Source organism: Pseudomonas fluorescens, from assembly GCF_041354075.1.
Classification (GTDB): Bacteria; Pseudomonadota; Gammaproteobacteria; order Pseudomonadales; family Pseudomonadaceae; genus Aquipseudomonas; species Aquipseudomonas fluorescens_CE.
Map to the genome: position 1 here is coordinate 113,666 of NZ_JARZGC010000010.1, position 55,363 is coordinate 169,028.

At 62.8% G+C, this 55,363-nt stretch carries 58 protein-coding genes (2 of these 58 cut by a window edge); 29 read left to right on the forward strand and 29 right to left on the reverse strand.

All coding sequences use genetic code 11. The annotated features are described in order from the left end of the window. Positions 1-699 carry the 5' portion of a nicotinate-nucleotide adenylyltransferase gene (gene nadD, locus QIW53_RS15310; protein WP_442439647.1) on the reverse strand. The gene continues 6 nt to the left of window position 1, outside the view, so only the first 699 of its 705 coding nucleotides appear in the window; its start codon is at positions 697-699; the stop codon falls past the left edge of the window. Continuing rightward, positions 668-1,939, reverse strand: a complete 1,272-nt coding sequence (locus QIW53_RS15315) for a glutamate-5-semialdehyde dehydrogenase (RefSeq protein WP_371050462.1) — start codon at positions 1,937-1,939, stop codon at positions 668-670. Before QIW53_RS15315 ends, nadD begins: the two co-directional genes overlap by 32 nt. 187 nt (positions 1,940-2,126) lie before the next feature. On the opposite strand from QIW53_RS15315, the gene QIW53_RS15320 reads away from it, so the two are divergent. Then, positions 2,127-2,825, forward strand: coding sequence for a DNA-3-methyladenine glycosylase (locus tag QIW53_RS15320; protein WP_371050463.1), 699 nt, complete (start codon positions 2,127-2,129; stop codon positions 2,823-2,825). A gap of 169 nt (positions 2,826-2,994) precedes the next feature. Continuing rightward, entirely contained in the window at positions 2,995-4,311 is a 1,317-nt protein-coding gene (locus QIW53_RS15325; protein WP_371050464.1) for a bifunctional DedA family/phosphatase PAP2 family protein, read from the forward strand. Here the strand turns inward: QIW53_RS15325 and QIW53_RS15330 are convergent, their stop codons facing one another. From QIW53_RS15330 to QIW53_RS15340, 3 genes are read right to left on the reverse strand one after another with little or no spacing between them, the layout of a single operon-like run. Then, positions 4,312-4,902 carry an LON peptidase substrate-binding domain-containing protein gene (locus QIW53_RS15330; protein WP_371050465.1) on the reverse strand — a complete coding sequence of 197 codons (591 nt, stop codon included), beginning with the start codon at positions 4,900-4,902 and terminating at the stop codon, positions 4,312-4,314. A 10-nt stretch (positions 4,903-4,912) separates the two neighbouring features. After that, a complete protein-coding gene (locus QIW53_RS15335) occupies positions 4,913-5,629 on the reverse strand; it encodes an LrgB family protein (protein ID WP_371050466.1) in 717 nt (238 codons plus the stop codon). Then, entirely contained in the window at positions 5,626-5,988 is a 363-nt protein-coding gene (locus QIW53_RS15340; RefSeq protein ID WP_371050467.1) for a CidA/LrgA family protein, read from the reverse strand. Before QIW53_RS15340 ends, QIW53_RS15335 begins: the two co-directional genes overlap by 4 nt. 183 nt (positions 5,989-6,171) lie before the next feature. Here QIW53_RS15340 and QIW53_RS15345 point away from each other — a divergent pair, with 183 nt between their 5' ends. The 3 genes from QIW53_RS15345 to QIW53_RS15355 all read left to right on the forward strand — a co-directional run bounded on the left by QIW53_RS15345 (position 6,172) and on the right by QIW53_RS15355 (position 9,118). After that, complete coding sequence (locus QIW53_RS15345; RefSeq protein ID WP_192309221.1) at positions 6,172-6,627, forward strand: MaoC family dehydratase; 456 nt, start codon at positions 6,172-6,174, stop codon at positions 6,625-6,627. Between the two features lie 103 nt (positions 6,628-6,730). Further along, positions 6,731-8,449 carry a C13 family peptidase gene (locus tag QIW53_RS15350; protein WP_371050468.1) on the forward strand — a complete coding sequence of 573 codons (1,719 nt, stop codon included), beginning with the start codon at positions 6,731-6,733 and terminating at the stop codon, positions 8,447-8,449. A 27-nt stretch (positions 8,450-8,476) separates the two neighbouring features. Then, positions 8,477-9,118: an oxidoreductase gene (locus QIW53_RS15355; protein ID WP_371050469.1), complete on the forward strand. Its 642-nt coding sequence runs from the start codon at positions 8,477-8,479 to the stop codon at positions 9,116-9,118. A 22-nt stretch (positions 9,119-9,140) separates the two neighbouring features. Here the strand turns inward: QIW53_RS15355 and QIW53_RS15360 are convergent, their stop codons facing one another. Genes QIW53_RS15360 through mpl form a run of 3 tightly spaced genes read right to left on the reverse strand, consistent with a single transcriptional unit; the run spans position 9,141 to position 11,396 of the window. Then, a complete protein-coding gene (locus tag QIW53_RS15360; RefSeq protein WP_371050470.1) occupies positions 9,141-9,425 on the reverse strand; it encodes a YceK/YidQ family lipoprotein in 285 nt (94 codons plus the stop codon). Then, positions 9,418-10,050: a flavin prenyltransferase UbiX gene (gene ubiX / locus QIW53_RS15365; protein WP_042732905.1), complete on the reverse strand. Its 633-nt coding sequence runs from the start codon at positions 10,048-10,050 to the stop codon at positions 9,418-9,420. Before ubiX ends, QIW53_RS15360 begins: the two co-directional genes overlap by 8 nt. Then, a complete protein-coding gene (gene mpl, locus QIW53_RS15370) occupies positions 10,047-11,396 on the reverse strand; it encodes a UDP-N-acetylmuramate:L-alanyl-gamma-D-glutamyl-meso-diaminopimelate ligase (RefSeq protein ID WP_371050471.1) in 1,350 nt (449 codons plus the stop codon). The genes ubiX and mpl overlap by 4 nt, the downstream gene beginning before the upstream one ends. Positions 11,397-11,626: 230 nt before the next feature. Between mpl and exaC the strand changes: the two genes are divergently transcribed. The 10 genes from exaC (at position 11,627) to QIW53_RS15420 (ending at position 20,426) form a co-directional block, all read left to right on the forward strand. Beyond that, on the forward strand, positions 11,627-13,147 hold the full coding sequence (gene exaC, locus QIW53_RS15375; RefSeq protein ID WP_371050472.1) for an acetaldehyde dehydrogenase ExaC: 1,521 nt from the start codon (positions 11,627-11,629) through the stop codon (positions 13,145-13,147). A 212-nt stretch (positions 13,148-13,359) separates the two neighbouring features. Further along, entirely contained in the window at positions 13,360-14,748 is a 1,389-nt protein-coding gene (locus QIW53_RS15380) for an ethanolamine ammonia-lyase subunit EutB (RefSeq protein WP_371050474.1), read from the forward strand. Next, positions 14,745-15,581, forward strand: a complete 837-nt coding sequence (gene eutC, locus QIW53_RS15385; RefSeq protein ID WP_371050475.1) for an ethanolamine ammonia-lyase subunit EutC — start codon at positions 14,745-14,747, stop codon at positions 15,579-15,581. Before QIW53_RS15380 ends, eutC begins: the two co-directional genes overlap by 4 nt. Before the next feature lie 114 nt (positions 15,582-15,695). Next, positions 15,696-16,151 carry a GNAT family N-acetyltransferase gene (locus tag QIW53_RS15390; protein WP_371050476.1) on the forward strand — a complete coding sequence of 152 codons (456 nt, stop codon included), beginning with the start codon at positions 15,696-15,698 and terminating at the stop codon, positions 16,149-16,151. A 218-nt stretch (positions 16,152-16,369) separates the two neighbouring features. Then, a complete protein-coding gene (locus QIW53_RS15395; protein WP_371050477.1) occupies positions 16,370-17,026 on the forward strand; it encodes a DedA family protein in 657 nt (218 codons plus the stop codon). 3 nt (positions 17,027-17,029) lie between these two features. Next, complete coding sequence (locus QIW53_RS15400) at positions 17,030-17,854, forward strand: zinc-dependent peptidase (RefSeq protein WP_371050478.1); 825 nt, start codon at positions 17,030-17,032, stop codon at positions 17,852-17,854. Positions 17,855-17,944: 90 nt separating this feature from the next. After that, entirely contained in the window at positions 17,945-18,472 is a 528-nt protein-coding gene (gene ppa / locus QIW53_RS15405) for an inorganic diphosphatase (RefSeq protein WP_007990564.1), read from the forward strand. Between the two features lie 225 nt (positions 18,473-18,697). Then, positions 18,698-19,450: a S24 family peptidase gene (locus QIW53_RS15410; RefSeq protein ID WP_371050480.1), complete on the forward strand. Its 753-nt coding sequence runs from the start codon at positions 18,698-18,700 to the stop codon at positions 19,448-19,450. Positions 19,451-19,894: 444 nt separating this feature from the next. Then, complete coding sequence (locus QIW53_RS15415) at positions 19,895-20,134, forward strand: type II toxin-antitoxin system RelB/DinJ family antitoxin (RefSeq protein ID WP_371050481.1); 240 nt, start codon at positions 19,895-19,897, stop codon at positions 20,132-20,134. Then, entirely contained in the window at positions 20,124-20,426 is a 303-nt protein-coding gene (locus QIW53_RS15420; RefSeq protein ID WP_371050482.1) for a type II toxin-antitoxin system RelE family toxin, read from the forward strand. Before QIW53_RS15415 ends, QIW53_RS15420 begins: the two co-directional genes overlap by 11 nt. An 18-nt stretch (positions 20,427-20,444) precedes the next feature. Here QIW53_RS15420 and QIW53_RS15425 read toward each other — a convergent pair whose 3' ends face one another. From QIW53_RS15425 to QIW53_RS15450, 6 genes are read right to left on the reverse strand one after another with little or no spacing between them, the layout of a single operon-like run. Next, positions 20,445-21,251, reverse strand: a complete 807-nt coding sequence (locus QIW53_RS15425; protein ID WP_371050483.1) for a YfaP family protein — start codon at positions 21,249-21,251, stop codon at positions 20,445-20,447. A gap of 3 nt (positions 21,252-21,254) precedes the next feature. Further along, complete coding sequence (locus QIW53_RS15430; protein ID WP_371050484.1) at positions 21,255-22,874, reverse strand: DUF2300 domain-containing protein; 1,620 nt, start codon at positions 22,872-22,874, stop codon at positions 21,255-21,257. Position 22,875: 1 nt separating this feature from the next. After that, positions 22,876-27,441 (reverse strand): alpha-2-macroglobulin family protein, encoded by a 4,566-nt coding sequence (locus tag QIW53_RS15435; protein WP_371050485.1) that lies wholly within the window; start codon positions 27,439-27,441, stop codon positions 22,876-22,878. Continuing rightward, positions 27,438-28,076 (reverse strand): DUF1175 domain-containing protein, encoded by a 639-nt coding sequence (locus QIW53_RS15440; RefSeq protein ID WP_371050486.1) that lies wholly within the window; start codon positions 28,074-28,076, stop codon positions 27,438-27,440. The genes QIW53_RS15435 and QIW53_RS15440 overlap by 4 nt, the downstream gene beginning before the upstream one ends. Beyond that, positions 28,073-29,785 carry a DUF2138 domain-containing protein gene (locus QIW53_RS15445; protein ID WP_371050487.1) on the reverse strand — a complete coding sequence of 571 codons (1,713 nt, stop codon included), beginning with the start codon at positions 29,783-29,785 and terminating at the stop codon, positions 28,073-28,075. The genes QIW53_RS15440 and QIW53_RS15445 overlap by 4 nt, the downstream gene beginning before the upstream one ends. 36 nt (positions 29,786-29,821) lie before the next feature. Next, positions 29,822-30,613: a YfaP family protein gene (locus QIW53_RS15450; RefSeq protein ID WP_371050488.1), complete on the reverse strand. Its 792-nt coding sequence runs from the start codon at positions 30,611-30,613 to the stop codon at positions 29,822-29,824. Between the two features lie 273 nt (positions 30,614-30,886). Here QIW53_RS15450 and QIW53_RS15455 point away from each other — a divergent pair, with 273 nt between their 5' ends. The 5 genes from QIW53_RS15455 to QIW53_RS15475 all read left to right on the forward strand — a co-directional run bounded on the left by QIW53_RS15455 (position 30,887) and on the right by QIW53_RS15475 (position 37,237). Further along, entirely contained in the window at positions 30,887-32,020 is a 1,134-nt protein-coding gene (locus QIW53_RS15455; RefSeq protein ID WP_371050489.1) for a Fic family protein, read from the forward strand. Positions 32,021-32,129: 109 nt separating this feature from the next. Further along, positions 32,130-32,372 carry an exodeoxyribonuclease VII small subunit gene (locus QIW53_RS15460; RefSeq protein WP_007894317.1) on the forward strand — a complete coding sequence of 81 codons (243 nt, stop codon included), beginning with the start codon at positions 32,130-32,132 and terminating at the stop codon, positions 32,370-32,372. Continuing rightward, entirely contained in the window at positions 32,369-33,256 is an 888-nt protein-coding gene (ispA, locus tag QIW53_RS15465) for a (2E,6E)-farnesyl diphosphate synthase (protein ID WP_371050490.1), read from the forward strand. Before QIW53_RS15460 ends, ispA begins: the two co-directional genes overlap by 4 nt. A 91-nt stretch (positions 33,257-33,347) precedes the next feature. Beyond that, positions 33,348-35,246, forward strand: a complete 1,899-nt coding sequence (gene dxs, locus QIW53_RS15470; RefSeq protein ID WP_371050491.1) for a 1-deoxy-D-xylulose-5-phosphate synthase — start codon at positions 33,348-33,350, stop codon at positions 35,244-35,246. Between the two features lie 143 nt (positions 35,247-35,389). Next, positions 35,390-37,237, forward strand: a complete 1,848-nt coding sequence (locus tag QIW53_RS15475; RefSeq protein WP_371050492.1) for a TonB-dependent receptor domain-containing protein — start codon at positions 35,390-35,392, stop codon at positions 37,235-37,237. A gap of 116 nt (positions 37,238-37,353) precedes the next feature. Here the strand turns inward: QIW53_RS15475 and QIW53_RS15480 are convergent, their stop codons facing one another. The 12 genes from QIW53_RS15480 to nrdR all read right to left on the reverse strand — a co-directional run bounded on the left by QIW53_RS15480 (position 37,354) and on the right by nrdR (position 46,100). After that, on the reverse strand, positions 37,354-38,154 hold the full coding sequence (locus QIW53_RS15480; protein WP_371050493.1) for a cobalamin-binding protein: 801 nt from the start codon (positions 38,152-38,154) through the stop codon (positions 37,354-37,356). Further along, complete coding sequence (locus tag QIW53_RS15485; RefSeq protein ID WP_371050494.1) at positions 38,154-38,573, reverse strand: MFS transporter; 420 nt, start codon at positions 38,571-38,573, stop codon at positions 38,154-38,156. Before QIW53_RS15485 ends, QIW53_RS15480 begins: the two co-directional genes overlap by 1 nt. Beyond that, positions 38,570-39,187: a GTP cyclohydrolase II gene (gene ribA / locus QIW53_RS15490; protein WP_371050495.1), complete on the reverse strand. Its 618-nt coding sequence runs from the start codon at positions 39,185-39,187 to the stop codon at positions 38,570-38,572. The genes QIW53_RS15485 and ribA overlap by 4 nt, the downstream gene beginning before the upstream one ends. Positions 39,188-39,361: 174 nt before the next feature. Then, positions 39,362-40,099: a substrate-binding periplasmic protein gene (locus QIW53_RS15495; RefSeq protein ID WP_371050496.1), complete on the reverse strand. Its 738-nt coding sequence runs from the start codon at positions 40,097-40,099 to the stop codon at positions 39,362-39,364. Between the two features lie 21 nt (positions 40,100-40,120). Further along, the gene (locus QIW53_RS15500) at positions 40,121-40,624 is read right to left on the reverse strand and encodes a phosphatidylglycerophosphatase A family protein (protein ID WP_371050497.1); all 504 of its coding nucleotides are present in this window, start codon (positions 40,622-40,624) and stop codon (positions 40,121-40,123) included. Then, positions 40,621-41,586: a thiamine-phosphate kinase gene (thiL, locus tag QIW53_RS15505; RefSeq protein WP_371050498.1), complete on the reverse strand. Its 966-nt coding sequence runs from the start codon at positions 41,584-41,586 to the stop codon at positions 40,621-40,623. Before thiL ends, QIW53_RS15500 begins: the two co-directional genes overlap by 4 nt. Positions 41,587-41,609: 23 nt before the next feature. After that, positions 41,610-42,110, reverse strand: a complete 501-nt coding sequence (nusB, locus tag QIW53_RS15510) for a transcription antitermination factor NusB (RefSeq protein ID WP_371050499.1) — start codon at positions 42,108-42,110, stop codon at positions 41,610-41,612. Next, positions 42,107-42,583, reverse strand: a complete 477-nt coding sequence (gene ribH, locus QIW53_RS15515; protein ID WP_077045597.1) for a 6,7-dimethyl-8-ribityllumazine synthase — start codon at positions 42,581-42,583, stop codon at positions 42,107-42,109. The genes nusB and ribH overlap by 4 nt, the downstream gene beginning before the upstream one ends. A 91-nt stretch (positions 42,584-42,674) precedes the next feature. Continuing rightward, a complete protein-coding gene (gene ribBA, locus QIW53_RS15520; protein ID WP_192309287.1) occupies positions 42,675-43,766 on the reverse strand; it encodes a bifunctional 3,4-dihydroxy-2-butanone-4-phosphate synthase/GTP cyclohydrolase II in 1,092 nt (363 codons plus the stop codon). Between the two features lie 31 nt (positions 43,767-43,797). After that, positions 43,798-44,460, reverse strand: coding sequence for a riboflavin synthase (locus QIW53_RS15525; RefSeq protein WP_371050500.1), 663 nt, complete (start codon positions 44,458-44,460; stop codon positions 43,798-43,800). A 45-nt stretch (positions 44,461-44,505) separates the two neighbouring features. Continuing rightward, positions 44,506-45,639: a bifunctional diaminohydroxyphosphoribosylaminopyrimidine deaminase/5-amino-6-(5-phosphoribosylamino)uracil reductase RibD gene (gene ribD / locus QIW53_RS15530; RefSeq protein ID WP_371050501.1), complete on the reverse strand. Its 1,134-nt coding sequence runs from the start codon at positions 45,637-45,639 to the stop codon at positions 44,506-44,508. Beyond that, positions 45,636-46,100, reverse strand: a complete 465-nt coding sequence (gene nrdR / locus QIW53_RS15535; RefSeq protein WP_192309293.1) for a transcriptional regulator NrdR — start codon at positions 46,098-46,100, stop codon at positions 45,636-45,638. Before nrdR ends, ribD begins: the two co-directional genes overlap by 4 nt. Positions 46,101-46,227: 127 nt before the next feature. Between nrdR and QIW53_RS15540 the strand changes: the two genes are divergently transcribed. The 3 genes from QIW53_RS15540 (at position 46,228) to trxA (ending at position 48,312) form a co-directional block, all read left to right on the forward strand. Beyond that, positions 46,228-46,692 (forward strand): YbaY family lipoprotein, encoded by a 465-nt coding sequence (locus QIW53_RS15540; protein WP_371050503.1) that lies wholly within the window; start codon positions 46,228-46,230, stop codon positions 46,690-46,692. Further along, entirely contained in the window at positions 46,689-47,345 is a 657-nt protein-coding gene (locus QIW53_RS15545; protein WP_371050504.1) for a class I SAM-dependent methyltransferase, read from the forward strand. Before QIW53_RS15540 ends, QIW53_RS15545 begins: the two co-directional genes overlap by 4 nt. A gap of 94 nt (positions 47,346-47,439) precedes the next feature. After that, complete coding sequence (trxA, locus tag QIW53_RS15550; RefSeq protein WP_371050505.1) at positions 47,440-48,312, forward strand: thioredoxin; 873 nt, start codon at positions 47,440-47,442, stop codon at positions 48,310-48,312. Here the strand turns inward: trxA and QIW53_RS15555 are convergent. Next, on the reverse strand, positions 48,309-48,656 hold the full coding sequence (locus QIW53_RS15555; protein ID WP_371050507.1) for a hypothetical protein: 348 nt from the start codon (positions 48,654-48,656) through the stop codon (positions 48,309-48,311). The genes trxA and QIW53_RS15555 overlap by 4 nt on opposite strands. 135 nt (positions 48,657-48,791) lie before the next feature. Between QIW53_RS15555 and QIW53_RS15560 the strand changes: the two genes are divergently transcribed. The 5 genes from QIW53_RS15560 to QIW53_RS15580 all read left to right on the forward strand — a co-directional run bounded on the left by QIW53_RS15560 (position 48,792) and on the right by QIW53_RS15580 (position 52,876). Continuing rightward, positions 48,792-49,394 carry a DUF2796 domain-containing protein gene (locus QIW53_RS15560; protein ID WP_371050508.1) on the forward strand — a complete coding sequence of 201 codons (603 nt, stop codon included), beginning with the start codon at positions 48,792-48,794 and terminating at the stop codon, positions 49,392-49,394. Between the two features lie 154 nt (positions 49,395-49,548). After that, complete coding sequence (locus tag QIW53_RS15565; protein WP_371050509.1) at positions 49,549-50,259, forward strand: ABC transporter ATP-binding protein; 711 nt, start codon at positions 49,549-49,551, stop codon at positions 50,257-50,259. Between the two features lies 1 nt (position 50,260). Continuing rightward, positions 50,261-51,526: an ABC transporter permease gene (locus QIW53_RS15570; protein ID WP_371050510.1), complete on the forward strand. Its 1,266-nt coding sequence runs from the start codon at positions 50,261-50,263 to the stop codon at positions 51,524-51,526. An 11-nt stretch (positions 51,527-51,537) separates the two neighbouring features. After that, complete coding sequence (locus tag QIW53_RS15575) at positions 51,538-52,056, forward strand: DUF3299 domain-containing protein (protein WP_371050512.1); 519 nt, start codon at positions 51,538-51,540, stop codon at positions 52,054-52,056. A 121-nt stretch (positions 52,057-52,177) separates the two neighbouring features. After that, positions 52,178-52,876, forward strand: a complete 699-nt coding sequence (locus QIW53_RS15580) for an OmpW/AlkL family protein (protein ID WP_371050514.1) — start codon at positions 52,178-52,180, stop codon at positions 52,874-52,876. Positions 52,877-53,000: 124 nt separating this feature from the next. On the opposite strand, the gene QIW53_RS15585 is transcribed toward QIW53_RS15580, so the two are convergent. After that, on the reverse strand, positions 53,001-53,930 hold the full coding sequence (locus QIW53_RS15585; protein ID WP_371050515.1) for an NAD-dependent epimerase/dehydratase family protein: 930 nt from the start codon (positions 53,928-53,930) through the stop codon (positions 53,001-53,003). Further along, the gene (locus tag QIW53_RS15590; RefSeq protein WP_371050516.1) at positions 53,923-54,807 is read right to left on the reverse strand and encodes a sugar nucleotide-binding protein; all 885 of its coding nucleotides are present in this window, start codon (positions 54,805-54,807) and stop codon (positions 53,923-53,925) included. The genes QIW53_RS15585 and QIW53_RS15590 overlap by 8 nt, the downstream gene beginning before the upstream one ends. Positions 54,808-55,129: 322 nt before the next feature. Between QIW53_RS15590 and QIW53_RS15595 the strand changes: the two genes are divergently transcribed. Further along, positions 55,130-55,363 carry the 5' portion of a DEAD/DEAH box helicase gene (locus tag QIW53_RS15595; RefSeq protein WP_371050517.1) on the forward strand. It continues 4,077 nt past the right edge of the window, so the window shows 234 of its 4,311 coding nt (coding positions 1-234); the start codon lies at positions 55,130-55,132; the stop codon falls past the right edge of the window.

Here is a 55,363-nt window from a genome sequence, read left to right on the forward strand (position 1 = left end):
CGACGCACGGTACAGTCCGTGCGCATCGATGTAGGCCAGGACCGCGTCGGGCACCAGGAAACGTACCGACTTACCGCTGGCCAGCAGTTGACGGATCTGGGTGGCGGATACCGCGAGCGGCGTCTGCCAGACGAATGCAATCTGTCCGCTCGGCCCCTTGAGGGCCAGCGGGTCGCTCACCGAGCGCGCTGCCAGCAGGTTGCGCAAGGCATCCGGCGGTTCGCTGTCGGCATCCGGGCGTTGCAACACCAGGATGTGGCAATGCTGGAGCAGTTCGTCCCAGCGGTGCCAAGTGGGCAGGCCGCAAAATGCGTCCCAGCCCAAAAGCAGAAAAACCTGGTCTTGCGCGGCCAGCTCGGCCCGCATCAATTCCAGGGTATCGATGGTGTAGGACGGTTTGTCCCGCTGCAATTCGCGGGCGTCCACCACCAACGGCGCCACACCGGCCACCGCGCACTCGACCATCGCCAGACGGTCCTGCGCCGACACTTGCGGCGTATCCCGATGGGGCGGCCTGGCACTGGGTGTCAGTCGCAACTCATCGAGCGCCAGCGATTCGGCGACTTCCAGCGCACCTCGCAGGTGACCGATGTGCACCGGGTCGAACGTTCCGCCCAGTACACCGATGCGGCGCGGCGCTGGGGCCGACGGCTTCAGGTCGCTCAAGTCAGACCGACGCCTGGCCGCGCAACTGGCCATCACCGACCACAATGTACTTCTCGCAGGTCAGGCCTTCGAGGCCCACCGGGCCGCGGGCGTGCAGCTTATCAGTAGAAATGCCGATCTCGGCACCTAATCCGTATTCAAAACCATCGGCGAAGCAGGTCGGCGTGTTGATCATTACCGACGACGAATCGACTTCCGCTACGAAACGCCGGGCGTCGCCCTGGTGCTCGCTGACGATCGAGTCGGTGTGATGCGAGCCATAGCGGTTGATGTGGTCGATGGCCTGATCGAGTCCGTCGACGACCCGGATCGAGAGGATCGGCGCCAGGTATTCGGTGTGCCAGTCGTCCTCGGTGGCCACGGCCGCCTCGATGACGGAGCGGGTGCGCTCGCAACCGCGCAGCTCGACGCCTTTTTCGAGGAACTGGGCCGCCATGGATGGCAGGAAATCCTTGGCAACGGTTTGATCCACCAGCAATGTTTCCATAGCGCCGCAGATGCCATACCGGTAAGTCTTGGCGTTGAAGGCAATGCGCCGGGCCTTGGACAGATCGGCATGGGCGCTGACGTACACGTGGCAGATGCCGTCCAGGTGCTTGATCACCGGGACACGGGCCTCGCGGCTGACACGCTCGATCAGGCCACGGCCACCGCGGGGCACGATGACATCCACGTATTCAGGCAGGCTGATCAGCGCGCCCACAGCGGCGCGGTCGGTGGTTTCAACCACCTGGACAACGGCCGCCGGCAGGTCGGCCTCGGCCAGACCGCGCTGGATGCAGGCGGCGATGGCTCGATTGGAATGAATGGCTTCGGAGCCGCCACGCAGGATGGTCGCATTGCCGGACTTCAGGCACAGGCTGGCGGCATCGATCGTCACGTTGGGCCGGGACTCGTAGATGATCCCGATCACGCCCAACGGCACGCGCATCTTGCCGACCTGGATCCCCGACGGGCGGAAGCTCATGTCACGAATGGCGCCGACCGGATCGGGCAAGGCCGCGACCTGGCGCAGACCGACGATCATGCCGTCGATGCGCTCCGGCGTCAGGGCCAGACGTTCCAGCAGGGCAGGCTCCAGACCATTGGCACGACCCGCCGCCAGATCCAGCTCATTGGCAGCCGTGAGCTCGCCACGTGCGGCATCCAGCGCATTGGCAGCGGCCTGCAACGCACGGTTTTTCTGCGCAGTGCTGGCTCGGCCGATGATGCGCGATGCCTCGCGGGCAGCGCGACCCAGGCGGGTCATGTAGTCGAGAACGGACTCAGTCATGGTCGATGGCGGTCTTTGCTGAAGGTCTTGGTAAAGAAAGCGGCAGATTATAGCTGTCGCGTCCACCGACTAACAGCGGTGACGGGCGGATGGTCGAAATGGAGGGCCATTTGCCGACGTTAAGCCGTGATTAAGCTGCAAATTGTTATCATCCCGGCTCGATCAGCTCTGACCCACACCGATCATCATGTCCAATCTGACTGTTGCGGCGCCCGCCGCAGGCCTGCCCCTCGGGCTTCCAGACGCATTCTTCGACCGCGACGCGCAAACGCTGGCGCGGGACCTGCTCGGCAAGGTCATCCGTCATCGGGTCGGTGAATTGTGGCTCAGCGCCCGGATCATTGAGACCGAAGCCTACTACTTCGAGGAAAAAGGCAGCCATGCCTCCCTCGGCTACACAGAAAAGCGTAAGGCTTTGTTTCTGGATGGCGGGCACATCTATATGTATTACGCCCGGGGTGGCGATTCCCTGAACTTCAGCGCCCGGGGACCTGGCAATGCGGTCCTGATCAAATCCGCCTATCCGTGGGTCGATGAAATCAGCGGGCCCGCCAGCCTGGCGCAAATGCTGTTGAACAACCCCGATGCCCAGGGCCGCCCGCGCCCGTCGCAAAAACTCTGCGCCGGGCAGACACTGCTGTGCAAGGCGCTGGGTTTGAAGGTGCCGGTGTGGGACGCCAAGCGTTTTGACCATGAAGTGCTGTTGGTGGAGGATGTCGGCCCGCAGCCTGTAGCCATCATTCAAACCACCCGCCTGGGCATTCCGCGGGGCCGCGACGAGCACTTGATGTACCGCTTCGTCGATGCCGCCTACGCGCCCTATTGCACACGGAACCCGCTGCGACGGGGGCAGGTCGAAGGTCGCGACTATTTTTTGCTGACCTGAGAACGTTTGAAGTACCCACAGACCCTGTGGGAGCGGGCTTGATCGCGAAGACAGCCTGGCAGGTCAATCCATGCCGCCTGAAAAACCCTGATCGCGAGCAGGCTCGCTCCCCCAAGGGCCCGAGTTTGTCTCCCCGGGACGATTACAAAATTTCAATGGAGTTGTTTTTATGGGCCCATGGCTCGATAGCGTGACCGGATGGCTGGCGGCAAACCCTCAGTGGCTGGCCGCAGCGGTGTTCATCGTGGCCTTCGTCGAATGCCTGGCGATCGCCGGCTTGATTGTTCCCGGCACGGTGCTGCTGTTCGCCGTCGCGGTGCTCGCCGGCAGCGGCGCGTTGTCGCTGAGCGAGACCTTGCTGCTGGGCTTCGTCGCCGGAGTGTTGGGCGATGTTGTTTCCTACTTCATCGGACGTCATTTCCATCAGAACATCCGGCGCCTGCCCGGCCTGCGCCATCACCCGGAATGGATCAGCGGTGCCGAGGCCTATTTTCAGCGCTATGGCATCGCAAGCCTGTTGGTCGGACGTTTCATCGGGCCATTGCGGCCGATGCTGCCGATGGTCGCCGGCATGTTCGACATGCCTTTCCCACGCTTCGCCGCCGTCAGCCTGCTGGCCGCCGCTGGCTGGAGCGTCGCCTACCTGCTGCCGGGCTGGGCGACCGGCGCCGCCATCCGCCTGCCGTTGCCGGAAGGTTTCTGGCCCCAGGCCGGGATAGTCGCCGGCAGTATCGCGGTGATGATCGGGCTGAGCGTGACCAGCAGCCTGCGCCGGCATCGCAAGGCAACGATCCTGATTGCCGGCATGAGCCTGCTGATTCTGGCGGGGCTGTTTATCGGCTATCCGCACCTGAGCGCCCTCGATCAGGGCGTGATGACCCTGGTGCAGGAGCACCGCAGTTCGACACTCGATGAAGTGGCGGTGACCTTCACCCTGATCGGCGAGTTTCGCAACATGCTGCTGTTCAGCGCCCTGCTGACCGCCTTGCTGCTACTGACACGACAATGGCGCCAGGCGATTTTTGCCGGCAGCACCCTGCTCGTGACCGCCTTGGGCAACACCTTTACCAAGCAGTTTTTCGCCCGCGTGCGTCCAGAAGTTCTGAGTGATCCGCTGACGAGCTACAGCATGCCCAGTGGTCACGCCTCCGGGTCCTTCGCGCTGTTTCTGACCCTCGCGGTCCTCGCCGGCCGAGGCCAACCTCCGCGCATGCGCCTGACCTGGCTGCTGCTCGGTTGCCTGCCGGCCCTGGCGATTGCACTGTCGCGGGTTTATCTGGGCGCGCACTGGCCGACGGATATATTGGCCGGGGCCATGCTGGCCGCCTGCGTCTGTGCGGCGAGCCTGGGGCTGATCCAGCGCCAGGCGCCCCTCACTGCCATGCCGCCGAAAATCTGGTGGCTGATCCTGCCATCGATGCTGGCGCTGTTCGGTTTCTTCGCATTGAGGCATTTACCCCACGCGATGCTGAGATACGCCTACTGATCAGGCAAACAGCTCGCCCTGCAATTCATCCAGCAGCGCCTGAATCGCATCCAGGCGTTGCTGCGGATCATCCAGCTGCAGCAGGTCGATCTTGTCCACTTCGGCAAACGGCAGCAGGTACGCCAACTGGTTGGCCAGCGATTGCTGACCGGTGGCTTCAGTGCCCATGTTCAATGCCTCGACCATCGGGTGCTCGGCCAGGGCCTTGAGCAAGGCGACCAGATCGGCATCTTCGTCCTGCAAGGGTTGCTCGGGCTCGTCTTCCAGCCACTCGACCTCGGCGACGGTCAGTTGATCACGCTGGACCTCGGTGCTCAGCACATTGAAACGCCGCCGCCCCTGGACACGAATGCCCAGCAGCCCGTTGTCCTGCTGCTTGAAGTCGGTAATCACGGCCTCACAGCCGACCAGCGCATAGCCCGCCGGGGCGATGCCGACTTCCTCACCGTCAAGAATGCACACCACGCCAAAACCGCCGCCCTGTTTCATGCAGCGACCGATCATGTCCAGGTAGCGCGCCTCGAAGATCTGCAAGTCGAGGATGCAGCCGGGGAACAGCACCGTATTGAGCGGAAAAAGCGGCAAGCTCATAGACATTTCCTTACACCACCATCGACACCGCCAGGGGCAGGAGCACCGCCGTGGCCACGCCCATCAGACTCATTGCCAGCGCCGCGAAGGCACCACACTCTTCGTTTTCCTGCATGGCCACCGCCGTCCCCACCGCATGAGCCGTCATGCCCAGCGCCATGCCTCGCGCTTCGGGGCTGTGGACGCCAAGCCGGGTCAACAGGCTCGGGCCGAAGATTGCCCCGATGACCCCGGTGATCAACACGAACACCGCCGCCAGCGCTGCGACACCACCGATCTGTTCGGCCACCAGCATCGCAATGGGCGACGTCACCGACTTCGGCGCCATGGTCATCAGGATCATGTGCTCGGCGCCGAACGACCAGCCCAGCAGCACGCCCATGCCCGTGGCGACCACCCCGCCTATCACCAGCGTAGTAAATATCGGCCAGAACAACTGACGGATCCGCCGCAGATTGAGGTAAAGGGGCACGGCCAGCGCCACAGTGGCAGGGCCGAGCAGAATGCTGAGGATCTCGGTGCTCTTGCGGTACTCGGCGTAGGTCAGGCCACAGCCCACCAGCACACCGATGACCAGCAGCATGGAGACCAGCACGGGCTGCAGGAAGATCCAGCGGGTTTTCTCGAACGCCGCCAGCACCAGTTGGTAGGCGCCCAGGGTGATGCCGATGCCGAACAGGGGATGATGAATCACTGACGTCCATGCGCCTTGCCAGTCGAGGATCATTGCGCATCCTCGGAGTGGACGTGCCGCTTGACCATGCGCTGCATCAACACCCCGGCAAACGCCATCGACAACAGCAGCGACAACACCAGTGCGCCAACAATGGCCCAGAAGTCCGCGGCAATGTCCCGGGCGTAAACCATCACACCCACGGCCGGCGGCACCAGCAGCAATGGCAGGTAACGCAGCAGGCTGCTGGCCGCCAGGCTCAGCGGCTCCCCCACCTGCCCGCGGCAAATCAGGTACACCAGCAGAAGCAGCAGGCCAATGATCGGCCCCGGCAACACCGGCAGACACAAATGGTTGATGGCGGTGCCCAGCAATTGGAACAACACCAGCCAGGTCAGGCCACGTAGCAACATCGGTCCTCTCCCCCGTCAATTCACGCCCGGCATTATAAGCATGTCGGCGCTATGGACCGGCATTCGCCAAAAGCATGGTCGGTTGACCGGAGTTATCGGCCATGGTGATCTAAAGTGGTAATCCGGGAGGTCAAATCTCCACACCTGAAAACTATAAAACCGATGAATACAAGGAGAGTCTCAATGCCCTACGTTCCCGTTGCAGAGCTCAATGACTATGTCGGCAAGGAACTTGGACGTTCCGAATGGCTCACGATCGATCAGGCGCGCATCAACCTGTTCGCCGAAGCCACAGGAGACTATCAGTTCATCCACGTCGATCCGGTCAAGGCCGCGCAAACCCCCTTTGGCAGCACCATCGCCCACGGTTTCCTGTCGTTGTCGCTGATTCCCAAGCTGATGGAAGACATCCTCATCCTGCCGCAGGGCTTGAAGATGGTGGTCAACTATGGCCTCGACAGCGTGCGGTTCATCCAGCCGGTCAAGGTCGACTCCAAGGTGCGGCTCAAGGTCGACCTGACCGAGGTCACCGAGAAGAAACCCGGCCAATGGCTGCTCAAGGCCACCGCCACGCTGGAGATCGAAGGTTCGGAGAAACCGGCCTACATCGCCGAGCCGCTGTCCCTCTGCTTCGTGTAAAACCTGCGGGATGCGAAGCAGCGCATGCTGTTTCGCGACCTCTCTCTATATACAAGTCATTGAGCTGCGGCATACTCGGTCGCCTAATTGTCCGGATCCCGCTATGCGCTCACTTGCACTCCTTGCCCTGACCCTGATGCTCACCGCTTGCGGCGACGGCGAATCGCTGCTGCCTCCCGACGCGCGCCTGCCAGACGGCGGACGCTATCGCGGCGACCTGGTCGACGGGTTGCTGCAAGGCCAGGGCCGGGTCGATTATCCCAACGGCAGCTGGTACGCCGGCAGTTTCGACAAGGGCCAATGGCATGGCCAGGGCGAGTGGCATGGCAGCAACGGCGAGGTCTATCGCGGCAATTTCAACCTGGGCCTGTTCGACGGCCAGGGCACGCTGACCACCAGCGGCAGCAGCTACACCGGCGGATTCAAGGCAGGTCGGCGCGAAGGCGAAGGTAGCCTCAAGGAAAACGGCATGAGCTACCGTGGCGAATTCAGGGCCGATCAGTATTCGGGCCTCGGACGCCTTGAACTCGAAGACGGCAGCTCGTACCAGGGCCAGTTTGCCCACGGCAAGCCCAACGGCGAGGGCCAGCGCGGCGACGCCAGCGGCAATCAGTTCACCGGCCACTTCAAGGATGGACAACTGGAGGGTGTCGGCACCTTCAACAGCGCCGACGGCGATATCTACGTCGGTGGGTTCAAGAACAACCAGTTGCACGGCAAGGGCCGCTACGAGAACGCCGACGGTGATGTCTGGCTGGGCCAGTTCAAGGAAGGCTCACTGAACGGCAAGGGTGAGCTGATCGGTGCCGACGGCAGCCATTACATCGGCCAGTTCGTTGACTGGCGCTTCAGTGGCCAGGGCCGGTTGAACCTGTCCGATGGCAGCTTCTACATCGGCCAGTTCGACGCCGACAGCTATAAGGGTCGTGGCACCCTGGTGCTGACCGACGGTACGGTGCAGAGCGGTATCTGGGCCAATGGCCAACGGGTGCGCGACGCCGACGGCAAGCTGCTGCCCGACAGCCTCGAGCTCGGGCTGCTGGCCCAGGGTCGCCTGCTCGATGACGCGCTGGCCAATGTGCCGGCCTCCACGCCGGCGGTCGAGCTGTACACCTTGACCCTTGGTGGCGACGGCAAGCAAAGCGTGTTTCTGCGCGAATCCGATTACGTCAGCAACATGCTCGCCAGCCGTTTCGGTGCGTTCGGCCAGATCCGCCTGGTCAACCATCGCGAGCACCTGATCGACCGCCCCATGGCCACCCGGGAAAACCTGCGCCGTGCGGCCCTGACGCTGGCTGAACGCAGTGGGCCGGAAGACCTGGTCTTCATCTACCTGACCAGCCACGGCACCAGCGAGCACGAGCTGGTACTCGACCAGCCACGCATGGAACTGGCCGACCTGCCGGCGGACGAGCTCGCCGCCGTGCTCGCCCCCCTGAAAAACCGCGACAAGGTCATTGTGATTTCGTCCTGCTATTCGGGCGGCTTCATCCCGGCCCTCAAGGACGAGCGCACCCTGATCATGACCGCCTCGCGCGCCGACCGCGTGTCCTTTGGCTGCTCGGAAGAGGCCAACTTCACCTACTTCGGCGATGCCCTGTTCGCCCAGGCCCTGAACCAGACCGACGATCTGGAGCAGGCCTTCAAGCTGGCCAGGGCCACGGTGGCCGAACGGGAACTGGCCGACGGCTTCGAAGCCTCCGAACCCCAGATCTGGGCACCGAAAACCGTCCTTTCGCACTGGCAGCTTCTGCGCAAACAGCAGGCACGAAAAGCACTACAAAGTGTCTCTATCAACAGCGAGGATGCAGAGAGCAACTAAGCTGAACAGTATCAAGGGAGAAACACTATGTACTTGACGCCTCAGCATGTATTGCTTGCCGGAGCGACCGGACTGACCGGTGAACACCTGCTTGACCGCCTGCTCAACGAGCCGACCATCACCCGTGTTCTGGCCCCCTCACGCCGGCCGCTGGCCGAACACCCGCACCTGGAAAACCCGGTCGGCGACCCCGCCGTTTTCCTGCCGCAATTGAACGGTCGCGTCGATATCGCGTACTGCTGCCTCGGAACCACGATCAAACAGGCGGGCTCGGAAGAAGCCTTCCGCGCAGTCGACCTGGACATGGTCGTGGCCTTCGCCAAGCGGGCACGGGAAATGGGCGCGCGGCACCTGATCGTGATCAGCGCCGTGGGGGCCGACCGCCGGTCTTCGGTGTTCTACAACCGGGTCAAAGGCGAGATGGAATACGCCTTGCGGGCGCAGGACTGGCCGCAACTGACCATCTGTCGACCTTCGCTGTTGCTGGGCGAGCGTATCGAGCCGCGCCTGGCCGAACAGCTGGCCGGCCCGATATCGCGCTTGATTCCAGGCAAGTATCGAGGCATCGAAGCCTGCCAGCTGGCGCGCGCGATGTGGCGGCTGGCGCTGGAAGAACAGGATGGCGTGCGGGTGGTCGAGTCGGATGAATTGCGCAAGCTGGGCAAGTGACGCTGCGGCGACTGGGCGGGCGCTATAACCCGCCCGTCGCCTGAAAACTCACACCGATCACCGTCAACACCGACAGCGGCAACAGCAGCGTATCGAGCAAGGCGCTGGCCGGCAGGTCCACACCCGGATAGCTCGGCGCCTCTGCGCCAAAGCGGTCCATCGCGCAGCAACCACCGTTCAAGGCATACAGGTCCAGCCGGGTCCCCGCATACACCACCGGAGCCCCTGGCTTGGCGGCATCCAGCGTGCGTGCCGTGGCGCAGCCGGTCAATTGCACGACCAGCACCAGCGCCAGCAGCTTATTCATCGCTGCTCAGATGGTGTTCGCCCCAACGGGGCAGCATGTCCTGAGGGATGTTCAGCAGATTGAGAATCCGGGCCACGACGAAGTCGATGAGATCGTCGATGGTTTGTGGCTGATGATAGAAGCCGGGCGATGCCGGAAGGATCGTCACGCCCATGTTCGACAACTTCAGCATGTGTTCCAGGTGGATGCTGGAGTAAGGCGCTTCTCGCGGCACGAGGATCAGTTGGCGACGCTCCTTCAACGTGACGTCGGCCGCACGCTCGATCAGGTTGTTGCAGGCCCCGGTGGCGATCGCCGAGAGCGTGCCGGTGGAACAAGGCACGACCACCATGGCCGCAGGCGCACCGGAGCCCGAGGCCACCGGCGACATCCAGTCTTCCTTGCCGTACACACGAATCTGCCCATCGGCGGCGCCGGTGTACTCGGTGAGGAAGGCTTGCATCATCTGCGGCTTGGGCGGCAAGGTCACGTCGGTCTCGGTGGCCATCACCAGTTGCGCGGCCTTGGAGATCAGGAAATGCACCTCGCGATCCTCGCGAACCAGGCAGTCCAGCAGGCGCAAGCCATACTGGGCGCCCGACGCGCCGGTCATCGCCAGCGTGATGCGTTCCGGGCCGTTGTTCATTGCAGCGCCTCGGCCAGTTTGCCGTGCAGGCCGCCAAAGCCGCCGTTGCTCATGATCACCACATGCGTGCCCGGCTGTGCCTGACTTTTCACCCGCTCGATGATGCCTTCCAGCGAATCGCTGACAATCGAAGGCACCGTGCACAGCGCCGCCGTCGCGCCCAGGTCCCAGCCGAGGTTGGCCGGTGCGTACCAGATCACCTGATCGGCATCGACCACGCTTTCCGGCAAGCCGTCACGGTGAGCGCCGAGCTTCATGGAGTTGGAGCGCGGCTCGATGATCGCAATCAAGGGCGCATCACCAATGCGTTTGCGCAGGCCGTCGAGCGTAGTGGCAATGGCCGTCGGGTGGTGGGCAAAGTCGTCGTAAATGGTGATGCCACGCACTTCCGCCACTTTCTCCATCCGCCGCTTCACGCTTTTGAATGCGCTCAGCGCCGCAATGCCCATGGCCGGCACGACACCGACATGGCGCGCCGCAGCCAGGGTCGCCAGCGCATTGGCGACGTTGTGCTGACCGGTCATGTCCCACTCGACCACGCCTTGGGCCACGCCGTCGAACATCACTTCGAACTCCGAACCGTCTTCACTGAGCAATTTGACCTGCCACTGACCGCCTGCACCGGTGGTCTGCACGGGCGTCCAGCAGCCCATCTCGATCACGCGCTGCAAGGCCGGCTCGGTGGTCGGATGAATCACCAGGCCTTCGCTCGGAATGGTCCTGACCAGATGGTGAAACTGCCGCTCGATGGCCGGCAGATCGGGGAAGATGTCAGCATGATCGAATTCCAGGTTGTTCAGGATCGCCGTGCGTGGACGGTAATGCACGAACTTGGAGCGCTTGTCGAAGAACGCGCTGTCGTACTCGTCGGCTTCGATCACGAAGAAGGGTGTGCCGCCCAGCCGTGCCGACACCGAGAAGTTCTGCGGTACGCCGCCGATCAGGAAACCCGGACTCATGCCGGCGTGCTCCAGCACCCAGGCGAGCATGCTGCTGGTGGTGGTCTTGCCATGGGTGCCGGCGACGGCCAGGACCCAGCGACCTTGCAGCACGTGGTCAGCCAGCCATTGCGGGCCGGAAACGTAGGGCAGGCCCTTGTTCAATACGTATTCGACCGCCGGGTTGCCCCGGGACATGGCATTGCCGATCACCACCAGGTCAGGGGCCGGATCGAGCTGCGCCGGGTCGTAGCCTTGGGTCAACTCGATGCCCTGGGCCTCCAGCTGAGTGCTCATCGGTGGATAGACGTTGGCATCGGAGCCCGTCACGTGATGGCCCAGTTCCTTGGCCAGAACCGCCATCGAACCCATGAAGGTGCCGCAGATACCCAGAATATGAATGTGCATAGTCGACCTCGTAAAACATGGCCGCAGGTTAGCGTAGGGAGGGGAAAATCGCACCTTTGTTTCGGCGCAACGATGATGCCGGAGATTGCGGCGCCCCTTGATCCGATAAAAATGCTGTAAAACTTGATCCGTTCGCTGCGCGAGGCAATTGCCCGACCTTTGCTCTACGCTTAATGCACGCGCAAAAGCGCAGCTTCCTTATAAGTACAACAAGCCAAGGAGAACCCATCATGCGTTACGCTCACCCCGGTACTGAAGGCGCTATCGTTACGTTCAAGGGCAAATACGGTAACTACATCGGCGGCGAGTTCGTCGCGCCTGTCAAAGGTCAGTACTTCACCAATACCTCGCCAGTGAATGGCCAGCCAATTGCCGAATTCCCCCGTTCCACGGCCGAAGACATCGACAAGGCCCTGGACGCTGCCCACGCGGCAGCCGATGCCTGGGGCGCCACGTCCGCCCAGGCGCGCTCGCTGGTCCTGCTGAAAATCGCCGACCGTATCGAACAGCACCTGGAAACCCTGGCCATCACCGAAACCTGGGACAACGGCAAAGCCATCCGCGAAACCCTCAATGCCGACATCCCCCTGGCCGCCGATCACTTCCGCTATTTCGCGGGTTGCCTGCGCGCCCAGGAAGGCAGCGCCGCCGAGATCGACGGCAACACCGTGGCCTATCACATCCATGAACCGCTGGGCGTGGTCGGGCAGATCATCCCGTGGAACTTCCCGATCCTGATGGCCGCCTGGAAACTCGCCCCGGCCCTCGCCGCCGGCAACTGCGTGGTGCTCAAGCCTGCCGAGCAGACCCCGCTGGGCATCACCGTGCTGGTCGAACTGATCGGCGACCTGCTGCCACCGGGCGTCCTCAACGTCGTACAAGGTTTCGGCAAGGAAGCGGGCGAAGCCCTGGCCACCAGCAAACGCATCGCCAAGATCGCCTTCACCGGCTCGACGCCGGTCGGTTCGCACATCATGAAATGCGCGGCAGAGAACATCATTCCGTCCACCGTGGAACTGGGCGGCAAATCGCCGAACATCTTCTTTGAAGACATCATGCAGGCCGAGCCGACCTTCATCGAAAAAGCCGCCGAAGGCCTGGTCCTGGCGTTCTTCAACCAGGGCGAAGTCTGCACCTGCCCTTCCCGTGCCCTGGTGCAGGAATCGATCTACGACGAGTTCATGAAAGTGGTCATGAACAAGGTCCTGCAAATCAAACGCGGCGATCCGCTGGACACCGACACCATGGTCGGCGCCCAGGCCTCCGAGCAGCAATTCGACAAAATCCTCTCCTACCTGGAAATTGCCAAGGGCGAAGGCGCCGAGTTGCTGACCGGCGGCAAGGTGGAAAAACTCGAGGGTAACCTGGCAAGCGGCTACTACATCCAGCCAACCCTGCTCAAGGGCACCAACAAGATGCGCGTGTTCCAGGAAGAAATCTTTGGCCCGGTGGTGAGCATCACCACCTTCAAGGACGAAGCCGAAGCCCTGGCCATCGCCAACGACACCGAGTTCGGCCTGGGCGCCGGCCTCTGGACCCGTGACATCAACCGCGCCTATCGCATGGGCCGCGCCATCAAGGCCGGTCGTGTGTGGACCAACTGCTACCACCTGTACCCGGCGCACGCCGCGTTCGGCGGTTACAAGAAGTCCGGCGTCGGCCGTGAAACCCACAAGATGATGCTCGATCACTACCAGCAGACCAAAAACCTGCTGGTGAGCTACGACATCAACCCGCTGGGCTTCTTCTGAAAACCGGGGCGACACAGACAGGTCTGTGTCGCCCATTCGATCGTTATCGCGAGCAGGCTCGCTCCCACAAGGTCGGCGACGACCCTGTGGGAGCCAGCCTGCGCAATGACGTCCTGCCGGACTCCAACCCTGTTGAAGGCTGTGGCTCAAGCCTTGCATGTTTGCAACACCTTTCCGCGGCAAGCCAACCCGACTTCAGGAGGACACGCCCCATGGCCTCGTTTGCCCATTCAATTGGCGCCCAGACCTATCGCTTCGACAGCCTGAAGGACGTCATGGCCAAGGCCAGTCCGGCGCGCTCCGGGGACTTCCTGGCGGGAGTGGCTGCACTCAACGATGGCGAACGTGTCGCCGCACAGATGGCCCTGGCGGACATTCCCCTGACCCACTTCCTGCAGGAAGTGCTGATTCCCTACGAAGCTGATGAAGTCACCCGACTGATCATCGACACTCACGACAAGCACGCCTTCGCCGCCGTCAGCCACCTGACCGTCGGTGGATTGCGCGACTGGCTGCTCAGCGAGGCCGCCGACGAACAGAGCCTGCGCGCCCTGGCCCCCGGATTGACGCCGGAGATGGCCGCTGCGGTGTCGAAGATCATGCGGGTGCAGGATCTGGTCCTGGTGGCGCAGAAAATCCGCGTGGTCACGCAATTTCGCGGCACCATGGGCCTGCGCGGACGCCTCTCCACCCGCCTGCAACCCAACCACCCCACCGACGAACCGGCCGGCATTGCCGCGAGCATTCTCGACGGACTGCTGTATGGCAACGGCGACGCGATGATCGGCATCAACCCGGCCACCGACAGCATTGCCTCGATTTGCGCGCTGCTGGAAATGCTCGACGCGATCATCCAGCGCTACGAAATCCCGACGCAGGCCTGCGTACTGACCCACGTCACCACGTCCATCGAAGCGATCAATCGAGGCATCCCACTGGATCTGGTGTTCCAGTCGATCGCCGGCACCGAAGCGGCCAACGCCAGCTTTGGCATCAATCTGAACCTGTTGCAGGAAGGCTACGACGCCGGGCTCAGCCTCAAGCGCGGCGGGCAGAACCTGATGTATTTCGAGACCGGCCAAGGCAGCGCCCTGTCGGCCAACGCCCATCACGGCGTCGATCAGCAGACCTGTGAAACCCGCGCCTACGCCGTGGCACGCCATTTCAAGCCGTTCCTGGTGAACACCGTTGTCGGGTTCATCGGCCCGGAATACCTCTACAACGGCAAACAGATCATTCGCGCCGGCCTCGAGGACCACTTCTGCGGCAAACTGCTGGGCGTGCCGATGGGCTGCGACATCTGCTACACCAACCATGCGGAAGCCGACCAGGACGACATGGACACCCTGCTGACGCTGCTGGGCGTGGCCGGCATCAACTTCATCATGGGCATCCCCGGCTCCGACGACATCATGCTCAATTATCAGACCACCTCGTTCCACGACGCGCTCTACGCCCGGCAAACCCTTGGCCTGCGCCCGGCACCGGAGTTTGAACAATGGCTGGCGAACATGGGGATTTTCACTCAGGCAGACGGCAGGATTCAGTTCGGCAGCCAACTGCCACCGGCGTTTCGCCAGGCCCTGGCGCAATTGGGATGAGTACCGAGATGGATAAACCTGCTGCTGACCTGCAAGACCCGTTACTGGACCTGCGCCGCCTGACCCCCGCACGCATCGCCCTGGGTCGTACCGGTATCAGCCTGCCCACCGGCGCGCAACTGGACTTCCAGTTCGCCCACGCCCAGGCCCGGGACGCCGTGCACCTGGCGTTCGAGCATGCCGAGCTCAGTGCGCAACTGGCCGAAGATGGCTACAACACCCTGCTGGTGCACAGTGCGGCAGCGAATCGCGACACCTACCTGCAACGCCCCGATTTGGGGCGCAAGCTGAGCGACGCCTCGGTGCAGACCTTGCGCGACTACGCCTCGACCCATCCCGACGGCCTTGATCTGGCGATAGTGGTGGCTGATGGGTTGTCGGCCCTGGCGGTTCACCGGCATGCGGTACCGTTCCTGGCGCGGATGCAAGAGCAGATCGCGGTCGAAGGCTGGGCGGTGTCGCCGGTGGTGCTGGTGGAGCAAGGCCGGGTCGCCATCGCCGATGAAATCGGTCAGTTGCTGAACGCCAGAATGGTGGTGATCCTGATCGGCGAACGCCCTGGCCTGAGCTCGCCAGACAGCCTTGGCTTGTATTTCACCTACAATCCCAAAGTCGGCCTGACCGATGCCCATCGCAACTGCATTTCCAACGTGCGGCTGGAGGGCTTGAGTTACGGCATGGCTGCACACCGCCTGCTGTACCTGATGCGTGAAGCCTGTCGGCGCCAGCTGTCGGGCGTCAACCTAAAGGACGAGGCGCAGGTGCAGACACTGGCCTCGGACGAAGGGACAAGCACGCAGGGTAATTTCCTACTGAGCACGCCGAAAACCTGAACCGTTTCCGCATTGCGTTTCTGCGTCCGTTTCAGGCAGGATCGAATCACGGCCGCCAAGGGTTTCCTATCGCCGTCACGATGTAAGACAGCCACTTGAAGACGAGACCTATCGATGCGGATTATTCAAGCGACCCTCGAACACCTGGACCAGTTGACCCCGCTGTTCGTCAAATACCGTGAATTTTATGGCTCCCTGCCCTATCCGGATTCGTCCCGGGCCTTTCTCGAGAAACGCCTGCGTCGCAAGGAATCGGTGATCTACCTGGCCTTGTCCGATGACGAAAAACTGATGGGTTTCTGCCAGCTGTACCCCAGTTTTTCCTCACTCTCGCTCAAGCGCGTGTGGATTCTCAACGACATCTACGTCGCCGAAGATGCCCGTCGTCAGTTGGTGGCCGACAACCTGATCCGTACCGCGAAAAAATTGGCCAAGGAAACCAATGCCGTGCGCATGCGCGTGTCCACCAGCAGCCATAACCTGGTGGCGCAGAAGACCTACGAGTCCATCGGTTTCAAGGAAGACACCGAGTTCAAGAACTACGTCTTGCCGATCAGCGACGAGCTCTGAGCTCCAGCCCGGCGCAGGAGCGAGCTCGCTCCTGCAGGCAGGGCCGTGCGCTATCCACCCCGACGACATCCCCCGCTACAAACTCGACGCGCTTTTCACCTGTCTGCCCGTATAATGCGGACCTTTCCGGCTTGTAAGAAAAACTACATTCCTGTGTAGCCTTACGTGAAGTCTTCCGCACAGGCCTGCCGAGTCGGGCCGTCACCACAGGTGCCCTCATGGATTTCAACCCGCTCGATCTTATCCTGCATCTCGATGTGTACCTCGACTTGCTGGTGAACAACTACGGGCCCTGGATCTACGCCATCCTGTTCCTGGTCATCTTCTGCGAGACCGGTCTGGTGGTAATGCCCTTTTTGCCGGGCGACTCGTTGCTGTTCATTGCGGGCGCTGTAGCAGCGGGTGGCGGCATGGACCCCGTGTTGCTCGGTGGCCTGCTGATGCTGGCGGCCATCTTGGGTGACAGCACCAACTACGTCATCGGCAGGACCGCGGGCGAGCGCCTGTTCAGTAATCCGAACTCGAAAATCTTCCGCCGCGACTATTTGCAGCGGACCCACGAGTTCTATGACAAGCACGGTGGCAAGACCGTGACCCTGGCGCGTTTCCTGCCGATCGTCCGTACCTTCGCACCGTTCGTCGCCGGCGTGGCGAGAATGCCTTACCCGCGTTTCTTCTTTTTCAGTGTGCTGGGCACCATTCTCTGGGTCGGTGGCCTGGTGACACTCGGCTATTTCTTCGGCAACGTGCCATTTATCAAGAAGAACCTGTCGCTGCTGGTCGTCGGCATCATCCTGCTGTCCCTGGTGCCGATGATCATCGGCGTATTCCGCAGTCGCTTCGGCGGCGCCGCGTCCAAAGCCGAACCGCACTGACCGATGTGGTCGCTCAGCGCCTGGCGGCGTCGACGCATCCTGGCCAAACACCCGATTGCCGATGAAATGTGGCAGCGGGTACGCCATCACCTGAGCTTTCTCGACGGCATCAGCGCAGAGCAAGACCAGTGGCTGCGCGAAGCCAGCGTACTGTTTCTCGAAGACAAGGCCCTGACCGCCCTTCCCGGCGTCGAACTGCATCAGGAACAGCGCCTGCTGCTCGCGGCCCAGGCGCAATTGCCGTTGCTCAACCTCGGCGATTTGAACTGGTATCAAGGCTTTCACGAAATCGTCCTTTACCCCGACGATTTCCTCAGCCCGCAGCGCCATCGCGATGCCAGTGGCGTCGAACACGAGTGGGACGGCGAACACAGCGGTGAAGCCTGGCAGCAAGGGCCGGTCATTCTCGCCTGGCCCGGCGTGATGGCCAGTGGTGGCTGGGAAGGCTACAACCTGGTCATCCACGAACTGGCGCACAAACTCGACATGCTCAACGGCGACGCCAACGGCCTGCCGCCGCTGCACCCTGATATGCGCGTCAGTGATTGGGCCCGTGTCATGCAAGCCGCCTACGACGACCTCGACCAGCAACTGGAGCGCGACCCGGACGCCGAAACCGCCATCGACCCCTACGCGGCGGAAAACCCGGCCGAGTTCTTCGCCGTCACCAGCGAATACTTCTTCAGCGCTCCGGATTTGCTGCACGAGGCCTATCCAGAGGTTTACCAGCAGTTGCAGCTGTTCTACCGGCAGGACCCACTGGCCCGCCTGCGGCAACTTCTGGACGAAGACCCGGTCTATCAGGCACGCCACCAGCTTTCGACTTAGGTCTAGCCGACTTCTGGTCCATAGCGCCCACGGCGGAATATGCCTATAATCGCCGCCACTTTTTGGTCAACTAACCGGGGGCACAGCCCAATGAGCTACAGCAAGATTCCAGCTGGCAAAGACCTGCCGAACGACATCTACGTCGCGATCGAGATTCCGGCCAACCACGCGCCGATCAAATACGAAATCGACAAAGACAGCGATTGCCTGTTCGTTGACCGTTTCATGGCCACCCCGATGTTCTACCCGGCCAACTACGGTTACATCCCCAACACCCTGGCCGACGACGGTGATCCCCTCGACGTGCTGGTCGTGACCCCGTACCCGGTCGCGCCAGGCTCGGTGATCCGCGCGCGTCCAGTCGGCATCCTGAACATGACCGACGACGGCGGCGGCGACGCCAAGGTCATCGCGGTCCCACACGACAAGCTGTCCCAGCTGTACGTCGACGTGAAGGAATACACCGACCTGCCAGCACTGCTGATCCAGCAGATCGAGCACTTCTTCGCGAACTACAAGGATCTCGAAAAAGGCAAATGGGTGAAGATCGAAGGCTGGGCCGGCGCAGACGCCGCTCGCGAAGCGATCACCAAGTCGGTTGCTGCCTATAAAGGCTAAGAGCAGCGGTCAGCCGCAAGCTTCAAGCCCTGAGAAAACCCCGGTTGATCCGGGGTTTTTTGGGTCTGCCGGAAAGTCTTTAAACGCATCGTTTAACAACTTGGCGTTTCTGTTTTTCTTGTTTAATTTCCACAAGATACGTCTTACATGAGGACGCAAATTTCCCGCGCAATTTGAACGAGTCGTTTATTCAAAGCCCCCGGCGGCGCACGTAGACTCGTGTTTATGAAAAAGAACAAAACCTGCGGCCTTCGCTTCAAAATGCTCCTGAAAATGGCGGACATCACAACGACCGGCTTCGCCGAAGTCCTGAAGATCGACAACGCGCAAACCGTTCACAACTGGTACACCCGCGGCGTGCCCGACTACCGCATCGAGGAAGTCGCCAGGAAACTCTCGGTCAACAGCGAGTGGCTGAAAACCGGCGAAGGTCCGAAAGACGCCCGACACCTGCGCCTGGTCAGCGATACCGGCGACACCTTCGACGCCCAGGCATTGCGCGGTGTTTACACCGTTATCGAGCCCAAGGATGTCGAGCTGTCGTTACTGATCGAAGTACCCGTGAGCCCGGGCTCCTCCGAAACCCATGTCATCGAGGACAAAACCCAGCCCGTCAGCTTGCCTCGCAGCTATCTGGATTCGCTGGAAATCAATCATGCCGATGCCGTCTGCGCCCGCATGATCGGCAACAGCATGGCAGAGAAGATCGGTGACGGTTCCACGGTGGCGATCGACCGAGGCCTGACCCAAGTCATCGACGGTGAAATCTACGCGTTCATCCAGCAGGGAATGTTGCGAATCAAATACCTGCACCGGATACCGGGCAATGGGCTGCGCCTGCGAAGCCACAACAGCGCCGAATACCCGGATGAAATCCTGAGAGCCGCACAGATCGAAGAGCAGAACATCAGCATATTGGGATGGGTATTCTGGTACTCCACACTGAAGAAACGCCGGCCGCCGGTACCTTTTTTATGACAGCACCAAGCGCGCACCCTGTGGCAACGCGCCTGTCAGCGATGGCTCTCGACCCGTCACCCACGATGTCGACTGATCAGCCTCAATCGCGAGCAGGCTCGCCTGCCCAGGATGCGGCGAACGCCAAACTGGGAATTTCGCAAAAAAATCAGTATGCTGCGCCCCACATTTGCGCATCGACCCGCCCAGCGGCTCGGATCGCACCGACGAAGCAGATGATTTTCTCGCCGAGTCCCACAGCCGGACGCAAGATCCGGGTGTACGTTTTGAAGGCTGGCGAGGTTTACCAAAAATGAACCAAGCCAGTCCCCGAGAAGCCGGCCACAAGCCGGCTTTTTAATGCCTGTAAATCAACCACCAGCCATCTGAAAGTGCTGAAAGAGGGTTGCCGACACGTGGACCAGTTGATAGCGTAATGACAAACGTCTTTACAGGCATAACATCATGGCTTCCATCAACATTCGAATTGACGACGATTTGAAGCAGCGCTCATTTGCCGAACTGGAAAAACTCGGAGTGACGCCCTCCGAGCTATTGCGCCAAACCCTTCAATACGTCGCGGATCGAGGCAAGTTACCTTTCAAGGCCGCGTTGCTCAGTGAAGAAGATGAAGCGCTCATCGCCGTCGTGACAGACCGTCTTGCCGCACCACAGCGGGTCAAGGTCAGCCTGGATGACCTATAGCCTTGAGTTTGATCGTCGCGCATTGAAGGAGTGGAACAAACTTGGCGACACGGTGCGCCAGCAGTTCAAGAAAAAGCTCGCGGAAATAATCGAAAATCCGCGCATTGAAGCGAATCGACTTCGCCAGTTGCCGGACTGCTACAAACTAAAATTGCGCAGCGCGGGTTACCGACTTATCTATCAGGTCCTCGATCAGGAGGTCGTGGTTTTCGTCATCGCTATCGGAAAGCGCGAGCGTGAAGCCGCTCACCAAGATGCGCAGGACCGAATGAGTCAGCAGTCTGCTGACTAACCAAATGCCTTCAGGGCCTCACGGGTAACTAAACCCCTTGACCAACGTCAGCTCCCCCACCGCCCGCATCGGCACCAGAAACGTCTCCATTTTTTCGCTCGGCGTGCCCTCTTCCGTAATCACCGTCACTTGCGCCGTGGTCAGCGGCTGCACGGCCTCCTCCTGCCCGTCTTCGTCACTGCGATAGCCGCCGCCAAAGTAGTTCACATAAACGAGGTACTGGCCCTTGATGGGCGCGGGCATGGCGAAGATTTCCGGGCCGTAGCCGGTGGTGACGTCGACATCGAGCGCCGCGCCATTGGGTGCGACGCGATCGCCGTACCAGATGTGGGCGCCGTCGGGGGTGATGAGGTGCAGGTCCAGGTCGGTGCCGTCGCTGTCCCAGGCCAGCAATACCCGCAACTTGGCGGGGGTGGCGCCGCCGCTGGCATTGAGGAATTGCGTGCGATGGCGTTGCTGGCCGTCGGGGCTGCGCACTTCGACGCTGTTGCTGCCGTTGGGAAACGAGAACGGTCGGTCGAAGCGCCCGGCAGGGTCGATTTTCAGCGGCATGCTGACGCCGTTGACGATCAGCCGGCCGGGCTCGGAGGTCTTGGGGGTGGCGTTGATCTGGCCGCTGATGCGGGCGGTGTTGGCCTGGCCGGCGGGGGTGTTGACCGAGGAGGCCGGGTAGTTGACGGTCTGGCGGAAGCTTTCGCCTTCGCCTTGCGGCGCGCCGGTGCGCCAGCCGCCGACGGGGGTCTGCAGGTCAACGGCGGCATAGATCGTTGGCAGCGCGCTGACGGCGCAAAGGAACAGCAAGACCTGTGGATAACGGAGTTTCATGGCCTATTCCAGCAAGAGGTGGCGGGCGAGCCCTTCGATGTAGGTTTCATCCTGGCCGTTGGGGTGTGCTTCGAAGGCCAGGTGCAGGTATTCGTGTGTCAGGTCGAGACGGTCTTGCAGCGACAGCACGCCGCGCACGTAGATGCGCTGACGCTCGCGGTCGACGAAGGGTCGTCCGAAAGCGAGCTTGCACACGGCGAAGGTGCTGACTTCGCTGTAGCCGGTTTCACTTTCGAGGCGCTGACGCCAGCCGCGTCGCTGTTTTTGCAGCCAGTCCCGGGCGGCGGGCAACGCTTCGCAAGACGCCACCGGGTTGTCCCAGCGGCTGAGGCTGGCACGCGGATAGGCGTGGAGCAGAATCGCGTCGTAGCGCTGGCCCGCGCGGGCTTGCTCGACCGCTTGCTGCCAGGCCAGTTTGTCCGGGCCCGGTTGATCGGAGTGATAGGTGACCGGGCTGCCAGCCAACACCAGGTCGGCGGTCCACGCGGCGATGTGACGCGACTCGACGGAGGCCGGACGCGGCGCGACGCGTTGACGATGGCTGCTGTCGTCGATGCTCAGGCAATCACCGTGGCGCGTGGCGTTCTGCAGCAGGTAGGTGCGGATCGCCACGGCCAACGCTTTCGCCGCTTCGGCCGGTTGCGGTCCGGCTTCGCGTTCGAGTACCCGGGCGACGTATTCTTCACGATCCAGGCGAGCGACGAGTTTGTCATTGAGCAGAAACAGTTCGCCATCGCTGTGGATATCGAGCTGGTTGCCATTGCTGAACTCGACACGGTAATCGCCCTTGATCGGCCCGGAAGCGACCGCGCGTCCCGCCGCCAGCACGCGCTTGATCGGATAACGGGAAAACAACCCGACCTCGACGCAGCGCCCGCCGTCCTGCGGCCACTCGACCGGCAATACGGAGGCCAACGCCGCCGCGTAATGGCGCAGGACCCGCTGACTGGTGCCGCGACCACCGGCCCAGACCGGTGTGCCATCTGCGGTCCATCCGGCGAATCCACCCTGACGCGAAGTCGGGTCGTCATCGCCCAGCCAGCTCCAGGTTTTCACCCGCAGACGCCCGCCCAGTTCGCCGACGACATTGCCATCCGCCGCGCCCAGCACCACATCGAGCAACACCCGCCGCATCTGCTCCTGGGCCGGCAGCCGCGCCAGAACACCCAGCAACTCGGCGACCGATACACGGGTCGCCGGCTGTATCGACGGCAGCTCCAGCAACCATGAAGGTGCCTGCCGCACCTCCCAGTAGGTGCGCCAATCCGACGCCTCAATACCCAACCGCGCCGGCTCGAAGTACAGCCCGCACGACTTGACCAGCGCCTGATCGCGCTCGACCCTGCCACCGGCGGCGCAGCAATAGACCTCGTCCTTCGACTGCCCGCGACACTCATAAGCCGGCTCCCGGGCACCGGTGTCCACCAGCCAGGCGTAGACAAACAACTTCCACAGGCTGCCCAACGGCGCTTGCAGACTCTGCGGCAATGGCTCACGGCCGATAAGTTGCGTGGGGGTCAACGCGAGCAACTGGCCCTGGTACGCCAGCCGCAATGGCTCCTCCTGCGCTGTTGCCAGCGCAGGCATCAGACACAGCAGCAGCCAGACCCACGGCCGCCGCATGTCAGTTGACCGTGATCTGGCCGAGGGCGGCTTTCGCTTCCTGGGCCTGATTTTGCGGTGCGTAGACCTGGGTGAAGCGCACCGGCGGCAGATTGAACTGGCCTTTCTGCGAGAAACGCACCAGATGGCGCAGGCGCAATTCGCCGCTCAGCGCATCCACCGGCACCGCGTAGGCCAGTTGGCCGGGCTCGAAGCGTGCCTTTTCCAGGGCCGTCGGCTCGGTGCCCGCCTTGCCCTGCAACTTGATGCCCCAGGTCGTGCGCTCGACATCTGCACCGGGTGGCAGCGGCACTTCGAGCATGCCGTAACGCAACGGTTTCGCGGTTTTGCCGGTGAGGATCACTTCATCCAGGTACAGGCTGTCGCTGGACAAGGGTTTGTTGCCGGCCGGTTCCAGGGTGAAGGTGAACGCTTCGTCACCCGGCACCAGACGCGACAGGCGTCGGGTGATGCTGACCGGCATCGATTCGACGGGGGGCTGGCGGGTCTGGAAACTCAGCGCCGCGCGCAACGGCCGTTCCTGGGTGCCGGACACCGTCAACACACCGGGCACGGGCGTAGCACCCTGCCACGTCCAATACATCTCACCCGTGGCGCCGTGGTTTTTCTTCCAGCCTTCACCGGGCGTCAGGGCAATGGTCGGTGAAGCCTGCGCGATGCTGCGCTGCAACCAGGTCAGCGCCAGCGCGCGCTCCAGGGTCGATTGCTGCGGCAGCAGGCGTTGCAGCAGCGCCTGTGCACGGACCTGATCGAAGGGTTGCAGCGATAGACTCAGGGCTTCGGCAAACGGCTGGGAACTGACTGCCAGGCGCTGTTGCGCCGCGCCGACCTGACGATTGAAGGCCTCCGGCAGCGCGACTTTCGACTGAGTGGCCAGCGCTGCGGTCATGACTCGCGCCGCTGCCAGGCCAAGCGCCGAATCCGGATCGCCCATGACCAGGCTGTCCGCGCCGTCGTCCATCAGGGTTCCGGGCTGGCCCTCGCCGGCCTTCGTCAGGTCATCGATCAAACCGCCGAGCAGCGTGTTGACCGGCAACTGCATCTGCCGGGCAAACGACAGGATCAACGCCCGTTGCAGCAACGGCGTATTCGGCGCCTGTTTGGCATAGACTTCCAGAACCCGCTGCCAGTGCTCCGGCGGCAGGGTCAGTTGCAGGACCTGGCTGGCGTTCCAGTCGGCGTAATACGCATAAGCGGTGAGGAACGCATCCGGCTCGCCGTCGTAACCCCACCAGGTGAAACTGGCCGAAGGCCCGGCCATTTGCACCAGGCGCAAGCGGCTGTTCTGCATGATCAGGCGCAGGCGATCACGGATCTGCGGGCTCGACGCCAGCGACGGATAGGCGATGCTCAACGGCAGCAGGCGGCTGGCGGTCTGCTCGACACCGCCGTACGGGTAGGCGAGCAAATCGTCGAGCGCCGTACGGAACAGCGCCTGCGGACTGTCGTCCAGGCGCAGGCGAATGTCGGTCGCGTCGGCCGGCAGGTTCAGCGCTGTATCTCCGCTGGCCACGTCGAGGTTCTGCGTCTGGGTGACCTGCCAGCCTTCGCCGGTCGCGGACAGGCGCACGGCCAGAGCATCGGCGGTCTTGCCGTCCTGCACCAGTTCGGCCCGCCACTCGCCACTGGCGAGCGCGACCGCCGGCAAGGCGATGTAGTTGATGCCGGCGTTCAATGTCACCGGCAGTCGCTGCTCGGTACCCGCGTCATGAATCAGCAGCTCGGCCTTGACCGGTGTTTGCGCCTGATTGAAAGCGAAAACCCCGAGATCCGGTTTGTCGCCAGCGCGGAATCGCGTCGGCCCGCTCCACTTCAGGTACAGCGGTTTTTCCGAGCGCACGAACTGCTTCTTCTGGCCGACCTGACCGTCACCGGCGATGGCCCGGGCCGTGATGCGCCAGCGGGTCAGCGAGTCCGGCATGGTGAAGGTGAAACGAGCCTTGCCGTCGGCATCGGTGACCAGCTCCGGCTGCCAGGCGGCGGTATCGACGTCTTCGCGACGTGGCCGCTCCAGGACTTTCACGCCACGCTCGCTGCGATTGGCTTTACCCGGTGCTCCCGGGCTGCCGGGCAAGGCCACGTCGTAGCTGATGAACGACAGGCTGGCGCTGGTGCGCACGTTGTTGCGCCGAGGATGGTAGAAGAACTGGTCGATGCTCGGCGCAACTTCCGGTTGCAGCGCATAGACCATTTCATCGACAACGCTGACCGTCAGGTGGGCGCCAATCGGCTTGCCGGCGAACGCGGTGGTGAAGTCCACCGAGACCGTATCACCGGGCTGGTAGGTTTCCTTGTCGGTGGCGATGACCACGTCGATTTGTGGCGCGATCACCTTGATGCCGGCGTTCTGGAAGCTGTACTGGCCGCCCTTGGTGTACAGCACCGAGAAGGTCAGGTTCGGCGCAAAGTCATCCTTCACCGGGATGCGCGCGCGGTATTGGGTGTCGCTGAGTTTTTCCAGCTTCAGCCAGTCGCCGCCTCTGGACATCAGCGCCGTGGCCTCGACCTTGTCGCGCTCCAGCGACAGCAACGCATCGCCGACCGGCTCCGGGAAGGTGATCAGCGCCAGGGCTTCGTCGCCGGCCTTGTACTCGGGTTTGTCGAGGACGATTTCCACGGTGCCGGGCACCGCCTTGACGCCCTCACCCGTGACCGAGTGACCGGTGGCGCCGACCGCACGACCTTGGTCATCCTTCAACGTCAGGTTGTACGTCCCGGGCCGTTCGAAGGCGAGGTTGAAACCTGTGTCCGTTGCCGCGAGTTTGCCCATGCCTGTGCTCTGATCTTCCAGGCGCACCCAGCCATAGGCGCTTGGCGCTACCGTCCGGCTTTGCTCGGCGCCGCCCTCGCTGGCGTAGCTGAAGGCAACGTTATCGCCCACCGCACTGAAACGCTGCGGCGCACTCAGGCGGAAGTTGGCGGCGCCACGGTCGATGAGGATTTCCTGGGTGGTCTTGACCCGATACGCCGCACCATCACTGGCGAACACGGTGAGCATGTAGCGGCTCGGTTTGTCGGCGGCCGGCAGCTCGAAGCCGGCGTTGCCCTTGGCGTCGGTGGTCAGTTCGGTGCTGGTCAGTTCCACCGGGAATTGCCCGAGGTATTGCAGCTCGTTATCGACCATCGACAGCTGTTGCGCGCGCAGGCTCAGGCTCAGCCGCGCGTTCGCCACCGGCTTGCCGTCCGGATAGAGCAACACCAGGCTGCCCTTCACGGGCTCACCGGTGTGGTAATCCTGCCTGGCCAGGTTCAGCGCGATTTCGAAGTGCGGCTTGATGTATTCCGCGACGCGAAAAGCGCTGCTGTAGGCCTGGTCCTTGTAGCTGAAACGCAGCTCATAACCACCAGCCACCGCGTTTTCCGGCAACTGGAAACGCCCCTGGGTGCCGGATTTCGAATCCAGCTTCAGCGCCAGCGATTGCAGCGCGGTGCCAGTGGCATCGAGCACCGTGACATTCACATCGGCCGCGCTCGGCAAGACCGAATCGCGCGCATTTTTGAACTCGCGCCCGACGATCTTCAGCGCCACCCAATCCCCGGGCCGGTACAGCGGGCGATCGGTGAAGGCATAGAGTTTGGTGTCGTAGATCTCGCTGTCGTAGTAGAAGTTCTCGGAGACGAACACCCCGCCCTCTTCGTCCTCGCCAATCACGAACGAACGTTCAGGGCTGACGTGCTTCAGACGCAGCAAGCCATCGGCGTCAGTCGCCCCGCTGCTCATCACGCCCAGGCCATCGGTCCACAGCACATTGACCTTGGGCACCGAACTGCCTTCGTGTTTGCGTGCGGCCCACACCAGCAGTTCATCACCGGCAATCTTGCTCACGGCCACGGTGTTGGAAACGAACACCATGGTGGTCGCGCGGTACTTGCCGATCAGCGCTTCCACCAGGTACAGACCGGGCTTGAGATTGCCCAGCGGGATGTACACATTGCCCGGCGCCACGCTGACGAACTCACTGGAAGAGCCGGCCAGGTTGACGCCAGCCGGCGGCTGGATCGGCTTGGCCTGCCACAGCGGGTAACGGAACTGGCTGACCACCGGCAGGCCCGGAATCAGGGCGAATTGCGGCTGGGCGTCGTAAGGCGTTGGCGCGGCCATCGCTGATCCCATCTTCAGTTCCGGCACTTGCTCGGTGACTTGTTGGCGGGACTCGTAAGAAAACGCCCGCTGCATCACCCGACGTGATTTGCGGTACCAGTTGTCCCACAGGTACGCGAGGGTATTGGACAGACCTTCGCCCTTGAACTGACCTTCACTGACCACCCGGTGCAGGTTCTTCTGGCGCTTGAGGAAATCCAGCGGTTTGTCGATGCGATACACCCGAATGTCCGCGCCGCCGTAAGGCTCCATGCGAAACCGGCGATAGTCGCGGCCCGGCGCCTCGAGCCGCACCATCGCCTGCTCGTCGCTGGCAAAACTGCTGTCGGCCAGCAGGAAGAAACTCTCACCGGCCACCGGCGTATAGCCGCTCGGCTCGACGGTGTCTTCGGCATTCACCGCCGACAAAGGCATCACGAACACCAACAGCAGAGACAGAAAGCGCAACATGCGGGCACCGGTCATTGGGAGAGAAAGTTCAGTCGATAGACGCCGATGAAGTTGGGGTTGGCTGCGTCGGGTATCCATCGGGTGTCCTTCCATGTCATGAGTTGCTGCAGGCTTGCCGAACGCATGCCGTTGTCAGTGGGGGTGGTGGTGCCGGTGTGATAGGCGATGTAGCGGCCCATCCAGATCATCAAATGCTGATCGTCGCCCTGATCGAAAAACATCAGGTCGCCGGGCCGCGCCTGCGTCACGTCGCGGCCGACCAGGTGGCTGTTGAACTGGATCAGCTTGATCGCGTTGACGTACGGCCCGACCTTGCCGCCGCCCTGCTGCCATTGCTGGGCCAGGCTGCGCTGGGCGTCGGTCAAGGGCGACTCCGGCGGCAGGTAGCGATTGGACAGGCCATTGCTGCGCAACCATTTGTCGTCGTGCACCTTCAGCGCTTCATTGGCGGCGAAACGGACCAACCCGGCGCAATCCTGCTGGTACCAGCGCGGGCTCGGCCCCTTGCTCAGCTGTTCCTGGGCGATGCGCACGAACCAGGCGCGGAATACCTGGGATTGCTGCGGATCGAGCGCCGCGGCGTCACTGGCGAAGGCATGGCCGCCGAGCACCAGCGCCAACAGGCCGAGGCTGCGGATAAGCAGGGTCACAGTGCTTTCCACTCCAGTGGCAGCCATTGCCAGTGGCCGTCCGGCTCGCTGCCCTCAGGCAGGGTCAGCGCGTACTTGCCGTAGCCGCCGAGTGTGCGCAGCTTGGGGATCAAGTAGGTTTGCGCGGCGTTGTAGAAGACCGGTTCCATGTCCTGCGGCAGGCTGTCGAGGGTTTCACGCTGCATCAACTGAGCCATCGAATCCGGGCCGAAATAGACCGGCATCAGCAGGTCCCGGGGCACCACATCGGCCATCGGCGGAAAGCGTTTATCGAGGGTGCCTAGGGCTTTGTCCACCAGCTTGTCGTCGAGGGAAAACAGCAGCGTCGAACCGTGGCGTGCGAGGCTGACCTTCATGAACGCCTTGCCCGTGATCGCGTCCGGGTTCTCGGCTTCCCTGGCCTTGTACGGACCGAAACTGGAGCTGACCTGGCGCTGCCACTGATGACTGACGCCCTCCTGCTTCTCGACCACCGGGAACGCGTGTTCTTCAACATTGCCTTCGTAGGCGCCGACCATCGAGCCGAACAACGCCCCCAGGTCGCCGTCAAGTTGGGCGTTGTCCTTGTCATTCAGGCTGGCCACCAGCAGCGGCGTGTACAGCCGCGAATCGGCATACCAGCACAGTCCGGCGGCGCCGGCCATCCGTTCGGTCAACGCCTGGGCCACGCTTTGCTCGGCGCCGAGTTTCACCAGCAGCGGTTGCTGTTGTTCGGCCGCCATCGGCAGGGCCACGCAGGCGCTGGCGCCCATCGGCATGGCTTGCCAGATCGGCTTGAAGTCGAACTCCGGCTGGTTCTCCACCTCGTCCATGGCGAGGAAGCTGTGCCAGCCCTGATCGTCCATGTCGAAGCGAAGCCCGGCGAAGTTCGGGATGAAACGCTGGTAACCCATGGCCAGGACGCTGGCGTTGACCGACAGGCGTTGTTTCACCTGCGGCGCGCGAGGCGGCAAGCCGAAGGCTTCGGGGAACAGCTTGTCGCCGTTGAGCAGCGCCCCCAGCGCCTGGGTCGAAACACTGCCCGGTTCCAGCGGCGCCCCGCCCTGCGGATCCTGGAGCTTGGTCGGGTTGGACAGCACCACCAGTTTGTCGCCATGGGAGGCGAACAGCAGCGCCTTGCTGGCACTGTAGGTCAGTTGATAGAGCGCCACCTCATCGGCGCCGACTTTTACGTCGCCGATCTTGCTCAGTTGCGTGTCGTCGAGGGCCACTTTCGCCAGCGGCTCCAACATCTTGGCCAGGCCACCGCGATCCATCACCAGCAGGAAGTCCTTCAAGCGACCATCCGCACCGCGCCAAAGCGCCACGTCCGCCGGCTGATCGAAAAGCTGCTCGATCAGGCTGTCCTGCCACTTCAGGTCATGCTCGTAGATGATTCGCCGCAGGCTGCCGATCAGGCCGAGACGATCGGCATGGGTTTCGTAGTAGAAGACGAAATCCTCGGTGAGGGTCTCCTTGAGGAACGGCACCGCCAGCAGATCCCTGGGCAACTGGCTCAGGGAATGGGTTTCGAGCAGACCGTCGGGGCGGCTCATGCCCAGTTTGTCGCTGGCCAGTTGCGCAGCGGGCGCCTTGGGCTTGTGCATGAACCAGCCCAGCCCGCCTGCGACGCCGGCCACCAGGCACAGGCCGACCAGCAATGCCGGCCAGCGGCGCGGGGGCTTGCCGGCAGGTGCGTCGGCGGCTGGGGTAACGGTGTTATCGCTCATGTTGAAAACGCCCAATTCATCCGTGGTGCGGGATGCTTAATAGTTGAAAGTCTTGACCAGCAGCAGGTCACCGATGGCACGCAGGGGTACGATGAAGGTCTCGCGCTTTTCGTCGACGGTGTTTTCGTTGAGCACCAGGTTGATCTGCGAGGTGATCATCTCGTTCTGGTTGCTGGCCTCATCGAAGTTATAGCCGCCGTTGCCGAAGTTGCCCCAATAGTTGACGTAGACCAGATAGGTGCCGTGCAGCGGCGCGGTCATGGTGAACATTTCCGGGCCGGGACCGTCCACGCCGTCCGGGTCCAGGCCGCCGCCGTTGCTCATTGCCGGGCGAGCCCAGAACGCATGCTGGCCGTCAGGGGTAATGATGTGCAGGTCGAGTTCGGCTTTCGGATCATCCCAGCCCAGCACTACACGAATGCGTGCCGGCGTGCGCAGGTGGTTGGCTTCATAGAATTGCACCCGCTTGAGCGACTGCCCGTCGGCGCTGCGCACTTCGACGCTGTTGGAGCCCGCGCCAAAGGCATACGGCCGGGCGAAACGCCCCGCGTCGTCGGTGTAGAGGTTCAGTGGATTGCCATTGACCGCCAGGGTGTGCGGCCCGCGCCGGGTCCCGATGGCCTTGAGCTGTCCCTCGATCATCGTACGGTTGCGCTGTACGCCCCGGTCGATAGGGGGTGTGGGATAAGCCACTCGCGGGTTTTCGCTGCGATCGAACAAGCCGTTATAGCGCCAGCCGCCCACCGGCTCCGACAGCTCGGCCGTCGGCCCGGCCCAGGCCGTCGCCGCCAGAACCCACCCCATCAGCACCCTTAGAAATGAACGCATGTAACGCCTCCTGCCATGCATGACGAAACCTTGCGCCCGATCCTCGGCGCGTTACAGAGGCAAAAACTGCGTTTCGTCAGAAAACCCGTGACTGTCGGGTCGTAAGAGGCGCGAAGGTTAGCCATTGGTTGGTTTTTTGACAATCGAAGGTCGAGGAATTTGCGGGGGTGTTCACGGCGTCGGTAGACGGTGAGCCGAATAACCTGCATATTCGGCTCATCATATGAGCCGAATAGATTCGCTATTCGGCTCACCGAGCGAGAAACCTCCGTGATGGCATCCGACTGGATCTGGCAACAGCCCGATTGGCCAACCTTCCATTGGCAACCCGAGGACCTGGCGCCCGTGCTGCGCGAGTGCGTGCAGGCTCAGGGCCGGCTGATGGGCATGGCCGGCTCGGTGGGCGGCTCACTGAGCGCGCAAAGCGAACTGGATGCCTTGCTGCAGAATATCGTCACGTCCTCAGCTATCGAGGGCGAGCAACTGAATGTCGGGTCGGTACGCTCATCGCTCGCTCGGCGCCTGGGGTTGCAGCAGGTTGATGGCGATACAGTGAGTCAACGCAGCGAAGGTCTGGCGCAGTTGCTGCTCGACGCCACTCAACAGTACGCCCAACCACTCACCCTTGAGCGTCTGTTGGACTGGCATGAATGGCTGTTTCCCGAGCAGGACCACGCGCTCGGCGCACGACCGATTCGCATCGGCGCCTTGCGCGGCGAGGCCCCGATGCAGGTTGTATCCGGACGCCTGGACCGTCCGACGGTCCACTTCGAAGCGCCACCCCGCCAGGGGCTGGAGCGGCAACTGGACGTTTTTCTGGAATGGTTCGAAACCAGCCGCAACGAGGTGGGGCTCGACCCGTTGCTCAGGGCAGGTATCGCCCATTTCTGGTTCGTGACACTGCACCCTTTCGACGACGGCAATGGCCGCCTGACGCGCACTATCACCGACCTGGCACTGGCGCAGGGCGAAGCCCAAGCGATTCGTTTCTACGCCATGTCCGCGAGCATCCTGGACGATCGCTCCGGCTATTATCGGGTACTGGAAGCCAGTCAGAAGGCGACCATGGACATCACCCGTTGGCTCGAATGGTTTTTACAAACCTTGCTGCGCAGCTTGCAACAGGCCATGGCGCGCATCGAGTCGGTGCTGGGCAAGGCGCGCTTCTGGCAGGCCCACCCGCAGCACAGCCTGTCAGAAGAGCAGACCAAAGTGCTGAATCGCCTGCTCGATGGCGGCGTACGTGGCGTTGAAGACGGGATCAGCGCGGCTCAATACCAGGCTGTGGCGAAAGTCTCCAAGGCCACGGCAACCCGGCACCTGGCCGAGCTCCTGGAAAAAGGCTATCTCACACGCCTGCCGGGGGGCGGTCGAAGCACGCGGTATCAGATCAACCACCCGGGTTAGCCGACGGGATTATCGCTCCCACAGGGGCACTGTCGTCCCCGCCAATTTGCCCATAAACCCCCTATCTGCTAGTGTCGCGCCGGTTTAACGTCAACCGGAAATAGCCGCCATGGCCCGCAAAAAAGCTGCACTGGATTTCGAACAATCCCTCGCTGACCTGCAAACACTGGTAGAGCGACTGGAGAACGGCGAATTGTCGCTGGAGGACTCGCTGACGGCTTTCGAGCAAGGTATCGGCCTGACCCGCGATTGCCAGGCAGCACTGGCCCAGGCCGAGCAGAAGGTTCAAGTGTTGCTCGAACGTGATGGCGAGCTGGCCGAAGAACCTTTCGACGCGGATCAGCCAGAATGATCGCGGCGTATTCCGCGACCAGCCAGGCCCGGGTCAACGCGGCGCTGGAAACCCTGTTCAACGCACCCAGCCCTGAACTTGCACGGCTGTACGAAGCCATGCGCTACAGCGTGATGAATGGCGGCAAGCGTGTTCGCCCGCTGCTGGCCTATGCCGCCTGCGAAGCCTTGGGCGGCGCGGCCGAGCAAGCCAACGGCGCGGCCTGCGCGGTGGAATTGATCCACGCCTATTCCCTGGTGCACGACGATTTGCCGGCCATGGACGACGACGACCTGCGTCGCGGCCAACCCACCACCCACAAGAAATTCGACGAAGCCTGCGCGATTCTCGCCGGTGACGGCTTGCAGAGCCTGGCCTTCAGCGCCCTGCTCGATCCGCGCCTGAGTTCGGCGGATGCCGACATCCGCCTGCAGATGGTCAGTGCCCTGGCACTGGCAGCCGGCCCGGCGGGCATGGTCGGCGGCCAGGCCATCGACCTCGGTTCGGTGGGCCTCAAGCTCGATCAGCAAGCCCTCGAATACATGCACCGGCACAAGACCGGCGCGCTGATCGAGGTCAGCGTCAAGCTCGGCGCACTGGCCAGCGGCCGCGCCGAGAAGGACGAACTCAAATCCCTGAAGACCTATGCACAGGCCATCGGCCTGGCGTTCCAGGTGCAGGACGACATCCTCGACGTCGAAAGCGATACGCAAACCCTCGGCAAGCGCCAGGGTGCCGATATCGCCCGCGACAAGCCGACCTACCCGGCCCTGCTCGGCCTCGACGCCGCCAAGGCCTACGCCCTGGAACTGCGCGACCAGGCCCTGCATGCGCTGCGACCGTTTGACGCGGCGGCAGAGCCGTTGCGCGAGCTGGCGCGGTATATCGTCGATCGCCGCAGCTGACGGCGTATCGGCCAAAAAAGACCAACGCGTGGGCAGGGGGCGATGCATCAGGTAAACTGCCGCATCTTTTATACCTATAACGATTCGCCTGATGCCCACGACGTTTCATGAGATTCCCCGCAAGCGCCCGACCACGCCCCTGCTCGACCGCGCCAACACGCCGGACGGCCTGCGCCGGCTAGGTGAAGCCGAGCTGGAAACCCTGGCCGATGAGTTGCGCCTGGAATTGCTCTACACGGTCGGCCAGACCGGTGGGCATTTCGGTGCCGGCCTGGGCGTCATCGAGCTGACCATCGCGCTGCATTACGTCTTCGACACCCCGGACGACCGGTTGGTGTGGGACGTCGGTCATCAGGCCTACCCGCACAAGATCCTCACCGGCCGTCGTGAGCGCATGGGCACCCTGCGCCAGAAGGACGGCATTGCCGCCTTCCCGCGTCGCTCCGAAAGCGAGTACGACACCTTTGGCGTCGGCCACTCCAGCACGTCGATCAGCGCTGCACTGGGCATGGCCATTGCCGCCCGCCTGCAGAACAGCGATCGCAAGGCGATTGCGGTGATCGGCGATGGCGCGTTGACCGCCGGCATGGCCTTCGAGGCGCTGAACCACGCGCCGGAAGTGAACGCCAACATGCTGGTGATCCTCAACGACAACGACATGTCGATCTCGCGCAATGTCGGCGGGCTGTCGAACTACCTGGCGAAGATCCTTTCCAGCCGCACCTACGCCAGCATGCGCGAGGGCAGCAAGAAGGTCCTGTCGCGCCTGCCCGGCGCCTGGGAAATCGCCCGGCGCACCGAAGAATACGCCAAGGGCATGCTGGTCCCCGGCACGCTGTTCGAAGAGCTGGGCTGGAACTACATCGGCCCGATCGATGGCCACGACCTGCCGACACTGATTGCCACCCTGCGCAACATGCGCGACCTCAAGGGCCCGCAATTCCTCCACGTCGTCACCAAGAAGGGCAAAGGCTTCGCTCCGGCGGAAGTCGATCCGATCGGCTACCACGCGATTACCAAGCTCGAGCCCGTCGACGCCCCGGCCGCAGCACCGAAAAAGGCCAGCGGGCCGAAGTATTCCGGCGTGTTCGGCGAATGGCTGTGCGACATGGCCGCGGCCGACCCGCGCCTGGTGGGCATTACCCCGGCGATGAAGGAAGGCTCCGACCTGGTGGCGTTCAGCGAACGTTTCCCGCTGCGCTATTTCGACGTGGCCATTGCCGAGCAGCACGCCGTGACCCTCGCCGCCGGCATGGCCTGCGAAGGCGCGAAACCGGTGGTGGCCATCTATTCGACCTTCCTGCAGCGCGGTTACGACCAACTGGTGCATGACGTCGCCGTGCAAAACCTCGACGTGCTCTTCGCCATCGACCGTGCGGGCCTGGTGGGTGAAGATGGCCCGACGCACGCCGGCAGCTTCGACCTCTCGTTCCTGCGTTGCATTCCCGGCATGCTGGTGATGACCCCTAGCGACGAAAACGAACTGCGCAAGATGCTCACCACCGGCCACCTGTACAACGGCCCGGCGGCCGTGCGTTACCCGCGCGGCAACGGCCCGAACGCCCCCATCGACAAAGACCTGCAACCGCTGGAGATCGGCAAGGGCGTGGTTCGCCGCCAGGGCAGCCAGGTCGCCCTGCTGGTGTTCGGCGTGCAATTGGCCGAGGCCTTGAAGGTCGCCGAGACGCTGGACGCGACCGTGGTCGACATGCGCTTCGTCAAACCGCTCGATGAAGCGCTGGTTCGCGAAATCGCCGGCAATCACGAGCTGCTGGTGACCATCGAGGAAAACGCGATCATGGGCGGCGCAGGCGGCGCCGTCAGCGAGTTCCTGGCCCGCGAGAACATCCTCAAGTCGATCCTGCACCTGGGGCTGCCGGACAGCTACGTCGAGCACGCCAAACCGGCGCAGATGCTGGCCGAGTGCGGTCTGGACGAGGCCGGGATCGAGGCGTCGGTGCGCGAGCGCCTTGATTTGCTGAACACTTAATTTTCAAACCCAATGCAAAAACTGTGGGAGCGGGCTTGCTCGCGAAAGCGGTGCATCAGTCGATGGAAATGCTGACTGACACATCGCTTTCGCGAGCAAGCCCGCTCCCACGTTGGTTTTGTATCGGTCTCACTGGACAATCCATGCCCCTCCCCCGCCTGGCCCTGGCACTGACCCTCCTGCCCTGCGCCCCACTCCTGGCCGACACCTTCGAACGTGACCAGGCGCTCAAGCTCCCGGATGTGCTGATCAGCGCCAACCGCCAGGTCGAAGCGCGCAACGACAGCAGCGCCGCCAACACCGTGTTTACCCGCGACGATATCGACCGCCTGCAACCCAACAGCATCACCGACCTGCTGCGTCGCGTGCCGGGAGTGCAGGTCGGGCAAACCGGTGGGCGCGGCAGCCTGCCCGGGATCTACCTTCGCGGAACCAAGTCGGCGCAGAGCCTGGTGCTGGTGGATGGTCAGCGCATCGGCAACTCGACCTCCGGTGACAGCAATCTGCAACACATCAACATCGAACAGGTCGAGCGCGTGGAAGTGCTGCGCGGTTCCCGTTCGGTGATTTATGGCAGCGATGCAATTGGCGGGGTGATCCAGATCTTCACCCGGCGCGGAGCCGAACAAGGCCTGCAACCGCGCCTGCACGTGGGCATTGGCAGCCACCAGACCTGGGAGCGCAGCCTTGGCGTGTCCGGTGGCGACGCGCAAACCCGCTTCAACCTCGGTGCGAGCCTCGATGAAACGGCGGGCATCGATCGCACCCGGCAGTCCTTTCCCATTGACGGCGATCACGACGAGTACCGCAACAAATCCATCAGCCTTTCCCTGAGCCACGCGGTCAATGAAGACCTGGAAGTGGGCGCGAATCTTTTGGATAACCGCGGGAAAAGCGCGTTCGATAGCCCCTTTATCCAGCAACAGCCTTACAACCGCTTCACCGTCAGCAGCATCAGCAGCTATGTCGATGCGCGGGTCAACGAGCGCTGGAAAACCCGCGTCGAATTCGGTCATAGCGAGAACCGCGAGGAAACCATCGACAAGCTCAGCGACCCGCACAGCGTGTTCAACACCTACCGCGACTCGCTGAACTGGCAGAACGACCTGACGCTCGACGCCCGCAACAGCCTGATTCTGGGTGGTGACTGGTATGAAGACCGCATCAACAGCAGCACGCCATTCGACGAAGACAGCCGCTGGAACCGTGCAGCGTTCGTGCAACATCGCTTCGAGGCAGGCAGCTTCTCCACGGAACTGGGCCTGCGTCGCGACCAGAACCAGCAGTTCGGCAGCCAGAACAGTTGGAGCGGCACCTTCACCCTGCCGCTGAACCCGGACAACGATCTGCTGCTGACCTACAGCGAGGGCTTCCGCGCCCCGACCTTCAACGACCTGTACTACCCGGATTTCAGCAACCCGGACCTGAAGCCGGAAACCTCGAAAAGCTACGAGCTGCAATGGCGCAGTCAACTGACCGATAACAGCCGCCTCGAAGCCTCGCTGTACCGCACCGACCTTGCGGACGCGATCATCTTTGGCAGCAACGGCCGCCCAGAGAACGTTGCCTCGGCGCGGATCAACGGTTTTGAAGCGGCCTTGAAGCAGGAACTGTTCGGCTGGCAGAGCAATCTCGGGGTGGCGATCATCGACCCGCGCGATCGCGACAGTGGCCACACCCTGGCCCGCCGTGCGCGGCGCACCCTGAGCCTGGACCTGGACCGCCAGTTCGATCGTTTGGGCCTGGGCGCCAGTTGGCAAGCGGTCAGCAGCAGTTATGACGATGAAGCCAACCGGCAGCCATTGGGCGGCTACGCCTTACTCGGCGTGCGGAGCAGTTGGGCGTTGAATCGCGAGGTTTCGCTGGAGCTGAAGGTGGATAACCTGTTGGACAAGGAGTACAGCCGGGCGCTTTACAGCCATGACGGCATTCAGTACGGGTATCGCGAAGAGGGTCGGGTGTGGATGTTCGGGGTGACCTGGACACCGTAGTGCTGATCCGGATTCCTCGGTGTATTGACTGGCCTCATCGCGGGCAAGCCCGCTCCCACAGTGGAACTTCAGTGCTCCCGACACCCTGTGGGAGCGGGCTTGCCCGCGATGAGGCCCTAACGGTCTGGCGCAATCACCCGGCACAACCTGGCCACCGCCTCAACCATCTGCCCGCTTGGCCGCTCCAGGCCCTTGTCCGGCAGCGCACGCAAGCGCCCCTGCGCCACCGCCGCAACGCTCGGCCACGCCTTCCACGCCTCGAGCTGCGCCCGCTCGCTGGCGACGATCACCTCGGGATTACGCTGCAACACCGCTTCGACACTGACCTGCGGCGCCGGCAGCTTCAGGTCGGCGAACACATTGCGTGCCCCGCACACCTGCAACGCGTCGCTGATGATTTGCCCACCCCCGACGGTGTACAGCGGCCGGTCCCAGACTTGATAAAACACCCGCAACGGCTCATCGCGCCGATAGCGCTGGCGCAGGGCAGCCACCTGTTGGCGCAGGTCGCCGGCGAGGACAACACCTCGCTCGGGCCGGCCAAGTTGCGCGGCGATGGCTTCTATTTGCGCCGTGAGTTGCTCAAGGTCGTGCGGTTCGGCGACGTAGGTGGGAATGTGCAGGCGCTGCAGCTGGTCACGCTGAGCCGGGCTGACACTGCCGGGCCAGAGCAGCAGCAAGTCGGGTTTCAGGCTGAGCAGGCGTTCGATATCCAACTGACCGTAGCGGCCAACGGACGGCAGATTCTGCATCTCGGCCGGTCGCTCACCGGCGTCCAGCACCCCGACAAGAAGGTCGGCGGCGCCCAGTTCAACGACGATTTCGGACAGGGACGGTGCGAGACTGACGACGCGCCCGGCAGCACCGGCCACCCCGCACACGGACAGCAGCAGGATCGCCAGCCAGACGCGGGTCATCAGCTGAGTTGACGCGGAATACGGTAAAGGTAGAACAGCACGGCGGTCGATATCGCCAGCAACACCAGTGGCACCGCTTCCAGCCCCACGAACACCGCCAGGGCGCCGATCCAGGCTGGCAGGCCGGCCGCGAGAAACGCGTCACGACGCCGCGCAGCCAGGGTAATCCAGGCGGCCGGTTCTTCAGGTGTGTCCAGGGCTTTGCCGGTGGCGATCAAGGCATGCTTGTAACGGTGGAAAAATTTCAGGCTGACAAACATGGAAGCCAGACCGGCAATGAACATCGGCATTGCCAGCACCGGCAGAATCGGCTCGCCGGTGCCAAATACGCCGTTGATCACGAACAGTGGCAGCAAGGCCAGCGCCAGGTATTGCCACCAGCTGACGGACAGTCGACGCCGCACTTGACCCCGGGTCACGCCGGATCGACCTCGCCCTGGTGCTCGTTACCCATCATGTGGTCGAGCTTCCTGGCCTTGGTCGCCAGGTAGAGCTTGTTGTGCGGGTTGTGTCCTGTATGCAGCGGCACACGCTCGGCCACTGCAATGCCCATGTCGGTCAAGGCTTTGACCTTGCGCGGGTTGTTGGTCATCAGGCGCAGGGATTTGACCCCCATGTGTTGCAGCATCGGCAGGCACATGGCGTAGTCACGCTGGTCGGCTGCGAAACCCAGGCGTTCGTTGGCTTCAACGGTATCGGCGCCACCATCCTGCAACTCATAGGCGCGGATCTTGTTCAGCAGACCGATGCCGCGGCCTTCCTGACGCAGGTACAGCAGCACACCACGGCCTTCGCGGGCGATCGCGCGCAGGGCCGCCTCGAGCTGCGAACCGCAGTCGCAACGCTGGCTGAACAAGGCATCGCCGGTCAGGCATTCGGAGTGCAGCCGGCCGAGCACTGGCGCGCCGTCATCGAACTCGCCCAGGCTCAGCACGACATGCTCGCGCCCGTTCTCTTCATCGAGAAAACCGTGCATGGTGAATTGCGCAAAAGGCATTGGCAGCTTGCAAGCGGCGACAAAAACGACGGACACCGGGGTGCTCCTGATCTAGGGGTACTGGAGATTCGCAGACGCGGCATTGTAACAGCACGTTCCGGGACACGCTTAGGCTGAATTATGGGACATACCGATCTATAAGTTAGATCACACCTTTGTATGCCTGGGTGCAGCCGGCGAGGTGAAAGCCTCCGGAAATCAAAGCCTGCTTCAGTTCGATTCAAATGGATACGGCTGTTTCCAGCGCTCGAAGATCGGTTTCAACTGGCCGCTCTTGACCAACAGTTCCATACGCTGGTCGAACAGCGCCATCAGTTTCCGCGCTTTGGGGTTGTTGGCAAAACACAGATACAGCGGCAGTTCGGCAATGTGCGTGCGCCGGAACAGCGAAGGGTCCTTGGCGCGATGGATCACGTAATCGACCTCGGTCAACGCATCGATGTAATAGTCCGCGCGATCCTGGAGGAGCATCGACAGGATGCCGGTGCGCCGAATGACTTCGTTGTAGTGGGTGATGTTCGGCAGGTAGTCCTGGTAGTCGTAGCCACGCACCCAGGCCAGTCGATAATTGCCCAGCGTCTGCGCGGTCGGCACCGGGCTGCTGGTCAGACCCAGTGCGTAGATATGGTCGGTGTCGAAGTTCCAGTGTGGGTACAAAAGGTCGCTGACTTCATCGCGATAGGCGCCGACACAGGCGTCCACTTCGCCGCGCTGGGCCAGGCCAATGGAGCGGGTGTAGGGTTCGGAGCGAATATCCAGCTTGACGCCGACCGGTTCGAACACTTCACGCAGAACGTCCCAACCCAGACCGTGACCGTCGGCGGCGGTGTAGTCTTCCCAGTCTTCGCTGGCCAAATGGATGACCGACGGCAATGGCTCGACCTCCCCCGCCTGGGCAAGCGAGCCAATCATTGCAAACAGCATTACAGCCAACCAGCGTCGAGCCATCCCAGTCCCCTGTTTCGCCACTCAGGCGAAAATCCATACCAACCCTTGCATCGCCAGCCACGCAAACACCCCGGCCAGCACATCGTCGAGCATGATTCCGACGCCTCCGTGCACATGCCGGTCAACCCAGTGTATTGGCCAGGGCTTGAGAATGTCGAAGAAGCGGAACACGACAAAACCCGCGAGCAACCAATACCAGCCTTCCGGCACCAGCCACAGGGTGATCCACATGCCGACCATCTCGTCCCAGACGATGCCTTCGTGGTCGTGTACCCGCAAATCGTCGGCCACCTTGCCACAGAGCCAGAAGCCGAACAGCATGGTGACGCCCAGCATCAGCCAGTAACCCCAGTCGGGCAACATCTGCCACAACGGAATGAAGGGTAGCGCAACTAACGAACCCCAGGTGCCAGGTGCCTTGGGCAAGGTGCCCGAACCGAAGCCGAATGCCAGGAAATGCCAGGGATTGCGCCAGACCGATGGCGGCACGAACTCCGCCGGAACCTGCTTGGGATGATCTGTCACGGTGTCTCCCTAAAATGTTGATAGCCCCGGATGGGCGGGGTGATGTCTTGTCCATCGGCATTCAGCAACACCACGCCCTGCCCCGGCACCACGCGCCCGATCACATGGATTGGCCATCCCTCGTCGAGCAGGCCGGCCGACTCGACGGACGGCAGTGTGAACACCAGCACGTAATCATCGCCGCCACTCAACGCGGCTTCTTCGGCGCCTGACTGGCCGAGCAACGCCACCAAAGCTTTCGACAGCGGCAAACGCTCCCGTTCAACCTGAATGCCGACCTTCGACGCCTGCGCAATATGCCCGCAATCGGCCAGCAGCCCATCGGAGATGTCCAACGCCGCAGTGGCTCTGCCGCGCAGCGCCTGGCCCAGCGCGAGCTGAGGGGGCGGCGACCAGTAATGCGCCAGCAACGGGTTGGCGATATCGGCGGGCGCCGTACGTTGGCCAAGCACCAGCGGCAAGGCGCCGGCGGCATTGCCCAGCTCGGCGCCGACGCACAACAGGTCGCCCACCCGAGCACCGCTGCGGGTCAGCGCGTGGCCGGCCGGCACACGACCGAATACGGTCACGGTCAGGCTCAACGGTCCACGGGTGGTATCGCCCCCCACCAGGGCCACGCCGCACTGCTGCGCCATCAGGTTCAAACCACGGGCATAGGCTTGCAGCCAATCGGCAGTCACCGTCGGCAAGGTCAGGGCAAGGGTAAAGGCAACGGGCGTGGCGCCCATGGCCGCCAGATCACTGACAGCCACGGCCAGCGAGCGCTGACCGAGCAGAAACGGGTCGCAGGGATCGGCGAAGTGCACGCCGGCCACCAGGGTATCGGTGGAAATCGCCAGGTGTTCCCCGCAAGGAACCGCCAGCAAGGCGCAGTCATCGCCGATCCCCAGTGCAACGCCTTCGCCGCCCTGCGCACAAGGCGCGGCGGCAAAGAAGTTGCGGATCAGCTCAAACTCGCCCATGGCAACGGCTGTTCAAGCGCGAATCAGCGCTTGAACGCCTTCACTTCAGCTTCACGCAGACGCGGGGCCAGCTTGTCGAGCACACCGTTGACGAACTTGTGGCCGTCGGTGGAGCCGAAGACTTTCGCCAACTCGATACCTTCGTTGATCACAACGCGGTATGGCACGTCGACGCGCTCCAACAGTTCCCAGGTGGACAGGCGCAGCACGGCCAGCTCGACCGGGTCCAGCTCTTCGATGGTCAGGTCCAGGCAAGGCTTGAGTGCCGCGTCGATCTTGTCCTTCTGCGCCGGCACACCGTGGAGGATTTCACGGAAGTAGGCACCATCGACATCGGTGAAATCGTTATCGACCCGGAATTGCGCTTCGATCTCGTTCAGCGACTGCTTGGCCATGTGCCATTGGTACAGCGCCTGGGTCGCGAGCTGACGGGCTTCACGACGCTTGACGCTTTTCGATGGCTTGCCGGCATCCGCAGGCTTGGGATCGCGCGGGTTGAAACGATCGCTATCGTCGCTAATCACTTGGCCTCCAACTGCGCCAGCAGGCTGACCATTTCCAGAGCGGACAGGGCAGCTTCAGCACCTTTGTTGCCGGCCTTGGTGCCGGAACGTTCGATGGCTTGTTCGATGGAATCGACGGTCAGGACGCCGAAGGCAACCGGTACGCCGAACTCCATGGACACCTGGGCCAGGCCCTTGGTGCATTCACCTGCCACGTATTCGAAGTGCGGAGTACCGCCACGAATGACTGCGCCCAGGGCAATGATTGCCGCGAACTCGCCTTTCTGAGCGACTTTCTGCGCAACCAGCGGGATTTCGAAGGCGCCCGGTGCGCGGATGAGGGTGATGTCGCTTTCGCTCACGCCATGGCGAACCAGGGCATCAACGGCACCGCTGACCAGGCTTTCAACGACGAAGCTGTTGAAGCGGCCCACTACCAGAGCGTAGCGGCCTTTAGGGGCGATGAAGGTACCTTCGATGGTCTTCAGGGTCATTCGTCAGATCTCTTAAAGAGCCGGGACGCGTCTGCTACGCGTCCCTCAGTGATTTATTTGCCGCGAATTCAGGGCCGGGAACAACCGGTCATTATTCGGAGGGCACGTATTCTACAACTTCCAGATCGAAACCGGATATCGCATTGAATTTCATCGGCGCACTCATCAGGCGCATTTTGCGTACGCCCAGGTCGCGAAGAATCTGCGAACCGGCACCCACGGTGCTGTAGGTGGTCGGCTTTTTCACCGCCACGTGATCGCCGGTTTCACGGATATGCGCCAGCAACACGTCGCCATCGAGCGGGTGCCCGAGCAGCAGCACCACACCGCTGCCGGCCTCGGCCACGGCGGACATGGCGGCGCGCAGGCTCCAGCGGCCTGGCTGCTTGACCATCAGCAGGTCGCGCAGCGGGTCCATGTTATGCACTCGCACCAGGGTCGGCTCTTCGGCGCAGACGGTGCCCAGGGTCAGCGCCATGTGCACGTCGCCTTCCACGGAATCACGATAGGTCACCAGGTTGAATTGGCCCAGTTCGCTGTCCAGCGGCTGCTCGGCAATCCGCTGAACGGTACGTTCGTGGATCATCCGGTAATGAATCAGGTCGGCAATGGTGCCGATCTTGATGTTGTGTTCGGCGGCGAAGGCTTCCAGTTCGGCGCGACGAGACATGGTGCCGTCGTCGTTCATCACTTCGCAGATCACCCCGCTCGGTTCGAAACCGGCCATGCGCGCCAGGTCGCAGGCCGCTTCAGTGTGGCCGGCACGGGCCAGGGTGCCGCCGGCCTGGGCCATCAGCGGGAAAATATGGCCGGGGCTGACAATGTCTTCAGCCTTGGCGTCTTTTGCAGCGGCGGCCTGCACGGTGCGCGCGCGGTCGGCGGCGGAAATGCCGGTGGTCACGCCGGTGGCCGCTTCGATCGACACGGTGAACTTGGTGCCGAAACCGGAACCATTGCGCGGCGCCATCAGCGGCAGCTTCAGCAGCTCGCAGCGCTCGCGGCTCATCGGCATGCAGATCAGGCCCCGGGCATGCTTGGCCATGAAGTTGATGTGCTCGGCCTGGCAGCACTCGGCGGCCATGATCAGGTCGCCCTCGTTCTCGCGGTCTTCGTCATCCATGAGGATGACCATCTTGCCTTGGCGGATGTCTTCAACCAGTTCTTCGATGCTATTGAGCGCCACTGGGCACCCCCCTTCTTTCGACATTGGAGCGTCAGGATTTGAGATAGCCGTTTTGGGCCAGGAAGCTTTCGGTGATGTTACCGGCGGTCGGCTCTGCGGCCTTGTCACCCAGCAACAGGCGCTCCAGGTAACGGGCCAGCAGGTCGACTTCCAGATTCACCCGGCGACCTGGCTGGTACGACGCCATGATGGTTTCGCTGAGGGTGTGTGGAATGATGGTCAGCAGGAACTCGGCGCCATCCACCGCGTTCACGGTCAGGCTGGTGCCGTCGACGGTGATCGAGCCTTTGTGGGCGATGTATTTGGCCAGCTCTTTCGGGGCGCGGATGCGGAACTCCACGGCACGCGCGTTTTCGGTACGGGCAACCACTTCGCCCACGCCGTCGACGTGACCACTGACCAGGTGCCCGCCAAGGCGAGTGGTCGGGGTCAGGGCTTTTTCCAGATTGACCGGGCTGCCGCTTTTCAGGTCGTTCATGGCGGTACAGTCGAGGGTTTCGCGACTGACATCCGCTGCAAAGCCATTGCCAGGCAACTCGACGGCGGTCAGGCATACGCCGTTGACCGCGATACTGTCACCCAGTTTGACGTCGCTCAGGTCGAGCTTGCCGGTTGCTACGTGTACCCGCACATCTCCGCCTTTTGGGGTCAATGCACGAATACTGCCGATGGATTCGATGATGCCGGTGAACATGGAGTCCTCCTCGAGAACAGGGCCGTCGTGTGGCGCAGCCCGGGATTATACGCTCGCCTTTGGTGCGGGAATGGCAGTGACTCGCCAGTCATCGCCAACCGCGCGAATGTCAGTGATTTTGAGCTCAGGCGCATCCTTCAGGTGCTCCAGTGGCCAGTCCAGCAACGGCCGGGCCGAAGAGCCGAGAAACTTGCCGGCGATGAAAATCTGGAATTCGTCCACCAGGCCTTGCTGGGCAAAGGCACCCGCAAGGCGTGGTCCGGCCTCGACCAGCACTTCGTTGACGCCGCGATGGGCCAGTTCCACCAACAACTGACGCAAGTCCACCAGGCCATCGCCGCCTGCGACGATCAGGCACTCCGGGCCATTGGCGTATTGTTCCTCGACGGCCATGCAGGTGGCGACCAACGCCGGGCCGGCCTTGAAAAACGGTGCATCCAGCGGCACGCGCAGACGTCCATCGACCAGCACGCGCAACGGGGGGCGACTCATGGCCAGCGCGGTTTGCCCGGCATCCAGGCCCAATTCATCGGCGCGCACGGTCAAGCGTGCGTTGTCCGCCAGCACCGTGTCGGCGCCGGTCAGCACTACGCTGGCCTGGGCCCGCAGACGCTGGACCGCCGAACGCGCAGCGGGACCGGTGATCCATTGGCTCTCACCGTTGTCCATCGCCGTGCGCCCGTCCAGGCTCATCGCCAATTTGACCCGCACGAACGGCAGGCCGTGTTCCATGCGCTTGAGGAAACCCTGATTGAGCTGGCGCGCCTCGCCTTCCAGTACCCCGCTTTGAACCGCGATGCCCGCCTCGGCCAAACGCTGCAGGCCGCGCCCGGCGACTGACGGATTAGGGTCCTGCATCGCGGCGACCACCCGGGCAACGCCGGCATTGACCAGTGCATCGGCGCAGGGCGGCGTGCGGCCGTGGTGACTGCACGGTTCCAGGGTGACGTAGGCGGTGGCGCCCCGGGCCTTGTCGCCCGCCGCGCGCAGGGCATGGACTTCGGCGTGGGGTTCGCCGGCGCGCTCATGCCAGCCTTCGCCGACGATCTGCCCGTCACGCACCACCACACAGCCGACCCGGGGATTGGGGTGGGTGGTGTAATGCCCCTTGCGCGCCAGTTCCAGGGCACGGGCCATGTAGTGGGCGTCGAGGATGGCCTGCTCGGCGGGTGCGCTCATTCTTTCTCCGGCTCCCGGGCCAGGCGATCGATTTCTTCGCGAAACTCGTTGAGGTCCTGGAAGCGGCGATACACCGAGGCGAAACGGATATAAGCGACTTCGTCGAGCTTTTTCAGCTCGGCCATCACCAGCTCACCGACCACGAGGGATTTGACCTCGCGCTCGCCGGTGGCGCGCAGTTTGTGTTTGATGTGCACCAGCGACGATTCGAGGCGCTCGACACTCACCGGGCGCTTCTCCAGCGCCCGCTGCATGCCGGCGCGCAGTTTTTCTTCGTCGAACGGCTGGCGACTGCCGTCGGTTTTGATCAGGCGCGGCAACACCAGTTCAGCGGTCTCGAACGTCGTGAAACGCTCACCGCAGGCCAGGCATTCGCGCCGGCGGCGCACCTGTTCGCCCTCGGCGACCAGACGCGAGTCGATGACCTTGGTGTCGTTGGCACCGCAGAAGGGACAGTGCATGGTGGCAGGCAACAAAAAAAGGGAGGGCCATGGTAGCGCATCCCGGTGGCAAGACAAGCCATAGGGTTTGCGGTATACAGACTGACAATCGTGTCCATTCATGGATTTCACCTTGCTGGAGCCGCAAATGTCCCTAAAACCGCTCGTACTGCTCAGTGTTTTCAGCTTGCTGGTGGCCTGCGGCAGCGACGCCCCCAAGCCCCAGCCTCCCACGCCCGGCCCCGCTCCGCAGGCGGCGCAGAAGAAAGCCCGGCAGGCGACCGAGCTGGGCCCGCTGCCCGCCTATCAGCGTGAGCTGAGCGGCACCCTGCAAGGTGTGCCGCAGGGCGCTGAAGTCGAACTGGCGCTGCTGGTCATCGACGAAAAGGACCGCCCGCAGCAGTTGCTCGCCAGTTCGAGCCTGATCGGCAACAACCAGCTGCTGCCATTCCACCTGCGCTTCAATCCCGAGGCATTTCCTGTGGGTGCCCGGGTTGAACTGCGCGGCCGCGCCAGCCAGTCCGGGCAACTGATCCTGCATCTGCCTGCGCAGCTCATCACCCAGCCGACCACCCAGGCCCTGGGCCAGCTGCAATTTGTCAAAGCACCATGATTGCACCGCTCGACCTGCAGCAGCCGTTGAGTGAACTGCTGGGCGACGCCCGCCTGGTGGTGTGTGAATTACCGGGCACCGCGCTCAAGCTCTGGCTGATCGATGGTGACCGCATGGACCGAGCGTTCAGCCCGGAAGAAACCCGGCGGATTCTGCATGAGCCGCCGTACTGGAGTTTCTGCTGGGCCAGCGGTCTGGCGGTTGCCCGCTATCTCGCGCAGTTTCCCGAATGGGTCAAAGGCAAGCGCGTGCTGGATTTCGGCGCGGGCTCCGGGATCGCCGGGATCGCGGCGGCAAAGGCCGGCGCGCTGGAAGTGGTGGCCTGCGACCTGGACCCGCTGGCGTTGACCGCCTGCCGGGCAAACGCGGCGCTCAATGATGTGCAACTGAACTACTCGGCAGACTTTTTCGCCGAGGCCGATCGCTTCGACCTGATTCTGGTGGCGGACGTGCTGTACGACCGGGCGAACCTGCCGCTGCTCGATGAGTTCCTGAGTCGCGGCCAGCAAGCGCTGGTCGCCGATTCACGGGTCAGGGATTTTCATCACCCGATGTATCGGCGCATCGAGATGCTCGAGGCCATGACCTTGCCGGACCTGGCCGAACCCGAGGAGTTTCGCCATGTGAGCCTGTATCACGCGCGGCGCGCCTGACAGCATCGCAAACAGGCTCAAACGACCCGCCGCTTCCGGCCACACCCCGCCAAGCCTTATAGTGACCCCATTCACGCTTTCAAGAGATCTCTCCATGAGTCAGGAAACGCCGTACATTTTCGACGCCACGACCGCTGACTTCGAGCAGTCGGTGATCGAGAATTCCTTCCACAAGCCGGTGCTGGTGGACTTCTGGGCCGAATGGTGTGCGCCCTGCAAAGTGCTGATGCCCATGCTGCAGAGCATCGCCGAGAGCTACCAGGGCGAGTTGCTGCTGGCCAAGGTCAACTGCGACGTCGAGCAGGACATCGTCGCCCGTTTCGGCATTCGCAGCCTGCCGACCGTGGTGCTGTTCAAGGATGGTCAGCCCGTCGACGGCTTTGCCGGCGCCCAACCGGAGTCGGCCGTACGGGCGCTGCTCGAGCCGCACGTGCAAATGCCGCCACCGGCAGCGGCCGATCCGCTGGAACAGGCCCAGGCGTTGTTCGACGAGAGCCGTTTCGCCGACGCCGAAGCCGTGCTCACCGCGCTGCTGGGCGAAGACAATACCAACGCCGGGGCGCTGATTCTCTATGCCCGCTGCCTGACCGAGCGCGGCGAACTGGGTGAAGCGCAGACCGTGCTCGACGCGGTGAAAAGCGATGAACACAAAGCGGCCCTGGCGGGTGCGAAAGCGCAGATTCAGTTTCTTGGCCAGGCCAAGGACCTGCCGGATGCTGCCGACTTGAAGGCACGCCTGGCGAAGAACCCGCAGGACGATGAAGCGGTGTATCAACTGGCGGTCCAGCAATTGGCCCGTCAGCAGTACGACGCCGCGCTGGATGCGCTGCTCAAGCTGTTCATCCGCAACCGCAGCTACAGCGAAGGCTTGCCGCACAAGACCTTGCTGCAAGTGTTCGAACTGCTGGGCAATGATCACCCGCTGGTGACCACCTACCGCCGCAAGTTGTTTGCCGCGCTGTACTAAGCCTGCGCGATCCAGGTGTAGAGCGGCGTATCCCCGCCGCTCGACACTTTGACCTCGGCGCAATGGCGCAAGCGCACCAGCAGGCGTTTGCCCGAGGCCGCACTGCCGGTCAAGCCTTCCAGTTGATCGAGCAGATCCGGCCCGCTCAATTGACCGGCCTTGCGCAACAGGTCTTTCGCGACCTGCCATTGCGTGTCGTCCTGGTTCAACGCTCTCACCGGCGCCTCGCTGGCTTCAGGCTTGACCACCTGCACCTGCGCGCCAAGCCGCGCCCAGTCGGCGTCATCCATCTCCAGGGTCAAATCCACCGGCCAGTCGCCGATGGTTCCGCGTATCCGCAACATAAGTCTGCTCCCGCACATTTCTGACCGACATGCTCCCATGGGACTTGTGCAACGCCAAGCAGACGGTCAAACTCTCCGCACTTTCGTTATAAGATTACATAACAATTTATTCATCTTGCGCTCCGGAGATTCATCATGCGTCGTCTGCTGCTCGCTCTGCCGTTTGCCTTGTTACCGCTGGCCGTCGCTCACGCGGCGCAAGAACATGATCATGATCACGACCATGACCATGAACACGGCAGTCTCGGCGCCCATGAACATGGTGTCGGTCGCCTGAACGCCGCGCTGGATGGCCAGACCCTGGAGCTGGAACTGGAAAGCCCGGCGATGAACCTGGTGGGGTTCGAACACGCCGCCACCACGGACGCCGACAAGGCCAAGGTCGCTGCCGCCCGCGCCCAGCTGGAAAAACCCCTGGCCCTGTTCAACCTGCCCAAAGCCGCCGGTTGCACGGTGGCGAGTCAGGAACTGGAAAGCCCGTTGTTCGGCGACAAGCCCGGGGCGGAGGGTGATCACGACCATGATGACGAGGCCAAGGGCGAGCACCATCACGACCACAGCGAGATCCATGCTCATTACCAGTTCAACTGCTCCGCTCCCGGCGCGCTGAAGACCCTGGACCTGGCGAACATTTTCAATACCTTCCCGGCAACCCAGAAAATTCAGGTACAACTGATCAGCCCGAGCGGCCAGCAAGGCGTGGAAGTGACGGCCAAGGCGGCTGCGCTGAAGTTTTGATTACCTGATGATTTAACTCCTGTAGGAGCGAGCATGCTCGCGATGGACGTCAACGATAACGCGGCCTGCCTGATACCCAACGGTGGTCTGGCGACCATCGCGAGCATGCTCGCTCCTACAGGCGCAGCACAACCCTTCAACCAACCGGTTTGACATGACTCAAGCACTCATCGAATTGTCCGGCCTGGGCTTCAGTTGGCCCGGTCACCCGCCACTGCTGGACATCCCGGCGTTTCGTCTGGAGCCGGGTGAAACACTTTTCCTCAAGGGACCGAGCGGCAGCGGCAAGACCACCTTGCTCGGCCTGCTGGGTGGCGTGCAGAAACCCGATCGCGGCAGCATTCGCCTGCTCGGCCAGGAGCTGACGGAGCTGGGCGCCGGCGCGCGTGATCGCTTCCGGGTCGATCACACCGGTTACATCTTCCAGCAGTTCAACCTGCTGCCGTTTCTCTCGGTGCGCGAGAACGTCGAGTTGCCCTGTCACTTTTCCCGGCTGCGTGCCGAACGGGCGATCCAGCGTCACGGCAGCGTGGACCAGGCCGCCGCCACCCTCCTCGCGCACCTGGGCCTGAAGGATGCAGACATGCTCGGTCGCCGTGCCGACTCGTTATCCATCGGTCAGCAACAACGGGTCGCCGCCGCCCGGGCGTTGATCGGTCAGCCGGAACTGGTGATCGCCGACGAGCCGACGTCCGCCCTGGACTACGACGCGCGCGAAAACTTCATTCGCCTGCTGTTCGCCGAATGCCGGGACGCGGGGTCGAGCCTGCTGTTCGTCAGCCATGATCAGAGCCTCGCGCCGCTGTTCGATCGCAACCTGTCGCTGGCCGAACTCAATCGCGCCGCCACGCCCGCAGAGGTCTGAGATGTATTTGTTTCGTCTAGCCATGGCCAGCCTGGCTAATCGCCGGTTCACCGCGATCCTCACCGCATTCGCCATCGCCCTGTCAGTCTGCCTGCTGTTGGCCGTGGAGCGCGTGCGCACCGAAGCCAAGGCCAGTTTCGCCAGCACCATCAGCGGCACCGACCTGATCGTCGGCGCGCGCTCGGGTTCGGTGAACCTGCTGCTGTATTCGGTGTTCCGCATCGGCAACGCTACCAACAACATCCGCTGGGACAGCTTCGAACACTTCGCCAGCAACCCGAAAGTGAAATGGGCGATCCCGATGTCCCTCGGCGACTCCCACCGTGGCTACCGCGTGATGGGCACCACCGAGGCCTACTTCGAGCATTATCAATACGGTCGCCAGCAACACCTGGCACTGGCCGACGGTCGCGCCTTCGCCACTGATCCCTTTGAAGTGGTACTCGGTGCCGAAGTCGCCGAAGCGCTGCATTACAAGCTGGGCGACAAACTGGTGCTGGCCCACGGCGTGGCCGCCATCAGTCTGGTGAAGCACGACGACAAGCCGTTCACCGTGGTCGGCATTCTCAAGCGCACCGGCACGCCGGTGGACCGCACGCTGCACATCAGCCTTGGCGGCATGGAAGCGATTCACATCGACTGGCACAACGGCGTGCCGGCCCGTGGCAACGGCCGGATCAGCGCCGACCAGGCGCGCAACATGGACCTGACGCCCCAGGCGATCACCGCGTTCATGCTCGGCCTCAACAGCAAGATTTCGACCTTCGCGTTGCAGCGCGAAATCAACGAATTCCGTGGCGAACCGATGCTGGCCATTCTGCCGGGCGTGGCGCTGCAGGAACTCTGGAGCTTGATGAGCACGGCGGAAAAAGCCTTGTTCGTGGTCTCGCTGTTCGTGGTGCTGACCGGGTTGATCGGCATGCTCACGGCGATTCTCACCAGCCTCAACGAACGCCGGCGCGAAATGGCGATTCTGCGTTCGGTCGGCGCCCGCCCCTGGCACATCGCGACGCTGCTGGTGCTGGAAGCCTTTGCCCTGGCCCTGTCGGGCGTGATCGCCGGCGTGGCTTTGCTGTACCTGGGCATCGCCGCCGCGCAGGGCTTTGTGCAGGCCAATTATGGTTTGTATCTGCCCCTGGCCTGGCCCAGCGAATATGAATGGACGCTGCTCGGTGGCATTCTTGTCGCCGCGCTGCTGATGGGCAGCGTGCCGGCCTGGCGCGCGTATCGCCAATCCCTGGCCGATGGCCTGTCGATCCGACTATGAGGACGTTAATGATGCCCCGCGCCGTGCTTGCGCTGTTGATGCTGTTCGCCCTGCCGCTGTGGGCGGCCGAGCCGAAAGAGCTGACCTGGTCGGAAATGATTCCGCCCGATGCGATGCCGGAAGTGCCGAACATGACCCCCATGCATGACCTGTCGCAGATGGGCAACGCACTGTCTGCCGAGTCCGCTCCCGCCGCGAAACAGGAGATGCCCAATGCGCCGGTGGTCAAGAGCCTCGATGGGCAGAGGATTCGTCTGCCGGGTTACATCGTGCCGCTGGAAGTGAGCGAAGAAGGCCGCACCACGGAGTTTCTGCTGGTGCCGTATTTCGGTGCCTGCATCCACGTACCACCACCGCCGTCGAACCAGATCGTGCATGTGAAAAGTGAAGTCGGGGTGAAGCTCGATGAGCTGTATCAGCCGTACTGGATCGAAGGGGCGTTGCAAGTGAAAGCGTCGACCAGCGAGCTGGCGGATGCCGGGTATCAGATGGAGGCCGACAAGATTTTCATTTATGAATTGCCGGAGTGAGTCAGCAAGTTCCGCGAAAAAACACCCCATCACTGTTTCATTGAGCTGAATCAAAAGACCGTATCAGACGGCTCCGTACCATTGGGACATCAAACATTTTCAACGTCCTTCTGGAGCCTCCATGCACAAGTCTTTGCTCAGCGCATCGTTGTTCGCCCTCGCGCTCGCCGCCCCTATCGCCCATGCCCATGAAGCTGGCGACATCCTCATCCGTGCCGGTGCGATCACCGTCAACCCGAAAGCCGACAGCTCCAGCGTCAAGGTCGATCAGGGTCCGCTCAAAGGCGCCGATCTGGGTGGCAAGGCCACCATGGACAGCGACACCCAGCTGGGTCTGAACTTCGCTTACATGATCGACAGCCACTGGGGTATCGAGCTGTTGGCGGCCACGCCGTTCCAGCATGACGTCAAACTCAAGAACACCGCGCTCGACGCCGCCAACGGCAAACTCGGCAGCCTGAAACACCTGCCGCCAACCCTGAGTGTCGTGTACTACCCGCTGGACGCCAAGTCTGCGTTCCAGCCGTACGTCGGCGCCGGCATCAACTACACCTGGATCTTCGACGAAGAACTGAGCAGCGATGCCAAGGCCAACGGCTTCAGCAACTTCAAGGCGAAAAATTCCTGGGGCATGGCGTTCCAGGTCGGTGCCGACTACATGATCACCGACAACATCCTGCTCAACGCCCAGGTGCGTTACATCGACATCGACACTCAGGCGACCGTGGAAAACAACGCAGTCGCACCGGGCACCCGGGCCAAGGTCAACGTGGCGGTCGACCCGTTCATCTACATGGTCGGCCTGGGCTACAAGTTCTAAAGCCGAGCGACCGCAACACCTGTAGGAGCGAGCAAGCTCGCGATGGACGTCAACGATGACGCGGGATCTCTGAGTGCCCACGTCGTCTGGACGTTTCTCGCGAGCTTGCTCGCTCCTACAGTTTTTATCGCCCCATCAACCGCGCCAGTCCGACACTCATGGGGGTCTGCGCCGGCAAGGTAAAACGCTCGCGCAAGCGCTGGTTGTCGGCCCGCGAATGACGGATATCACCGGAGCGCGCCGGGCCGTAACTCACGGAGGGCAGATCGCCCACCACGTCCTTCAGCGCATCGAGCATCTGTTTGAGACTGGTGGCCTGGTTCCAGCCCACATTGACGGCGCCGCCGTCCACCTGCGGCTGCTCGATCGCCTGCACCAGCAGCTCGACCAGATCGGCGACATAAACGAAATCCCGTGTCTGCTCGCCATCGCCGAACACGCTGATCGGCAGGCCCTTTTGTGCACGCTCGCTGAAAATGCTGATCACCCCGGAATAGGGCGAGGACGGATCCTGGCGCGGACCGAAGATGTTGAAGAAGCGGAAAATCGCCGGTTCCAGTGCATGCTCGCGACGGTAGAAGTCGAAGTAATACTCGCTGGCCAACTTGTCCGAAGCGTACGGCGTCAAAGGCGCCTTGGGCGTGTCTTCGTCAATCGACTCGCCTTCGCCATTGTTGCCATAGACCGCCGCGCTGGAGGCAAAGAGCACGCGCTTGACGCCGGTCTGGCGCATGGCTTCGCAGACATTCAGCGAGCCGATGAAATTGCTCTGGTGGGTCTTCACCGGATCGTCCACCGAGGCCTGCACCGACGCCACTGCCGCCAGGTGCGCGACCGCACTGCAACCGCGCATGGCCTGCGCGACCAGGGCCGCATCGGCGACGTCACCGACGACCAGTTCCATCGCCGGATTGTCCAGCGGCAGGTTGCTGCGCTTGCCGGTGGACAGGTCATCGAGGATTCGTACCGAACAACCTTTGGCCAGCAAGGCATCGGTCAGGTGCGAGCCGATGAAACCGGCACCACCGGTGATCAGAACGGGGCCGTCAGCCATGGCGATAAAACCTGTCCAGTAGGCCCGGGAGGGCCGCACGCCAGGCGCGGGGCTTGATCCCGAAGGTATGAAGGATTTTCTTGCAGGCCAGTACCGCGTGTTGCGGCTCTTCGGCGGCGTCCGGGCGCGCGGCGTGGGCCTGGGCGGTGGGCTCCTCGATGGCCAGCGGATGCAGCGCGCGGGCTTCGCTCAGAATCGCCTGCCCCAAGGCCAGCGGCGTGGTCGCTTCGTGCCCGGCGTAGTGATAGGTGCCCCACAGCGGCGCCGCGCAATCGAGTTGCTTGAGCACCGAGATGATGACCCGGGCCGCATCGTCCACCGGTGTCGGGTTACCCCGACGGTCGTCGGCCATCAATAATTCTTCAGGATTTTCCGCCCGGGCGAGGAATCGTCCCAACGTCCCCTCGGGGCTGTCGTCGAGCAGCCAGCCGAAACGCAGCAACACATGTTGCGGACAAGTGGCGCGCACGCTCTGCTCGATCCGCCACAGGGCCTGGCCACGCAGGCCCAGCGGCACCGGTTCGTCCTTCTCGCTGTAGGCCGTGGCCCGGGAACCGTCGAACACGCGATAGCTTGAGGGTTGCAGCAAGATGATGTTGTGATGCTGGCACAATTCGGCCAGGCGCTCGATCGCCCGCTCCTGCCCGGCCAGACGCGACTCGCTGACCGTCTCCGCCTGAAACCAGTCGAAGTAGTAGGCGAGGTTGATCAGCGCGTCCGGTCGGGTGTCGTCGAGCAGTTGCGTCAGGCTCGCGGCATCCCAGCCGTCCTGCGGTGGGCGGGGGGCGAGGAAACCGATGTCTTCCTCCGCACCCAGGCGAATCAGCGCCTGCCCAAGGGCATTTCCGCCGCCCAGTAACATAAGGCGCATTCGCATAGAGTCAGCAGGCCCAGTCGTGTTGGAACAATGGCTTAATCGACATCGCTGGCGGGCGGTGCCGTCGATAGATGCCGGAATCGTTGCATTTTGCGGGTTTAGTGCGCAACCGTCATCCGTAAAAGTGTAGATGGCGGGTTTTGAGGTGTGGCCACTGGCCCTATCGCTGGCAAGCCAGCTCCCACAGGGTTCAGTGTTGTCGCAAAAGTTGTGAACAACATAAATCACTGTGGGAGCTGGCTTGCCAGCGATGAGGGCCTGACAGGCTGCCCCCCACCCAGCGGTACTTGCATCTTCGGATAACCACCCGCATAACTGAAGCATGAATCTGCCCATCCTGAAGGACGCGGCACTGGCAGGCTTCCACCCCGCCGTCAGCGCCTGGTTCAGCAGCACCTTCGCGGCGGTCACCGCCGCTCAGGCCCGGGCGTGGCCGCTGATCCGCCAGCACCGCTCGACCCTGATTGCCGCGCCCACGGGTTCCGGCAAGACCCTCACCGCGTTCCTCGCCGTCCTCGACGATCTGGTCCACCGTGGCCTGGAAACCCCGGACGGG

Excerpts from the sequence above, each read along its gene's own strand:
- QIW53_RS15315 (WP_371050462.1), bottom strand. The coding sequence starts at position 1,939 with ATGACTGAGTCCGTTCTCGACTACATGACCCGCCTGGGTCGCGCTGCC.
- QIW53_RS15320 (WP_371050463.1), top strand. The coding sequence starts at position 2,127 with ATGTCCAATCTGACTGTTGCGGCGCCCGCCGCAGGCCTGCCCCTCGGG.
- QIW53_RS15325 (WP_371050464.1), top strand. The coding sequence starts at position 2,995 with ATGGGCCCATGGCTCGATAGCGTGACCGGATGGCTGGCGGCAAACCCT.
- QIW53_RS15330 (WP_371050465.1), bottom strand. The coding sequence starts at position 4,902 with ATGAGCTTGCCGCTTTTTCCGCTCAATACGGTGCTGTTCCCCGGCTGC.
- QIW53_RS15335 (WP_371050466.1), bottom strand. The coding sequence starts at position 5,629 with ATGATCCTCGACTGGCAAGGCGCATGGACGTCAGTGATTCATCATCCC.
- QIW53_RS15340 (WP_371050467.1), bottom strand. The coding sequence starts at position 5,988 with ATGTTGCTACGTGGCCTGACCTGGCTGGTGTTGTTCCAATTGCTGGGC.
- QIW53_RS15345 (WP_192309221.1), top strand. The coding sequence starts at position 6,172 with ATGCCCTACGTTCCCGTTGCAGAGCTCAATGACTATGTCGGCAAGGAA.
- QIW53_RS15350 (WP_371050468.1), top strand. The coding sequence starts at position 6,731 with ATGCGCTCACTTGCACTCCTTGCCCTGACCCTGATGCTCACCGCTTGC.
- QIW53_RS15355 (WP_371050469.1), top strand. The coding sequence starts at position 8,477 with ATGTACTTGACGCCTCAGCATGTATTGCTTGCCGGAGCGACCGGACTG.
- QIW53_RS15360 (WP_371050470.1), bottom strand. The coding sequence starts at position 9,425 with ATGAATAAGCTGCTGGCGCTGGTGCTGGTCGTGCAATTGACCGGCTGC.
- ubiX (WP_042732905.1), bottom strand. The coding sequence starts at position 10,050 with ATGAACAACGGCCCGGAACGCATCACGCTGGCGATGACCGGCGCGTCG.
- mpl (WP_371050471.1), bottom strand. The coding sequence starts at position 11,396 with ATGCACATTCATATTCTGGGTATCTGCGGCACCTTCATGGGTTCGATG.
- exaC (WP_371050472.1), top strand. The coding sequence starts at position 11,627 with ATGCGTTACGCTCACCCCGGTACTGAAGGCGCTATCGTTACGTTCAAG.
- QIW53_RS15380 (WP_371050474.1), top strand. The coding sequence starts at position 13,360 with ATGGCCTCGTTTGCCCATTCAATTGGCGCCCAGACCTATCGCTTCGAC.
- eutC (WP_371050475.1), top strand. The coding sequence starts at position 14,745 with ATGAGTACCGAGATGGATAAACCTGCTGCTGACCTGCAAGACCCGTTA.
- QIW53_RS15390 (WP_371050476.1), top strand. The coding sequence starts at position 15,696 with ATGCGGATTATTCAAGCGACCCTCGAACACCTGGACCAGTTGACCCCG.
- QIW53_RS15395 (WP_371050477.1), top strand. The coding sequence starts at position 16,370 with ATGGATTTCAACCCGCTCGATCTTATCCTGCATCTCGATGTGTACCTC.
- QIW53_RS15400 (WP_371050478.1), top strand. The coding sequence starts at position 17,030 with ATGTGGTCGCTCAGCGCCTGGCGGCGTCGACGCATCCTGGCCAAACAC.
- ppa (WP_007990564.1), top strand. The coding sequence starts at position 17,945 with ATGAGCTACAGCAAGATTCCAGCTGGCAAAGACCTGCCGAACGACATC.
- QIW53_RS15410 (WP_371050480.1), top strand. The coding sequence starts at position 18,698 with ATGAAAAAGAACAAAACCTGCGGCCTTCGCTTCAAAATGCTCCTGAAA.
- QIW53_RS15415 (WP_371050481.1), top strand. The coding sequence starts at position 19,895 with ATGGCTTCCATCAACATTCGAATTGACGACGATTTGAAGCAGCGCTCA.
- QIW53_RS15420 (WP_371050482.1), top strand. The coding sequence starts at position 20,124 with ATGACCTATAGCCTTGAGTTTGATCGTCGCGCATTGAAGGAGTGGAAC.
- QIW53_RS15425 (WP_371050483.1), bottom strand. The coding sequence starts at position 21,251 with ATGAAACTCCGTTATCCACAGGTCTTGCTGTTCCTTTGCGCCGTCAGC.
- QIW53_RS15430 (WP_371050484.1), bottom strand. The coding sequence starts at position 22,874 with ATGCGGCGGCCGTGGGTCTGGCTGCTGCTGTGTCTGATGCCTGCGCTG.
- QIW53_RS15435 (WP_371050485.1), bottom strand. The coding sequence starts at position 27,441 with ATGACCGGTGCCCGCATGTTGCGCTTTCTGTCTCTGCTGTTGGTGTTC.
- QIW53_RS15445 (WP_371050487.1), bottom strand. The coding sequence starts at position 29,785 with ATGAGCGATAACACCGTTACCCCAGCCGCCGACGCACCTGCCGGCAAG.
- QIW53_RS15450 (WP_371050488.1), bottom strand. The coding sequence starts at position 30,613 with ATGCGTTCATTTCTAAGGGTGCTGATGGGGTGGGTTCTGGCGGCGACG.
- QIW53_RS15455 (WP_371050489.1), top strand. The coding sequence starts at position 30,887 with ATGGCATCCGACTGGATCTGGCAACAGCCCGATTGGCCAACCTTCCAT.
- QIW53_RS15460 (WP_007894317.1), top strand. The coding sequence starts at position 32,130 with ATGGCCCGCAAAAAAGCTGCACTGGATTTCGAACAATCCCTCGCTGAC.
- ispA (WP_371050490.1), top strand. The coding sequence starts at position 32,369 with ATGATCGCGGCGTATTCCGCGACCAGCCAGGCCCGGGTCAACGCGGCG.
- dxs (WP_371050491.1), top strand. The coding sequence starts at position 33,348 with ATGCCCACGACGTTTCATGAGATTCCCCGCAAGCGCCCGACCACGCCC.
- QIW53_RS15475 (WP_371050492.1), top strand. The coding sequence starts at position 35,390 with ATGCCCCTCCCCCGCCTGGCCCTGGCACTGACCCTCCTGCCCTGCGCC.
- QIW53_RS15480 (WP_371050493.1), bottom strand. The coding sequence starts at position 38,154 with ATGACCCGCGTCTGGCTGGCGATCCTGCTGCTGTCCGTGTGCGGGGTG.
- QIW53_RS15495 (WP_371050496.1), bottom strand. The coding sequence starts at position 40,099 with ATGGCTCGACGCTGGTTGGCTGTAATGCTGTTTGCAATGATTGGCTCG.
- thiL (WP_371050498.1), bottom strand. The coding sequence starts at position 41,586 with ATGGGCGAGTTTGAGCTGATCCGCAACTTCTTTGCCGCCGCGCCTTGT.
- ribH (WP_077045597.1), bottom strand. The coding sequence starts at position 42,583 with ATGACCCTGAAGACCATCGAAGGTACCTTCATCGCCCCTAAAGGCCGC.
- QIW53_RS15525 (WP_371050500.1), bottom strand. The coding sequence starts at position 44,460 with ATGTTCACCGGCATCATCGAATCCATCGGCAGTATTCGTGCATTGACC.
- ribD (WP_371050501.1), bottom strand. The coding sequence starts at position 45,639 with ATGAGCGCACCCGCCGAGCAGGCCATCCTCGACGCCCACTACATGGCC.
- nrdR (WP_192309293.1), bottom strand. The coding sequence starts at position 46,100 with ATGCACTGTCCCTTCTGCGGTGCCAACGACACCAAGGTCATCGACTCG.
- QIW53_RS15540 (WP_371050503.1), top strand. The coding sequence starts at position 46,228 with ATGTCCCTAAAACCGCTCGTACTGCTCAGTGTTTTCAGCTTGCTGGTG.
- QIW53_RS15545 (WP_371050504.1), top strand. The coding sequence starts at position 46,689 with ATGATTGCACCGCTCGACCTGCAGCAGCCGTTGAGTGAACTGCTGGGC.
- trxA (WP_371050505.1), top strand. The coding sequence starts at position 47,440 with ATGAGTCAGGAAACGCCGTACATTTTCGACGCCACGACCGCTGACTTC.
- QIW53_RS15555 (WP_371050507.1), bottom strand. The coding sequence starts at position 48,656 with ATGTTGCGGATACGCGGAACCATCGGCGACTGGCCGGTGGATTTGACC.
- QIW53_RS15560 (WP_371050508.1), top strand. The coding sequence starts at position 48,792 with ATGCGTCGTCTGCTGCTCGCTCTGCCGTTTGCCTTGTTACCGCTGGCC.
- QIW53_RS15565 (WP_371050509.1), top strand. The coding sequence starts at position 49,549 with ATGACTCAAGCACTCATCGAATTGTCCGGCCTGGGCTTCAGTTGGCCC.
- QIW53_RS15570 (WP_371050510.1), top strand. The coding sequence starts at position 50,261 with ATGTATTTGTTTCGTCTAGCCATGGCCAGCCTGGCTAATCGCCGGTTC.
- QIW53_RS15575 (WP_371050512.1), top strand. The coding sequence starts at position 51,538 with ATGCCCCGCGCCGTGCTTGCGCTGTTGATGCTGTTCGCCCTGCCGCTG.
- QIW53_RS15580 (WP_371050514.1), top strand. The coding sequence starts at position 52,178 with ATGCACAAGTCTTTGCTCAGCGCATCGTTGTTCGCCCTCGCGCTCGCC.
- QIW53_RS15585 (WP_371050515.1), bottom strand. The coding sequence starts at position 53,930 with ATGGCTGACGGCCCCGTTCTGATCACCGGTGGTGCCGGTTTCATCGGC.
- QIW53_RS15590 (WP_371050516.1), bottom strand. The coding sequence starts at position 54,807 with ATGCGAATGCGCCTTATGTTACTGGGCGGCGGAAATGCCCTTGGGCAG.